Here is a 56,598-nt window from a genome sequence, read left to right on the forward strand (position 1 = left end):
ATTCTTCGGCAGGAACGCTGAAACACATGCGCAGGAAGTTAGACGCATAATCCAAGTCATTGCGCGGATACACGAAGGGCTGCCCCGTGTGGTATTTATAAGCCCATGCGGCGATTGTCGGCATTTTGGCGATCAGGCGATGCGAGGCGACCTCGCGCTGATGCGGGTCCGCGATATCGGTCGAATCGTGATAGAAGGCTGACATTGCGCCGACAACACCGACCATAATGGCCATGGGATGCGCGTCGCGGCGGAAACCACGGTAGAAATACTGCATCTGCTCATGCAGCATGGTGTGGCGGGTGATCGTGGTTTCGAATTTCTCCAGATCTTTTGCGACCGGCAGCTCTCCGTAGAGCAGCAGATAGCAGACCTCAAGAAAGTGCGATTTCTCTGCCAGTTGGTCGATCGGGTAGCCACGGTGCAGCAACTCGCCTTTTTCACCATCGATAAAGGTTATTGTGCTGTCACAGCTTGCGGTTGAAGTGAAACCGGGATCATAGGTGAATACCCCTGCCTGACCGTAAAGCTTCCGAATATCAATGACATCCGGACCGGCGGTCGGGGTATGAACCGGCAACTCATACTCTTTGCCGTGAACGGTCAGAGTGGCTGTTTTGTTGCTGTCTGTCATGGTTATCCCTTCTTCATTCATACGCATGCCAAAGAAACCTCGGGCAGTGCGGGCAACGACTGCGCGCTTTCGCGCAGTCCGGGTGTTAGCGGAGCAGCGTTACCCGTTTATGAAATTCGGGTTATTTCGCTGCTTCTGAAAGCCGCGCCAGGGTTTCATCCCGTCCCAGCACAAGCATCATGTCAAAAACCGAAGGCGTGACGGCCCGACCAGCCAAGGCGGCCCTGAGTGGGCCAGCGAGCTTGCCGAACGTGAGCTCCTTTGACTCGGCAAAGGAATTCAGGGTCTCCTCCAGTTCGTCTCGAGACCAGCTAGCATTTTGCAACTGCGGCGTCAATTCATCCAGTATACCGTCGGATACAGATGCCAGCGCCTTTGCGGCTTTCTCGTCGGGAACGATTGGGCGTTCCGTCAAGGCAAAGTGAGCCTTTTCAAGGAGTTCAGGAAAAGTCCGCGCCCGATCCTTGAGGCAATACATCGCACGTTCCAAATCACTCGATTGTGAATCTGTCAGGGGTGGTAAAGCAGCTGCGGCCAGGTAGGCTCCGATTTCATGCCGCAACGCAGCATCCTCAGAAATGGCGATGTGTTGACCACACAGGTTTTCCAGTTTTTTCAGATCAAACCGGGCAGGGCTTTTGCCGATGCCGTTCAGATCAAACCACTCCTTTGCCTGTGCATCAGTAAAGAATTCATCGTCACCATGGCTCCAGCCCAGACGGGCCAGATAGTTGCGCATCCCGGCGGCAGGATAGCCCATGGCCTGATACTCCTGCGCGCCAAGCGCGCCATGGCGTTTGGACAATTTCTTACCGTCTGGCCCGTGGATCAGCGGAATATGGGCCCAGACCGGAACATCCCAGCCCATTGCCTCATAGATCATCATCTGGCGCGCCGCGTTATTGAGGTGGTCATCGCCGCGAATGACATGGGTAACACCCATATCATGATCGTCGACCACCACTGCCAGCATGTAGACCGGTGTCCCGTCGGAACGCAGCAGAACCATGTCGTCCAGTTGGTCGTTGCGAATGGTCACGTCGCCCTGAACCTGATCGCGGATCACTGTTGTACCGTCCTGCGGAGCCTTGATGCGAATGACAAATGGCAGTTCGGGAAGAGCCGAAGGATCAGCGTCACGCCAGGGGCTGCGGAACAGGGTCGACTTGCCCTCGGCCCGCGCCTGTTCCCGAAAGGTGGCAATTTCGTCCTGCGTCGAGAAGCATTTATATGCCTTTCCCTCGGCCAGAAGCTGGTGCGCGACTTCGGCATGCCGGGCAGCTCCTTCGAACTGGCTGATTACATCGCCATCATGATCCAGTCCCAGCCATTCCATACCCTGAAGGATCGCGGTGGTTGCCTCGGGGGTCGAGCGCTCCCGGTCGGTATCTTCGATCCGCAGCAGGAACTTTCCACCACGTCCGCGGGCATAAAGCCAATTGAACAATGCGGTGCGTGCGCCACCGATGTGCAGAAAACCTGTGGGCGAGGGGGCAAAACGTGTGACGACCTGTTCGGACATGTTGAGGATTAACCTTTTGGTAACCGTATCTGGCATAGTTTGACGCCTGTCTAACGAGCCCGAAGGACGGGGGCAACCATGCGTGTTCTTGCACGGGTCGAGGCCGCGCTGCTGCACCAGACAGGGTACCTGTTTCCGTGGACGCCAGTCATGCTGGCAACGGGGATCGGTCTCTATTTCGGTGCCCGGAGCGAGCCTGGCTGGCCAGTATACGCTGGTCTTTCTTGCTTGTTCCTGGCTCTTGTCGTCCTGAGCCGCCGGCTGCCACCGGGGATGGGAGCGTTAGCGACCGGGGGGGCGCTGATTGCGGTCGGTGTCATACTGGCGGGCACTCGCGCCCATATGGTGGCAGAACCGGTTCTGTCCTGGCGGTACTATGGCCCTGTCGAGGGGAGGGTCGTCGCCATGGATCGGTCTGCCTCGGATGCGTTGCGGTTGACGCTCGATCAGGTGCGCGTAGGGGACGTACCGCAGGAGCGCAGGCCGCAACGCATCCGTCTTTCTGTTCATGGCGCAACAGACCCTTTTGCGCCTGGGCAACGGATCATGACCACAGCGCATCTTTCGCCGCCGCAGGGCCCGGTTGAACCTGGCGGGTTCGATTTTCGTCGCCATGCCTGGTTTCAGGAGCTGGGTGCGGTCGGGTATACCCGCGTTCCTGTATTGACGATTGCGCCAGTCAAGGACGGTATTGGCGGTGTTCGAATTACCGCAATCCGAATGGCCATATCGCGGCGAGTGAAACAAATCCTGCCCGGAGAAATCGGTGGGTTTGCCGCTGCCGTCACCACAGGTGATCGCAGTGGTATGGGGCAGGAGACGCTCTTGTCCCTGCGCGCGTCGAACCTGGCGCATTTGCTTGCCATTTCCGGGCTTCACATGGGGTTACTGACGGGTTTTGTTTTCGTGGCCTGCCGTATTGGTTTGTCACTGATCCCCTTCGTGGCGCTGCGGTTACCTGTCCGAAAAGTTGCGGCTGTGCTCGCGCTGATCGCGGCGACGATTTATTTGCTGTTGTCCGGCGGGAATATCGCAACCGAACGCGCCTATGTCATGGTCAGTGTCATGCTGGGGGCCGTGTTGATCGACAGGCGCGCGATCTCGTTGCGTGCGGTTTCCGTTGCTGCGCTGATCGTTCTGGTTCTTTGGCCCGAGTCGCTGCTGAGTCCGGGGTTTCAGATGTCCTTTGCGGCAACGACAGCCCTGGTTGCCGTCTTCGGCGCATTGCAACAGGTGGGTCCGTTACCCGGCCCGAATTGGTTGAAACCGATTGCTGGTGTGGTGATGTCCTCGGCGATAGCCGGGCTTGCCACGGCCCCAATTGGCGCTGCGCATTTCAATACGATGTCTCACTATGGATTGCTGGCGAACCTTCTGTCCGTACCCGTCATGGGCTTATTAGTTGTGCCTGCGGCGGTTGTCGCCGCACTGGCCGCCCCATTTGGATTGGAGGCTTTTCCGCTGACCGTTATGGGCTGGGCGCTGCATTGGATCTTGGGGGTGTCAAACTGGGTGTCGCACCTGGACGGTGCTCAGGGTTTCGTAGTTAGCCCGCCCTGGTATGTATTGCCACTTGTTGCTGTTGGTGCTTTGTGGCTGGCCTTGTGGCAAGGGCGCGCGCGTTGGTACGGGGTCGGGCCCGTCGTTCTGTCATTTCTGCTTTGGAACTCGGGCCACAGGCCAGATGTTCTGATCGCAGAAAACGGGGGGTTAGTCGGCGTGATGACCGCTCAGGGCCGGGCTTTGAGCAGAAGCAAAGGCAGCGGGTTTGTTGCCAGCGTCTGGCTTGAGAATGACGGTGACGGTGCCGATCAGATCGCGGCAGCAGGCAGATGGCCGGACAGCAGCACCGTTCAGCGGTACCCATATCAGGATATGGAAATCATCCATATCTCGGGCAAAAAGGCCGCGCACGCGTTCGACGAATGCAAGAACAACCAGATCATTGTTTCGACAGTTGCGCTGACCCTTGAGGGAGCGTGCGCCGTCTTCGATCCGGATCACCTGACCGAAACCGGCAGCCTGTCATTGTCGGACGGAAAGTTGACTTCAAGCGCGGAACTGACAGGTCACAGGCTCTGGTCCCCGAAGCCCGTCGGGGACCGTCGTTTGAATCCGGATCAATAGGTTCGGATCAGACCGACTAGGCGACCCTGAACCTTGACCTTTTCTTCAGGTAGAACGCGCGTCTCATAAGCCGGGTTGGCCGCTTCGAGAGCAATAGCGTTGCCGCGGCGGAAAAAGCGTTTCAGCGTCGCTTCCTGATCTTCTACCAGTGCAACCACGATATCTCCGTTATCAGCAGTCGCGGTTTCGCGGATGACAACCACATCACCGTCATTGATGCCCGCGTCGATCATCGAGTCACCGCGAACCTCAAGCGCATAGTGCTGGCCTTTCCCGGAAACCATGGGGCCGGGGACCGCCACGTGATGTGACACGTGACTGATCGCTTCAATAGGGACACCCGCCGCGATCCGGCCCATCACCGGCAATTCCAACGCGTCCACCGCAACCGGTTCAATATTGGCCGGGCGGGGGCCTTTGGGCCGGTCACCTTCGATCACGCGGGGTGAAAATCCGGCAGTTGGTTCACCGCCAAGGCTTTCAGGAAGTTTCACAATTTCAATCGCGCGGGCACGATGCGCGAGGCGGCGGATAAAGCCGCGTTCCTCCAGCGCAGTGATCAGCCTGTGGATGCCGGATTTCGACCGCAGGTCAAGCGCGGCCTTCATTTCATCGAAACTGGGCGGAACACCGTCCGCCTGCACGCGTTTTTGGATGAATTTCAACAAATCCAATTGCTTCTTGGTCAGCATTGCTCACACCTCGTCGCTCATGCGTTTTCTTTTGTTCTACGCATGTTCACGTTTTGTGTCAATGAATTTGGGCGAAGCTCAGATCGGCAGGTATCGAACCGTTTCCCCGGCCTTGCGGGCGGGGTCGTTCGGGGGACGGACCAAAAGGGCGTTTGCCTGCGCCAGAACGCTGAGCAGAGAGCTGTCCTGATCTGCACAGGCCTGGATACCCGTTTCGCTTAGAACCGCACGCATGTAATGCTCGCGCGGGCCGTTTTGTGACAGTGGTTCGGTCAACCGGGCAGAGCGAAAGGGTGGCAGAACCATTTCCAGCCCCAGCATCCGCCGCACCATCGGGGCAAGGAACAGATAGCCACAGACCATCGCGCTGACCGGGTTCCCCGGAAGCCCGACCATCGCGGTGTCACCCATGCGACCAGCCATCAGAGGTTTTCCGGGGCGCATTCGGATCTTGTAGAAAGACCGATCCATCCCCAGCCCCTGCGAAACGTCAGACACAAGGTCGTAGTCCCCAACCGACGCACCGCCAATCGTCACGACGAGATCGGCCCCTCGTGCCAGGTGAAAAGCCGTTTCAAGTGATGAGACCGTATCCCGTGCAATCGGAAGGACACGAACCACAGCACCGAGCCCCTCAAGCAATGCCCGCAGTCCAAACGTGTTTGACGCGATAATCTGGTCCGGTCCCGGTTCTTCGCCGGGCATGACAAGTTCGTCGCCGGTCGAGATCAGGGCAATGACGGGTTTTTGAGAAACCGGGACCCGCGCGACATTCATCGCAGCCATCAGTGCAATGTCTTCGGCGCGGATCAAACGCGGTGCCGTGATGGGGGTGCCTGTCATAAAATCCACACCGGCAGGGCGGATGTTCGTTTTGGGGCCGGGGTCGTCTGTGATCGTGATCAGATCGCCACGCCGGTCGGTATCTTCCTGAATCACAACGAAATCCGCGCCCTCGGGAACCGGAGCGCCGGTAAAGATACGCACGGCCTGACCGGGGCCCACCGAGCCGTCGAAACGACGACCCGCAGCGGATTCGCCCACCACTATGAACATGGCATGAAGCTCGACTTCGTCGGCTTTGACGGCATAGCCATCCATCGAAGATGCCGCAAATGGCGGCTGGTCGCGCGTTGCCACAACCTCGTGCGACAGAACACGTCCCGCAGACTGGGCCAGGGGAACCTGTTCCGAAGGTAGAGGGCCGACAAGATCGAACAGCAGGGTGCGCGCTTCTTCGACGGTAATCATTTCGCCTCGTAACGTCCTGATTTTCCGCCGTCTTTAAGACTTAAATGAATGCCGCCAATTTCCATCGCTTTGTCGACGGCTTTGGTCATGTCGTACACAGTCAAGGCCGCGGTGGAAACGGCGGTCAGGGCCTCCATCTCAACTCCGGTTTGACCTGACGTTTTGACCGTTGCTTCGATCTGAACTCCCGGCAGATCCGGGTCGAGGGTCAGTTCAACGGCAACCTTAGTTACTGGCAAAGGATGGCAGAGCGGGATCAGATCCGGCGTCTTTTTTGCACCCATGATGCCGGCCAGGCGGGCAACGCCCAAAACATCGCCCTTAGCGGCGCGTTGTTCTGAAATGATTTCATAGGTTTCCGGTGCCATCTTAACGTGACCCACAGCCACGGCTAAACGATCTGTGACCTCTTTGCCCGAGACGTCGACCATATGCGCCTGACCTTGAGCATCGAAATGGGTCAGCGGCATCACATCACTCCGGGGATAAGCGGATTGGACAGGATGTGGCGGGTGGCCGCTTCGACATCGTCCTGGCGCATCAGGCTTTCGCCGATCAAAAAGCACCGGGCGCCATAGCGCGCAATATCCCGCAAATCTTCTGGCGTACCCAACCCGCTTTCGCACACGATAGTACGGTCTGCCGGTACCAGTTTGGACAAGCGCCGAGTCGTATCAAGAGTGGTTTCGAAGGTCTTGAGATTGCGGTTGTTTATGCCGATCAAAGGACTTTTCAGTTGGGCTGCGCGTTCAAGCTCGGCTTGGTCGTGAACCTCAATCAGAACGTCCATCTCCCAATCGAAAGCGGTTTGTTCCAACTCGGCTGCCTGATCATCGCTGACGGATGCCATGATGATCAGAATACAGTCGGCTTCCAAAGCACGTGCCTCGACCACCTGATAAGGGTCATACATGAAATCCTTACGCAAAGCGGGCAGAGATGTCGCGTTACGCGCTTGTGTTAGATATTCCTTGGCACCCTGAAAGCTCGGCGTGTCGGTGAGCACGGACAAACACGTAGCACCGCCTTCTTCATAGGCCTTGGCCAAGGCAGGCGGATCAAAATCTGGCCGGATCAAACCCTTGGAGGGGCTGGCTTTCTTGACCTCGGCAATCAGGCCGTAACCTTGCCGGGACGCAGCTTGAAGAGCTGCGGCAAACCCGCGGGTTTCCGAAGCTGCGCGTGCTTCACTTTCTAGCGTTTCCAAGGACTTCTGAGCCTTGTCTGCTGCGATTTCTTCCAGTTTGTAGGCTTTGATCTTGTCCAGAACGGTTTCGGTCATGCGGCCTCCTGAGTCTTCGCGGCCAAGGCCGTGATTTTGTTTTTGGCTTCACCGCTGTCGATGCTCTCGGCGGCCATGGCCACGCCTTCGCGCAGATCACTTGCAGCATCGGCGACAACCAATGCGGCGGCAGAGTTCAGCAACACGGCGTCACGATACGCTGACCGAGCGCCGTCCAGCAGCGCACGAAATGCGATGGCATTTTCTTCAGGGGTTCCGCCGAGGATGTCTTCGAAAGGGTGCACAGGCAGGCCAGCATCCTCGGGGTGCAGCTCGACCTCTTTGATCACGTCATCTTCTAAAGCGGCGACCCAGCTGATACCGGTGATCGTCAATTCGTCTGTCCCGTCTGATCCATGCACCAGCCACGCGCGATCTGACCCCAGCAAGCCTAGTGTTTCAGCCATGGGGCGGATCAACTCGCGGCTAAAGGCGCCAGTCAGTTGCCGTTTGACACCGGCAGGGTTGGTCAGTGGGCCAAGGATATTGAAAATCGTGCGCGTTCCCAGCTCCTGCCGCGAAGGCATAACATGCGCAATGGCCGGGTGATGCATCGGCGCCATCATGAATCCGATCCCGACATCTTTCAATGCGCTTTCAACGACTTGCGGGCCAACCATGACGTTGATGCCCATTTGACCCAATGCATCCGCTGCGCCTGATTTAGAACTTAGGTTGCGGTTGCCGTGTTTGGCGACTGTCACACCAGCGCCTGCGACGACAAAGGCCGTCGCGGTCGAGATATTCAGAGTACCTTTTCCGTCCCCGCCCGTGCCAACGATGTCGATCGCCCCTTCGGGGGCCCGCACGGCATTGCACTTGGCGCGCATGACAGCCGCGGCCGCGGCATATTCATCAACCGTTTCCCCCCTCGTGCGCATGGCCATCAACAGCCCGCCGATCTGGCTTGGCGTGGCTTCGCCGTTGAACAGGATGCCAAAGGCGGTCTCGGCCTCGTCGCGGGTCAAAGGACGATCGGCGGCTGCTCCGATCAACGGTTTCAGCGCGTCGCTCATGCGGGGACTTTCAGTTCTTGCAGGAAGTTCTTGAGAAGTGCGTGACCATGCTCGGAAGCAATCGATTCAGGGTGGAACTGAACACCGTGAATAGGCAGTTCCTTGTGTTGCAGTCCCATGATCGTGCCGTCTTCCAGCTCGGCTGTGATCTCAAGACAGTCGGGCAGCGTCTCTCGCTCGACCACCAGTGAATGGTAGCGGGTGGCCTCAAAGGGCGATGGAAGGCCAGCAAAGACGCCTTTTCCGGTGTGGTGCATGATGCCCATCTTGCCGTGCACAATTTCGTGGCATCGTACCACCTTGCCACCGAACGCCTGTCCGATGGTCTGATGCCCAAGACAAACCCCCAAAAGAGGTGTTTTTGTCTCGGCGGCGGCTTCGGTCAGAGCCAGACAGATGCCCGCCTGATCCGGGTCGCAGGGGCCGGGGCTTAGCAGGATCCCAGCCGGGTTCATGGCCATTGCTTCTTGCACATCCAGCGCATCATTGCGGCGAATGACCATTTCGGCGCCAAGTTCGCCCAAATAATGTACCAAATTGTAGGTAAACGAGTCGTAGTTGTCGATCAGCAGCAGCATATGGGCACTTATCTTCGCTTGGGCATTTCGGGCTGGCGATGCAACCCCGGGCCACGGTATAATGTCCGCACATACATGCTCAGGCTTGGGCGGCAGCGTCAAGAGGACATACGGTTTCTGACGCCTCCAATTGACCGAGCGCCACACCAGATGGCGCAGAGCAGGGCGAGGCAGGGAAAAGAGGCGAAAGGCAGGAAATATGGGCGGATTTTTCGGAGGAATGGTCGCAGGGGCGATCGTTGTTTTGATCTTGGGTGCGGTCGTGTCGCTCAACACGCCGATGGTCAATACGCCGGTTGTTGCGACCGAAGCACCAGCGCCGACGATTTCAGAAACACCAGAGGCGCCTACTGAACTTGCCGAGGATGTTTCTGATGCCGATCTGGTGGAACTGGCCCCGCGTGCGCCAGAAGCCGCCGATAATGCCAGCGAAGATCTGGCCGATTTGTCCGGGTTGGAAGCGTCATCCGAGCCGCAGCCCGAGGTTGGCAAAGCGGCTGAGGCCCCGAACGAGCCCGCTGCACCGGTGGCGACCGAAGTGTCCGTCATGACTGAAGCCCCCGCTGCGCCGCCCGAGCCCAGCCAGGTTCCTGCAGTTCAGCAGGAACAGTCCGTGCCGGTTGTAAATGATGAAACCCCCACGCCGCCGACCGAATCTGACACAACCGAGGTTGCGGTTCTTGAGCCCGAACCAAATCCGTTGCCACAGGTCGAGGCTGATCCACAAACAAATGACACTACGACTGATAATTCATTTGAAAGCAGTCCGATTGCGGTGGAAGGGGATGAAGACACCTTGCCCCGCGAGCTTCCGCGCATCGCTGCGTTGCCTCAGATCGGGGGAGAACAGGAAGAAAGTGCTAGTTCGATTGTCGGAAAACGTGTCTTGCCGTTGACGGAACGAGATGATGCGCCTGTTGCAGAACAGGCGATTTCCGAACAGCCATCTGCGGAAAAACCGATTGAACGTTTTGCCGCCAAGTTCGAGAACCCGGAAGCTAAGCCGCTGATGTCGATCATTCTGATCGATGACGAAGGCGCATTCGGGGCCGAAGCGTTGCAGGACTTCCCTTATCCGATCAGCTTTGCCGTGAACCCGTCTGATCCGGATGCGGCGGAAAAGATGGCACGGCACCGCGCGGCTGGGTTCGAAGTTCTGGCTCTTGCGGACTTGCCCGAGGCAGCAAGCGCGCAGGATGCCGAAGTTTCCCTGTCTGTATGGCTGGATACATTGCCTGAAACAGTGGGTATTCTGGAAGGCGTGAACAGCGGCATTCAGGGAAACCGCAAGCTGGCCGATCAGGTCGCGGCAATTGCTGCCGGAACCGGACGCGGGTTGATCACACAGGACAATGGGCTGAACACTGTCCAGAAGCTTGCGGTTCGCAATGGCATTCCGTCCAGCGTTGTGTTCCGCGATATCGATGGGGCGCGACAGGATCCCAGAATCATGCGCCGGTTCCTGGATCAGGCCGCGTTCCGGGCGGGTCAGGAAGGAACCGTTGTCATGCTGGGGCGGGTACGGCCCGAGACAATCTCAGCCCTTTTGCTGTGGGGTCTTGAAGATCGCGGGAACCGGGTGGCGATGGCGCCGATCTCGGCCGTCTTGATGAAACAGGTGCAGTGACTGTTTGAATCAGGCGGCGATCTCCTGATCAGCCGCCTTGTTCTTTAACCGTTACCGTTTCCGGTGAACCGAGCGGCATCTTCCGCTGCGCGCCGAATGGCGTTTGACTTATGGACAGTCTCCATGAACTCGGCCTCGGGGTCGCTGTCATAGACAACACCGCCGCCAGCCTGAATATAGAGTTTCTGATCCTTCACTATCGCGGTGCGCAAGGCAATGCACATGTCCATGTCACCGCCAGCGCTGAAATAGCCAACACCGCCGCCATAGACGCCGCGTTTTTCCGGCTCAAGCTCGTCAATGATCTCCATCGCCCGCACTTTCGGCGCACCCGAGACGGTGCCCGCAGGCATCCCGGCAAAGAAGGCGTCCAGGGCATCCTTGTCTTCCGCCAGCTCACCCACCACGTTGGACACGATGTGCATCACATGGCTGTAGCGTTCGATGATGAACTCTTCGGTCGGGCGAACCGTACCGATTTTGGACACGCGGCCGGTATCATTGCGCCCGAGGTCCAGAAGCATGAGGTGTTCGGCCAGCTCTTTCTTATCGGCCAGCAGGTCAAGCTCGTTCGCTTTGTCTTCCTCGGGGGTCGCGCCACGGGGACGGGTGCCTGCAATCGGGCGAATGGTGACTTCGCTGCCGAACACACGCACCAGAATCTCGGGGCTGGCCCCAACGACCTGAAAACCGCCGAAGTTGAAGTAGAACATAAATGGCGAGGGGTTGGTGCGCCGCAGCGAACGATAAAGCGCAAAAGGCGGCAGCGGAAAATCCTGCGTCCAACGCTGAGCCGGAACAACTTGGAAGATATCGCCAGCGCGGATGTATTCCTTGGCCTTTTCAACCGCTTCCATATAGCCCGACTTGGTGAAGTTCGACACCGGTGCCGCAACTTCGCGCGCGTCGCCCAGATCACGGGTTTCGGCGGGCATCGCGCGTTCCAGATCGCGGACCGCATCCATCACACGCTCGGCCGCCTGTGCATAGGCAGCTTTGGCAGATTGACCGTCGCTTGCCCAGGTGGGTGAGACCACCGTCACCTCGCCTTTGACACCATCCAATACTGCGACAACAGACGGGCGCAACATGATCGCATCTGGCAGCCCCAGCGGATCGGGGTTCACGTCCGGCAGGTATTCGACCAGCCGGACCATGTCATAGCCCAGATAACCAAACAGCCCGGCGGCAGCCTGAGGCAGGTCGTCTGGCAGCTCAATACGGCTTTCTGCCAGTAACGCCCGCAGGTTGTCCATCGGATTGCCGTCCTGCGCGACAAAGGCGTCGGCGTCGAACCGCGCCGAACGATTCAACGCGGACGTTTCGCCGTGGCAGCGCCAGATCAGGTCCGGTTTCATGCCGATGATCGAATAGCGGCCACGCACTTCTCCGCCCGTAACCGACTCCAGCATGAACGCATCTTTCTGCGCGCCCGTCAGTTTGAGCATCAGCGACACGGGTGTGTCCAGATCGGCGGCGAGACGTGTGTAAACCACTTGGTTTTCGCCCGCTTCATAGGCGCGCGCGAAGGTATCGAAATCGGGTGTCAGGGCCATCTTGGTCTCGCTTAAAAGCTCGCCTGCACGGCGTTCAGCGCCTGCTGATCCACGACCGGGCGGGCGCGGGTCTGAGCGTCCCGTACGTATGCGTCAAAAATATTCTGCGACAGCGCCTGATCCATCTGCGTAGCCAGTGCGTCGCGCAACCGGCGCAGTTCGTCGGAATCCTCGGGGGGCAGAATCTCGTCCAGACGAACAAGCAAGGCTGCACCATTTCCACCAATGACGCGTAACTCACCGAGTTCCATCTGGAACACTTCGTTCATGAAACTGGCGGGGACGTCATCAAGAAACGCGGTACGCGTCAGCGCGTTTTCAACGCGGAAGGGCAGGCCAGTCGCAGCGAAGTCACCATCAGTGGCCAGTTGGCTCAGTGCGGCGTTTGCTTTGTCCAAAAGGGCTTTATTGGTCTCTGCCTGTACCCAGGCAGCGGCGACACGGTCGCGTGCGCTTTCCAGCGGTTCAGGGCGGCGTGGCAGAACGTCGTTCAGGCGCAAGGCAAAGATCGATCCGTCTTCGAGAAATGCGATTTCAGGGAAATCTCCCTCTTGCACGGCTTCGGCGGCCGCGCGGAACCCGTCATAGGCCGCTATGTCCTCGGCGCTGTCGCGGGTCCAGTCAATCTGACCCAGCTCCATTTCAGTTTCATTTGCCAATTCTTCCAGAGTCGCTCCACCAGCCAGCATGTCGTTGACATCTTCGGACTGCGCCTCGATCAGGCGGCGGGCGCGTTCTGTCGCCAGTTCTTCGCGCAGGGCCGGTTCGGCCTCCTCAAAGGGAACGCTGTTTGCAGCCAGGGATCCGTTGATACGGAACAGGGCGGGGCCAAATACCGATGGCAGAGGGCCGACAACGGCGTCAAGTTCTGCCGCGAACACGGCGTCGGCGGCTTCGCCCAGATCCTCACGCGTGAGGTCGCCCAGGTCGATATCCGAAAGCTCCAGATCACGGTCCCGAACCAGTTGTTCAAAAGTCGTGCCCCCGACCTCAAGCTGCGCCTTGGCGTCGTTGGCCGCTTGTTCATCCGGGAAATTCAGGCGCTCGACCAGACGGCGTTCTGGCTGATTATACTCTGCCGACCGCTCTTCAAAAAGTTTTCGCAGAGCCTCTTCGTCAACCTCAACCGTGTCCACCAACATGGCCGGAGACAGAATCGCATACGTCAGCTGTTTCGTGCGGGGCAGGGTGAACTGTTCAGCGTTTTCGTCATAGTAGGTCTGAATCTGCGCGTCAGTCGGTTCGGCCACGGGGGTTTCCAAAGCCTCGGCCCCTGCCGTCGCAACGGTAAAGCTGCGACGGGCACCAATATAGTTGGCCATTGTGTCTGTCACGGTGGCAGGCATTTCCACACCCCCCATGATCGCACCTTGAACGATCGTACGGGCGGATTCTTTGCGCAGGTCCGACTCGAACTCGGAATCCGTCATGCCGACCTGTTCAAGCTGAAAGCGGTATGCCTCGCGGTCGAAATTGCCGTCTACGCCCTGAAAGGCCGGGACAGACACGATCTCTTTTTGCAGGTTCTCATCCCCAATGGAGATCCCGAGCTGGCTCACCTCATTGTCCAGTGCCGCCAAGGCTGTCAGGCGGGCAAGCGCGTTTCGATCCAGCCCCAGATCGCGCGCCTGCGACATTTGCAGGGGCTGACCCGATTGCGCCTCAACCGCGCGGATCTCGCGCTGCAACTCGCGGACAAAATCATCGATCGAGATGCTTTCATCACCAACTTGCGCCACAGTACGGACTGTGCCGCTCAGGTTGACCGCGCCGAACCCCGCGAGCCCCAGCATCAGCATGCCCATCAGAATCCAGACAAAGGTTTTCGAAAGACTTTTAGCGCCTGCGGCCATGGTGCCCTCTTGTTATTACGGCAGCGTTCTGCCCTGTCGGTTGCCGCCTTGAATACGACGCACACCGCCGGGGGGCAAGCTTAGAAGGACAGGCCCTGCAACCGTTCGAACAATTGGCCCAAACCTGTGCGGTCGAGGTTGGCGAAGGCAATGCGCACTTGCCGTTTCCCGTCCGGGTGGTGATCGGGCATAAACATGGTACCGGGCAATAACAGAACACCGGCTTCACGCACCAAACGCCTGGCAAGTTCGTCGGACGGAATGTCAAACGGGTGCTCCAGATAGGCGAAATACGCCCCAAGTCCCAAAAGACGCCAGCCATTGGCTTCCAGTGCGGGCATACCCTCAAGGATGGCAGCGCGACGGTCGAGTATTTCGTCGCGTTCGCCTGCCAGCCATTGCGACAAGTTATGCATACCCCAAAGCGCGGCGAACTGTCCGATCTGACCGGGGCAAATGGCAACGGTGTCGAGAAACTTCTCGACCTCAGCCAGAAGTGCAGGGCCCGTTGCAATGGCACCGACCCTATGACCCGTCAGCCTGTATGCCTTGGAGAAGGAATACAGGTGGATCAGCGTCTGTTCCCAGTCTGGTTGCTGGAACAAATCATGTGGCGGCCCGCTGCGACTGTCGAAGTCACGGTAGGTTTCGTCGACGATTAGGTAAATCCCGGTTTCGCGCGCAAGCTCAAAGAAGGCGCGGACAAGGTCTGCCGGGTATTCAACGCCGCCGGGATTGTTGGGCGTGACCAGAGCGATGGCACGTGTTTTGTCCGTGATCAGCGCGCGTGCGCTCTCAGGGTCGGGCAGCAAATCGTCGCCGGACTTCAGGTCCAAAGCGTGGACACCCGACATATCCAGCCACATTTTATGATTGAAATACCATGGAGTTGGAAGAATAACCTCATCCCTTTCACCGGTGATGGCCGATATCACTGCTGAAAACGCCTGATTGCAGCCTGAGGTGATAGCAACCTGAGGTGCCTCGACCTTTGCCCCATAATGCGCGCTGATCTGCGCAGCCAGTTCCGTGCGAAGATCGTCATTTCCCAGCACAGGGCCGTATAGATGCGCATGGTCTTCGCGCACGGTAAATTCGGCCATAGCCTCGCGCAAGGCGAGTGGCGGCGGGTCAACCGGCGCCGCCTGGCTTACGTTGATCAACGGACGTTCGGGTGGGAACGAAACGCCCTCGACCCATCGGCGCGCTTCCATTACTGGCGGCGCGAATGTTGCGGCGGTACGGCTGAGCGTCATGTGCTGCCTACTGATCTGATTTCAATCGGTGCCCCGATAGGGCTCGACATATTGAAGGGCCATATCCCACGGGAAAAAGATCCACGTGTCCTGACTGACTTCGGTGATGAACGTATCCACCATTGGGCGTCCCTTGGGTTTGGCATAAACCGTCGCAAAATGCGCTTTCGGATACATCTCCCGAACCAGCTCCAGGGTTTTTCCGCTGTCTACCAGATCGTCGATGATCAGAATTCCGGTTCCGTCACCCATTAGCTTGGCATCGGGTGCTTTCAGAACTTCCGCCTCTCCCTGGGCTTGATGGTGGTAGGATTTCACGCTGACCGTATCGACGGTACGAATATCCAGTTCCCGGCTTACGATCATCGCAGGGGCCATGCCGCCACGGGTGATCGCCACGACAGCACGCCAGCTGCCGTCATCGGGGCCTTGCCCATCCAGACGCCACGCCAATGCGCGCGAGTCGCGGTGGATCTGGTCCCAGCTGATGTGAAATCCTTTTTCGTGCGGCAGGCGGTCCTTAGCGCTCATGTTCTCAACCTTTTTCCACGTCTGGGGCGTCAACGGCCTTCATTCCGACAATATGGTAGCCCGAATCCACGTGCAGATTCTCACCGGTGACGCCGCTGCTGAGGTCTGACAACAGGTACAGGGCCGACTTGCCGACATCGTCGATGGTCACGTTGCGGCGCAGCGGAGAGTTGTATTCGTTCCATTTCATGATGTAGCGGAAATCGCCAATACCGCTGGCGGCCAGCGTTTTGATCGGACCGGCCGAAATCGCGTTCACGCGAATGCCGTCCTTGCCCAGGTCCTCCGCCAAATACTTGACCGACGCTTCCAAAGCGGCCTTGGCAACACCCATCACGTTATAGTGGGGCATCACCTGCTCAGCTCCGTAATAGGTCAGCGTTATGGCGCTGCCGCCTTCAGACATCATCTTTTCCGCGCGCTGCATAACTGCGGTGAACGAATAGACGGATACATCCATCGTCAGCGTAAAATTGGCCCGGCTGGTATCCACGTAGCGCCCACGCAGTTCGTTCTTGTCAGAAAAACCGATGGCGTGGACGACAAAGTCCAGCTTGCCCCATTTCTCTTCCAGTGCCGAGAAAAGCCCATCAATTGAAGCCTCATCGCTCACGTCGCAGGGCAGAACGATTTTGCTACCCAGTTGCGCAGCCAGTGGGTCCACACGTTTCTTTAGGGCGTCACCCTGATAGGAAAAGGCAAGTTCAGCTCCGGCTTCGGACAAGGCGCGGGCGATTCCCCATGCGATAGATTTGTCATTGGCCAGTCCCATGATGAGGCCACGTTTGCCGGCCATCAACTGATTTGACATGTTTGGTTCTCCGCCTGTCTTCGCGTTAGATTGGCATGGTTTATGCCATTGGTAGCGCTGCATCAAGGCCGTGCGCTCTTGCTCGCAGCGGGTTCTCGCCTTAGGCTCGTCATTAATACTTTCCAGGGGATGGAAATGACCGAGCGTGATGGCATCTTTGCTGGCTCCGATCCGTTTGCAATAGCGGCCCGGTGGCTGGCTGAGGCCCAGGAAACCGAATTGAACGATCCGAATGCGATTGCGCTTGCAACCGTTGACCCGGACGGTTTGCCAAATGCACGCATGGTTCTGCTGAAGGAAATCGAAGCGGATTCATTTGTTTTCTATACAAACTACGAAAGCGCCAAAGCGAACGAGCTGGATACGTCCGAAAAAGCCGCATTTGTAATGCATTGGAAATCTTTGCGGCGTCAACTTCGTGTTCGTGGTACAGTATGTCGTGAAAACGGGCCCCAGGCTGATGCGTATTATGCATCGAGGTCACTGAAAAGCCGACTGGGTGCCTGGGCTTCAAAGCAGTCACAACCGCTTTCAAGTCGGACAGCTTTGATGGCAGAGGTCGCGAAAGTGACTGCTAAACTTGGGCCGAATCCACCTCGTCCTCCATTCTGGGGCGGGTACCGATTGACGCCGACAGAGATAGAATTCTGGGCCGATGGAGCGTTCCGCTTGCATGATCGGTTCAGATGGCAACGAATTGAGCCGGGATCGGCATGGCATGTTGAAAGGTTGAATCCATGACGTTCACGTGTCGTGAAATGCAACAAGCAGAAAGTAAACAACTTTTTCGGCTTGAAATTGTCTACCAATCCCATAAACAACAGACCCTTAACGAACTGCTAAAATTCGCGATGGGAAAACCGTGCCTGAAGACCTGAACAACATGTATCGCGTCCGTGGACACGTAAAATGGTTCGATCCCGCCAAGGGATACGGCTTTGTTGTTTCTGACGAAGGCGGCCCGGATATTCTGTTGCATGTGAACGTATTGCGCAATTTCGGCCAAAGTTCCGTCGCGGACGGAGCAGGTATCGAGATCATGACACACCGCACGGACAGAGGTGTTCAGGCGGTTGAGGTTGTTGCAATCGACCCGCCGGCGCGCGCCGAGTCGATGATGTTGGCCGATTTCGCCGAGTTGGATCCGGACGCTATCACAGAAGCCCCTCTGGAGGCCGCGCGGGTGAAGTGGTTCGACAAAGGCAAGGGCTTCGGGTTCGCAAATGTTTTCGGGCGCGGCGAAGACGTGTTCTTGCATATCGAAGTGTTGCGGCGCTCGGGGCTTGCTGACCTTCAGCCCGGAGAGGCGCTTGCGATGCGCGTAATTGACGGCAAACGTGGCCGAATGGCGGCGCAGGTTCTCGCCTGGGAAGCCGCGCTGGACGGCTGACCGTTCCATGACCCGTTTTCTGGTATTCTGGACGCTTCTGATCACGCTGTGGACGGGGGGGGCGTTTGCTGCGTGCAGCGCCGGCCGTGTCACACTCCGAAACGACAGCGCGACAATCCGATTTGACGTGGAAATGGCGGTTACGCCTCAAGAACGGTCAAAGGGGTTGATGTTTCGCGAGTCGTTGCCGAATCGATCCGGTATGCTGTTCGTGTTCGATCCACCGCAACCTGTCGCGTTTTGGATGAAGAACACGCTGATTCCGCTCGACATGATATTTCTGGACCGTACGGGCACAGTGACACATGTGCATGAGAGTGCGATTCCCGGCGATCTGACACCGATTGAAGGTGGGGATGCCGTTTTTGCGGTGCTGGAAATCAATGCCGGATTGTCCGCGCGCTACTCTATCGGCGTCGGCACTCAGATGCAGCACGAAATTTTTTCGCAAGGTCCTGCGATTTGGCCCTGTTAGGGCTTTTCAAATCAGATTGTCATCGTTAGGAAGGCGCACGGTCCGGGGCGTGGCGCAGTCTGGTAGCGCACCTGTTTTGGGTACAGGGGGTCGTAGGTTCGAATCCTGCCGCCCCGACCACTTCCTTCATATTCTCATGTGGGCGTGCCGCCCATCGCGAGATACAACGAGCTGATCGCCTGATCCAGCACGTCACTTTCCAGTGGAACCTCAACGATTGCGCCGGTTTTCTGCGGCACTTTAAAGTACGATCGTGCGTCGACGCGATAGCCGGACCCTGTTTTAGACGATGTCAGGCGCATGACACTCTGGGGCAGGTCCTGCGGAAATCCGTCATAGTTCAGAATCAAATAGGCAGCCGCTTTTGGGGGCAGATACTCGCTGCATTCAAAAGCCTGTTCGCCGATTTTCTCAAAGACCTTGCCGGGACCAGAACAACTGGTTTCGAATACCTCAAATAACCTTTTGGGATGGGTTTCGAACAGCGCGCTACGAGACGGGGTGGGCGTTTCTTGTGGCGTGCAGGCCACGATACAGGCCAACGCGGGGATAAAGCGAAGCAACTTCATTCGTTTGGCCTTTCTCATTTCGAAGTGAACCTTTGGTCGTTCAGTGTGGGTTCGACAGACCCGGCGAAGCTGATTCCTTTGCAGCCTAACCAGCGAGGTGTTGGTTGATCAAATACAGATAACTATGCTGGCAAAAACGGTAATTCGAATTGAGACTTCGAGTCGTGACCGAAAATTTACCGCAGGCGAGCCTGTGGAGGAATCGTACCCAGAGTTTGACTCCTCTCATGTCTGGGTCTGGTCAACAAAAAAGATTTCAAATTTGGCTGAAAAAGGGCGTTGACCTTCTATGGCAATATACGTCAAATTGTATGAGCCGAAGAGATTGCCACAATATCTGGTGTTCAAGCCGGGACGGCAACAGGCGAGGGTCGGATAAGCACAGTCTATTAACGTGCAGCCGTTGTAACGGCTTTTTCGCTGTCCAAAGCAGCGTCCAGTTCCTTTGCGCGCTTCTGTCGGCGTTGCGGGTGGTGCTCCGCAACTCAAAATGTAGTGCCGTGAACCGAAAATTAGGCGGAATTTAACTAGGGCTGCGGACATGAAGATTGAAAGAAAATTCACCAAACCAGATCAGGACGCCTATTCGGAACTGGATTTTGTGTCCGCGACATCTGAAATCCGAAATCCCGATGGAACCATTGTGTTCCGCCTGGAAGGGATCGAAGTTCCGTCAACCTGGTCGCAGGTGGCAAGCGACGTGATTGCCCAGAAGTACTTTCGCAAGGCTGGCGTCCCGTCCAAATTGATCAAAGTTAAGGAAAAAGACGTTCCCGAGTTCCTCTGGCGGTCGGTTCCCGCTGAAGATGCTGAGTTCGAGGGCGAAATTTCCTCAAAGCAGGTCTTTGATCGGCTGGCCGGTGCGTGGGCATACTGGGGGTGGAAAGGTGGCTACTTTTCGACCGAGGAGGATGCGCGCGCCTATTTCGACGAGATGCGGTACATGCTGGCGACTCAGCGCGCCGCGCCAAACAGCCCGCAATGGTTCAATACTGGCCTGCACTGGGCCTATGGAATCGACGGTCCGGCGCAAGGGCACCACTACGTCGACTATAAGACCGGCAAGCTGACCAAATCCAAATCCGCCTACGAACATCCGCAGCCACATGCCTGCTTCATCCAGTCCGTTGAAGATGATCTGGTGAACGAAGGCGGCATCATGGATCTATGGGTGCGCGAGGCACGGTTGTTCAAATACGGCTCGGGCACCGGGACCAACTTCAGCCATCTGCGTGCAGAAGGCGAGGCGCTGTCAGGTGGCGGTAAGTCTTCGGGGCTGATGGGCTTTCTCAAGATCGGCGACCGCGCCGCTGGCGCGATCAAATCAGGCGGGACAACCCGTCGGGCAGCAAAGATGGTGATCGTCGATGCAGATCACCCTGACATCGAGAAATTCATCGAATGGAAGGTGATTGAAGAGCAGAAGGTAGCCTCGATCGTTGCCGGATCGAAGATGCACGAGAAGATGCTGAACGGCCTTTTCGAGGCTATCCGCACGTGGGACGGCGCGCAGGAAGATGCCTACGATCCGAAAAAGAACGACGCGTTGAAAACGGCGGTTCGAGAGGCAAAAAAGGTCGCGATCCCGGAAACTTATATCAAACGCGTTCTGGATTACGCCAAGCAGGGCCACGACAGCATCGAGTTCCCGACCTATGATACAGACTGGGATTCGGAAGCCTATAGCTCGGTCTCGGGGCAGAATTCGAATAACTCGATCCGCGTGACCAACGGGTTTCTGACCGCGGTGGAAAAAGACGCGGATTGGGAACTGATCAACCGCACTGACGGGAAGGTCGCCAAGACCGTCAAGGCACGGGATCTGTGGGAAAAGGTTGGCCACGCCGCCTGGGCCTGTGCGGATCCGGGTATCCAGTTCCACGACACGGTCAACGAATGGCACACGTGCCCTGAAGATGGTGAAATTCGCGGATCGAATCCGTGTTCGGAATACATGTTCCTGGATGACACGGCCTGTAACCTGGCCTCGATGAACCTGCTGACCTTCCTCAAGGACGGTGAGTTCCAGGCCGCCGATTACATGCACGCCTCGCGCCTATGGACGCTGACGCTGGAAATCTCGGTGACCATGGCGCAATTCCCGTCAAAGGAAATCGCGCAGCTGTCGTACGACTTCCGCACGCTGGGCCTTGGTTATGCCAACATTGGCGGCCTGTTGATGAACATGGGCTACAGCTATGACTCGGACGAGGGGCGGGCGATCTGCGGTGCGCTGACCGCGATCATGACCGGTGTGGCATATGCCACTTCAGCTGAAATTGCCGGTGAGCTTGGCCCGTTCAAGGGCTACAAGCGCAATGCCGAGCATATGCTGCGCGTCATCCGCAACCACCGCCGCGCGGCGCAGGGTGTGACTGAGGGGTACGAGAAACTGGCCGTCAAGCCGGTGCCTCTGGACCATGGCAACTGCCCCGACAAGCGTTTGGTCGATCTGGCCATGTCCGCTTGGGATGAGGCGCTGAGCCTTGGCGAGCAGAACGGTTACCGCAATGCACAGGCCACGGTGATTGCCCCCACAGGCACCATCGGTCTGGTAATGGATTGCGATACAACGGGGATCGAGCCCGATTTTGCGCTGGTCAAGTTCAAGAAACTGGCAGGCGGCGGTTACTTCAAGATCATCAACCGCTCGGTACCATCTGCGCTGGAAAAGCTGGGCTATTCCTCGTCGCAGATCGAAGAGATCGTATCCTACGCGGTCGGTCACGGCACAATCGGCAATGCGCCGGGGATCAACCACACCTCACTGACTGGCCACGGCTTTGGTGCCAATGAACTGGCCAAGGTGGACGCCGCGCTGGAAAGCGCCTTTGACATCCGGTTCGTCTTCAACCAATGGACATTGGGCGAAGATTTCTGCACCGGTGTTCTGGGCATTCCGGCGACCAAGCTGAATGACCCGACCTTTGATTTGTTGCGCCATCTGGGTTTCACCCGCGCGGATATCGACGCGGCCAACGACCACGTCTGCGGAACCATGACTCTGGAAGGTGCACCGCATCTGAAGGAAGAACACTACGCGATCTTCGACTGCGCCAACCCGTGCGGCAAGAAAGGCAAGCGTTTCCTTGGGGTTGGCAGCCACATCACCATGATGGCAGCGGCACAAAGCTTTATCTCGGGTGCGATCAGCAAAACGATCAACATGCCGAATGATGCAACAATCGAAGACTGCCAGAAGGCCTATGAGCTTAGCTGGTCGCTGGGTGTGAAAGCCAACGCTCTGTACCGTGACGGCTCGAAACTGTCTCAGCCCCTTGCGGCTGCGCTGGTCGAGGATGATGACGAGGCGGCCGAGGTGCTGGAAAGCGGCTCTGCTCAGGAAAAAGCCGTCGTTCTGGCCGAAAAGGTGATCGAGAAGGTTGTGGTCAAGGAAATTATCCGCAGTCATCGCGAGAAACTGCCGCATCGCCGAAAGGGGTATACACAGAAGGCCATCGTTGGCGGCCACAAGGTTTATCTGCGCACGGGTGAGTTCGAAGACGGTCAACTGGGCGAGATTTTCATCGACATGCACAAGGAAGGTGCTGGCTTCCGGGCGATGATGAACAACTTTGCCATCGCCGTGTCGGTCGGTCTGCAATATGGCGTGCCGCTGGAGGAATTTGTCGACGCCTTCACCTTTACCAAGTTCGAACCGGCAGGGATGGTGCAGGGCAACGACTCGATCAAGAACGCGACGTCGATCCTGGATTACATCTTCCGCGAACTGGCCGTGTCTTATCTGGACCGTACCGATCTGGCCCATGTGAAACCCGAGGGTGCTACCTTTGATGATCTGGGACGCGGTGAAGAGGAAGGCGTTTCCAACGTCTCGGAAATCAGTGAAACTGCGGCGTCCAAGTCGTTGGAAGTGTTAAAACAAATCAGTTCAACCGGGTATCTGCGCAAGCGTCTGCCGCAGGATCTGATGGTGTTCAACGGCAGTTATGGTGACGTGGCCGGTTTGGCAGAAACAGCAACTGTCTTTGAAGCGCCTGCCACCGAAACGGCAGTGGCAACAGGGATGGACGCCCGCACCAAAGCCAAGATGCAGGGCTATGAGGGCGACCCCTGCGGCGAGTGCGGAAACTACACGCTGGTACGAAACGGAACTTGCATGAAGTGCAACACCTGCGGCGCGACAAGCGGGTGTAGCTGAATTTAACGCCCTGGCACCCCGGGGCGTAGGGGTCGGACGCTGCCCTAAGTAACCGACCCCGACGAATACGGAGAACAGGTCTGTTACCGACTGACCATTCTCCACTCGGCCGACATGCCCGTGTTGGCCGGGAACAGGGTGGGGCGGAATATTTGCTCCTTCCCACTCTTTCACGGGGCGGGTGCGCTCGCCCCATGCGCAGTCCAGGCCGCAGGCAAAAAAACACCGGGCGGTCAACGAAATGAGCCTGGAAGGCGAAACTGACAGGGGGCTTCGGCCCCCTTTCTTTTTACCCGCCGAGTCGTCCCGGATAAGCGCCACATTGCCGGATTGAGGTGGTCCTGTCGGGCAAGAGCCGCCGATACAGGTTTTGCCGCCTTCTTCAGGCGGAGGGCCGCAAACCCGACTCGGGCAAACACGCGAAGATTGGCGTGAAATCACGAAGTTCTACCAAAGCGCGTGACGCGCCGGGGTGTCCATGTGCTTCTGGGCGCTGTCCGGACGTAAACACAAACACACCTTTCAGGAGGCACTGAAATGAAATCGCATTATTTGATCGGGCTTTCCGTGGCCGTTCTGGGCTTGCCCGGCGTTGCTTCGGCCCAATCCTCAGCCGATACCAACGGTGATGGTCTTTTGACCATCGAGGAAATTCAGGCAGTCGTACCGGAAATCAACGCTGACACTTTCTCGGCCATGGATGCCAATGGTGACGGAGCGTTGGATGCAGACGAGGTCGCGATCGCGCAGGAGGCAGGATTGCTGCCGCCCAGCGACGGGTAGGCATCGAATGAACAGGCGGCCCGATCCATTTCGGGCCGCCTTTTCCATCACCTTAGGCGGGAAGATGGATTTTGAATTTTTTCCGAATCTCGGCGTCCAGAACCGGGTCGAACCTTGCAGGGGAAGGGGTGGAAAGGATTTCCTCTTTCCGGGCTACGGCTTTTTCCACCAGATCGGGCTTGCCAAGCTCCACCCACTCTTTCGGCGAGGAGCGATCTCCGAATGTTGGATAGACGTAATCTGACTGCATCCGGCTCAGCGTTGCGTCAGTTCCCAGATAGTGGCCTGGGCCGCCCATGCATACCGCCGCCATTTGATCCAGTGCCAGCGTGTCATCCGTCACCTCGATCCCGCGTACACAGCGTTGCGCCTGTCCGATCAGATCATCGCTGAGGATAAGGCTTTCCAGGCAGAACCCCAGCAACGAGGCATGCATCCCGGCCGCCTCATACACCATGTTCAGACCGGACAGACCTGCCATGACGTTCGAACACATCTGTTCCCAGCCGGCCTGCATATCGGGCAGTTTCGAATCCGATGCGCCAGCCGCAGCTCCGCCCGGCAAGTCATAGAACCGGTGCATCTGGGCGCATCCGGCAGTCAGAAGGGCCTGTTCCCCTGAACCAATCGACATGGCACCGGTCCGCAGGTCCAGACCAAAGGGCCAGGTGCCGAAAATCGCCGGGGCACCGGGACTTACGGCATTAACATAAACCAATCCCGCCAGGCATTCCGCAGTTGCTTGCGTGATCGCACCGGCGATGGTCGACGGCGCTGTGGCACCGGCCATACCGGCAGATAGCAACAAGACAGGCATACCGGCCTTGATGCATGCTTCCATCACTTCGCAGCTTTCGGTTGCGAATTTCATTGGAGGAACAACAAAGCAGTTCGAGTTCGAAACGAAGGGGCGCTCGCGAAATTTGTTTTCACCGCCCGCAATCATATAGATCATCTCCATCGCCGGTGCGACGTGGCTTGGTTCGGTGAAGGATGTCCCGACATGTTTGAAGGACCCAGAACAACAGGCGTAAATTGTGTTGAGGTCCATTTCGAGGTTGTCCGCGATGTCACGACAGACCATTGGCCGCTGCACAAAGTGAATGTTATCAAGCTGTTGGCAGATTCGCGCGGCATCGTGCAGATCTTGCACGGTGGAATGGCGATATTCCCGACCGTGGACGTCGACCATGGACACGGCGGCCCCGGCCGTACCGTAGTGCACTTTGGTGCCCGACAATTCCAGATCGGTGTTTCCATCCCGGCTGTACAAAGTGACTGAGCGGTTCGCCTTAGCAATCGTGTCCTCGACAAGGGCACGAGGGAAACGGATACGGCCATCGTCACCCAAGGTGCAGCCCGCACCGACCAGATAGTCAATGCCACTTTGCGGGGCATCCGCCAAGCCAATGGTTTCAAGCGCGGTAAGTGCTGCTTCGTGGATGCGTTCGATCTGCGCCTGTGTCAGTACATTCAGGACGCCGCCTTCCATTCCGGGGCGGACAGGTCGCAGGTGCTCAGGCAGTGCGGTTGCACGGGCAGCACGGCGCGCGGCGCGGCCGCCACTGCGCGAAGAATTGCGGGGTTGGTCGTTCATTTCAAGAATCCGGTCGTTGAGTGATGTCTTAAGGTGTCTGCAAGCACACCTTTACGGCCGTCCTCGTGCGGCACGCCCGCGATCCGCCCCAATAGTGCGGCTGATCAGGCTGATTTTCCAGTCATCGTCTGCCATTTTGCCCCTCAACATCTTGCGCGACAATTCCAAAACGCGGCGACACAATCTGTTCTATTTGCGACCTTTGATGATTATTCATATGGACAATTCTCACGGCTTATGGGGTCAGAGAACCAAACGCCGAGATTTTCGCCCGTTTTGGAAGAAATCTGTTATACTGCATTCACTTACTTCCAAGGTCTGCTGCGCGGAGTTGAATTGTGAGCAGCAGGTCACAGATTGAATTGAAGTCTTGCCTCTGATCGAAACCAGAGCGGTGTCGCATTGAACCCGACTATGAACCCTATTTCCGTCCTTGTTGTTGCGATATTTATCGCCGGCGCTAACCCTGTTGCGGCGGAGGATTGGACTGGCGGGTATGCCGGTTTCAGTTTTGGATTTGCAGATGCCGATGGTCCGGGTGGTGCGAATGGCGATGATACGGCCTTTGGTGCGCATCTGGGCTATGACCGGGACTTTGGGAATTTCGTTCTGGGCGGTGAGTTGGAGTATAATCGGCTGTCCCTGAACCTCGGACAGTCTCAGGGCAGTCTCGACAGCATGACCAGCTTGAAATTGCGTGGTGGATATGATTTCGGTAACGCTCTGGGGTACGTGGTCGTAGGCGCAGCGCGGGCTGATACATCGGTCGACAGTGACACAGCCGCGGTTTACGGAATCGGATTGGCCTATCCGATTGGCGAGAATTTCGTCATCAGCGGTGAAGCACTGCGGCAGAATTTCGACGATGTCACCCGGTCCAGCGGCAGTCTGGACACCAATGTTTTCAACCTGCGTACGACGTTTCGGTTTTGAATGCGGCTATTCAGCCGCGTGTCGCTTGGCGAGCTGCGCTGAAAACATGCACAGGGTTCTCAAGGCACTGACAAATTTCTCATCATCCACGGTCATGGCAACCCGAATGTGCCCCGCTGCGGCCTTGCCAAAGCTTTCGCCCGGCATGACCGCAATCGCATGAGTGTCCAAAAGGGCGTTCGCAAACCCTTCACCCGTCAGCCCGGTCGCCCGTACATCCAGCATCAGATACATAGAACCCTGCGCCGGGACGAGCCCCACTGTGTTCTGTGCCGCTAATACGTCCATCGCCAATGAACGGCGGCGACGGAACGGCGCGGCGATCTTGTTTTCAAGTTCGTGTCCTGCGGTCAGTGCAAAGCTGGCCGCATCCTGAATGAACCCCGGTACGCCATAGGTTGTATGAGTAGCCAGATCTATCAGGTGACGGATCATGTATTCCGGACCAACGATCCACCCGCATCGGGACCCGGTCATGGCATGAGATTTGGACATTGATCCAACCACCAAGGTACGGTCGGCCATTCCGGGCAGCACGCGGGCGGACAGGTACTCGCCCTCCCAGATCTGGGTGTCATAGACTTCGTCTGATATCAGCCACAGGTCACGGCGTTGGCAAACATCGGCAATGGCTTCAAGTGACTGACGGGAATACACCACTCCGGTCGGGTTGTTCGGTGTGTTGATCAACAGCGAAACCGCGCCTTCCGCGGCAGCATCAATCAATTCGGCGCGCGGTTGAAATGCATCCTCTGCAGCGGTCCGAACAGCGCGGGCAATGGCCCCGGCACCGCGAATCGTCCCGGGATAGGTGGCATAATACGGGTCCAGAAACAGCCCGGTGTCGCCGGGATCGCACACAGCCATATGCGCCGCGAACAGGGCGGACTGCCCACCGGGCGTGACCAGTACATTGTTGCGCGTCGTTGGAATACCTGTGCGGGACTGAACCCGGGCAGCAACCGTATCACGCAGCAAATCTGTTCCGGGCACAGTGGCATAACCGGTGTGACCGTTGCGGGCCGACAGGCCCATAGCGTGCAGGATCGACGGGTCGGTACGAACGTCATGCTCGCCGATTGTCAATTCTGTCACGGCATGCCCTTCATTCAGCATCCGTCGGGCCCGATTGAACACCTCCCACCCGTCGCTGCCGCCGGTGATCTGCGTGATGCGCTTGGACAATTCCATGACAAGGGCCCCGGTTACTCTGCGCTGAATGGGACAGAGCGGCAGGCGTTTGTCAATCAGCTTCGCGGCGCTATCGAGGCCTGAAGTTTTTTGGTCAATGATGCGCGGACAAGGTCATAGGACACAGTCAAACGGTGGCGCATTTCGTCTGCGCCGGTGTCAAACGGAAGACGCACCCAGCTGCGGTGGAAATAGGGGGCTTTTACTCCGATCCCGGCGTCTATCAGCATCTGCGCCGTCTCGATATCAGGCGTTTTGACGGAAACACCATCATTTGCGATCCCGATACAGGCGAACATTTTGCCACCAATTTTCCAGGCGTCATGGCCACCGCCCCAGGGATCGGACAGTTCAGCGCCGGGTAGCGTTTTGCAGATGGAATTGACGAAATCTCGGTCCATGTTCGGCACTGTGCCGAACGGCGGCGGCAAACTCAACACTTGGCTTGCGAATGATCCCATGCTAACCGATGGCTCATGAACCCGGTGACCTGCATCATTATCTGCTGCATTACCTGCTGATTTATCAAGCGGGCCGGTTTCTTTCGTTTTCATCCCTGAGACAAGTTGCTAAGCCCGCGCCAACGCGCAAGCCTTTGCTGTTTCTTAGGAGCCCGACCGATGACGACGATCAAGCTGCACAACACACGGACGCGGACGAAGGAAGACTTCGTACCGATCGATCCTGAAAACGTGCGGATGTATGTCTGTGGCCCAACGGTCTATGATCGTGCCCATTTGGGTAATGCCCGTCCGGTGGTTGTGTTCGATGTGCTCTATCGCCTTTTGCGCTACGTCTATGGCGCAAAGCATGTGACCTATGTGCGCAACTTCACCGATGTGGACGACAAGATCAATGCGACGGCGCTGGCGCGCAAGCAGGCTGGTGCAGAAGGCACGCTGGAACAATTGGTGCAGGAGCGGTCGGACGAGACCATCGACTGGTACTTGCACGACATGGGGGCGTTGGGAGCGTTGGAACCCAACCAGATGCCGCGCGCGACCCAGTATATCACCCAGATGATCGCGATGATCGAAGATCTGATTGCCAAGGGCCATGCCTATGCCGCCGAAGGTCATGTTCTGTTCGCGGTCGACAGCTGGAAGAAAAGCTATGGCAAGCTGTCTGGCCGGTCGGTCGATGACATGATCGCGGGTGCGCGGGTTGAGGTCGCGCCATACAAGAAGAACCCCATGGATTTCGTGTTGTGGAAGCCTTCGACCGACGACCTGCCGGGCTGGGACAGCCCATGGGGCAGGGGACGTCCGGGCTGGCACATCGAATGCTCAGCCATGAGCTATGAACTGCTGGGCGAGAGCTTTGATATCCATGGTGGTGGCAATGACCTGATGTTCCCGCATCATGAAAACGAGATCGCGCAAAGTAAATGCGCGCACCCGCATGGGGAGTTCGCGCGGGTCTGGCTGCACAATGAGATGTTGCAGGTTGAGGGCAAGAAGATGTCCAAATCGCTGGGCAATTTCTTTACCGTGCATGATCTGTTGGAACAGGGCGTGCCGGGTGAGGTGATCCGGTTTGTCTTTCTGCAAACGCACTATCGCAAGCCGATGGACTGGACCGAGAAAAAGGCCCATGAGGCCGAGGCGACGCTGCGCAAATGGCGGGCGCTGACAGCGGGCATCAAGCCTGCCGCCAGCGCGGCACCTGAAGTCATCGCAGCACTAAGTGACGATCTGAATACGGCAGGTGCCATGAGCGAGCTTTACCGTCTGGCTTCAGATGGTGACGCCGCAGGCCTGTTGGCAAGTGCGCAACAGCTGGGTTTGCTTTTGCCTGAGATGGGCGACTGGGCCGATACCGCATCTGTCGACCTGACCGCCCATGCGGACCGTTTGGCGAAAGCACGAGCCACCGCGATGCAAAGCAAGGACTTCTCGGAAGTTGATCGCTTGAAGGCAGCTTATGTTGCGGCAGGGCTTGAGGTTCGAATGAGCAAGGAAGGTGTTGAACTGGTGCCGGGCGCCGGTTTTGATGCCGCTAAGCTGGAGGAGGTCTGATGACCAAGGAACGCCTCTACCTTTATGACACAACCCTGCGTGATGGGCAGCAAACGCAGGGCGTGCAGTTCTCGACCGCAGAAAAAGCGCAGATCGCGCAGGCGCTGGACGCATTGGGCGTGGATTACATCGAAGGCGGTTGGCCCGGCGCCAACCCGACCGATAGCGCGTTTTTCGAGGTGGCTCCGAAAACCGCGGCCCGGTTGACGGCCTTTGGAATGACCAAACGTGCAGGGCGCTCAGCCGAAAATGACGATGTGCTGGCAGCCGTGATGAATGCGGGAACGCAGGCTGTTTGTCTGGTCGGCAAGTCGCATGATTATCACGTCACCCACGCGCTTGGCATTTCACTGGAAGAGAACACGGAAAACGTGCGCGCCTCGGTCGCGCATATCGTCGCGCAGGGGCGTGAAGCGCTGTTTGATGCGGAACATTTCTTTGATGGCTACAAAGACAATCCGGAATATGCCGTGGATGTTTGTCGCGCAGCGCTAGAGGCTGGCGCGCGGTGGGTTGTTCTGTGTGACACCAATGGTGGCGCTTTGCCGTCCGAGGTTGGGCGGATTGTATCCGAGGTTATCGCAGCCGGGCTGCCCGGTGATCGGTTGGGCATTCACACCCATAACGATACCGAAAATGCCGTTGCCTGTTCTCTGGCTGCTGTTGAGGTAGGTGCACGGCAAATTCAGGGCACATTGAATGGTTTGGGCGAGCGTTGCGGCAATGCAAATCTGACCGCTTTGATCCCGACGCTGTTGCTGAAGGAACCCTATGCGTCGCAGTTTGATATTGGTGTCAGCCGTGAGGCTTTGGCTGGTTTGACCCGGATCAGCCGGATGCTGGATGATGTTCTGAATCGGGTGCCCAGCAAGCAGGCGGCTTATGTCGGGGCGTCGGCTTTTGCGCATAAGGCCGGGCTGCACGCCAGCGCGATCCTCAAGGATCCATCGACATATGAGCATGTGGAACCCGCAAGCGTCGGGAACTCGCGTATCATTCCGATGTCGAACCAAGCTGGCCAGTCAAACCTGCGTAAGCGTTTGACCGAGGCCGGTTTGCGTGTTGAGGCAGGTGACCCGGCACTTGGCCGCATCCTTGACCAGATAAAAGCCCGCGAGGCTGACGGATATTCCTATGACACCGCTCAGGCCAGTTTTGAACTGCTGGCGCGGGAAGAGCTGGGTCAATTGCCCGAGTTCTTCGAGGTTAAGCGTTACAAAGTCACCGTTGAACGGCGTAAGAACAAATACAACAAGATGGTCAGCCTGTCCGAGGCCGTTGTTGTCGTAAGAGTGGATGGCGAAAAGAAGCTGTCTGTCAGCGAATCCATGGACGAGTCAGGCAGCGACAGGGGGCCGGTGAACGCGCTGGCCAAAGCCTTGGCCAAGGATCTGGGCCAGTATTCGCAGGTACTGTCAGATATGCGTCTGGTCGACTTCAAGGTGCGGATTACGCAAGGCGGCACCGAAGCGGTCACGCGTGTCATCATTGACAGCGAAGACGGGCAGGGGCGGCGCTGGTCTACCGTGGGCGTCAGCGCGAACATAGTCGATGCGTCTTTTGAGGCGCTTCTGGATGCGATTCAGTGGAAATTGGTGCGCGATTGTGATCCGAAAAAGGCAGCTGCCGAGTGAGCGTGGTCTTTGACCAAGACGTCATAGCCTGCGCGGCACTTGTGCAACGGGCTGATCCAGATCGTTTCCGCGCAGCGATGGCTGCACCGGTTGCAGACCGTGCAGTCCTGTTCCCAATTTATGCGCTGAACGTCGAAGTTGCCCGCGCACCCTGGGTGACGCAAGAGCCGATGATCGCCGAGATGAGGCTGCAATGGTGGCGTGACGCGCTACAGGAAATTGCTGAAGGGGCAACCGTACGGCGGCACGAGGTGGTAACACCCTTGTCACGGGTTCTTTCGTCCCATCTGGCAGGCGTTTTGGATGAATATGTGGCCGTAAGGCGTTGGGATATATACCGTGACCCGTTCGAAGATCAGGAACACTTTGACGCCTATATCGATCACAGTACGGGTTCATTGTTTGTTGCATCCGCTCAGGCGCTGGGGGCAGCGGATGAACCAGCGTTGCGTGACTTTGGATATGCGGTCGGGGTGGCGAACTGGCTGAGGGCTATTCCTGAACTGGAAAGACGCGGGCGGATACCGTTGCTGGACGGCACCTACGAAGGGGTGCGTGCCTTGGCCGGGGCCGCATTGAATCGTCTGTACAAAGCCAGATCGAATCGGGCTGATATTTCGGTTGAGGCACGGTCGGCATTATATTCCGGGTGGTTGGCCGAACGGATATTGAAGCAAGCCATAGCCCGACCCGAACGTGTTGCCTCCGGTGCTCTGGTACCGGGAGAAATACAGCAGCGATTGTCCTTGATGTGGGCTGTGGGCAGCGGGCGCTGGTGATCAGGCCCGTTCCGGGTCGGCCGGTCGCAGAACCAGCCACAACAGGGCCCCGCCTGCCAGTGTCAGCAATGGGATCATTGCAAGGTTGACTGCTGTCCACCCTTCGACCGGGGACCCACCCGAGCAGTTCATCAATCCACCCGAAGCCAGCGAGGCCATAGTCACTCCGCCAAACACCAGCAAGTCGTTAAGGCCCTGCATCCGGCCGCGTTCCTGCGGCTCATGCGATGCGGCCAGCATCGTGGTCGCGCCGATAAAGCCAAAGTTCCATCCAACACCCAGAAGAATGAGGGCAACGAAAAAGTTCCCCAATTCAACGCCCTGCAAGGCGACCAGGCCAGCGGTTGCAAGAATCGCCAGACCCAGCGCAACAATCCTTTCGATACCAAACCGGGCGATCAGGTGACCGGTGAAGAAACTGGGCACATACATGGCAAGCACGTGGCTGGTAACGATGTCCGCCGCGTCATTGGCCGAGTAACCACAACCAACCACGGCCAACGGCGTTGACGTCATCACAAGGTTCATCAGCGCGTAAGATACCATGGCACATATGATGGCCACGGCGATGCGAGGTGTTTTCAACAACTCCAGTCGCGACCGCCCCTTGGGCTCGGAGCCGGTGGGTTTTGCAGGTGTTGGAATATCAAGGAAGAAGAACAGGGCGGACCCCAGAACATTGATCCCAATGACAGCCAGATAGGTGCCCAGAAAAGGGATGACATAGGCTTCGGATGTGAGTTTTACGATTTGCGGGCCAATGATGGCAGCCGCCAGTCCACCAGCCATGACATAGGAAATCGCTTTGGGGCGGAACTCGTCCGATGCGGTGTCCGCTGCGGCGAACCGGTAGAATCCGTGGGCGCTCATGTAGATGCCTGTTAACAGGCTGCCGATAAGGAAGACGGGGAAAGAGCCAAGAAACAGGCCATAGGTCCCGATCAACCCGCCCAACGCACCGGATGTCGCGCCAACAAAGAACCCGACGCGACGCCCCCATTTTTGCATGATGGCCGAAATTGGCGTGGCCGCCAGCATCGATCCCAGAACAATCAGTGAAATGGGCAATGTCGCCAGGCAGGGATTGGTTGCCAGCGACTGACCGGCCAGCCCTCCGACGATGAACATCATTGGCATCTGCGCGCCCAGAATGGCCTGCGCCGCCACTAAGACAGCAACGTTGCGTTTGGCCTGACGGTCATTAGGAAGGGTCGAGATCATGGTCATGGCGGAATGGGTATCGGCTAAGTGTTTGCGGCACAACCCGGTTGCATCTGCGGCACATGCGCCTAACGTGCCAGTAACAACCGAGCAGGGGGACTACATGCCCGTTGGCCGCATCATCGAAACGCCGGGTTGTGTGGCGGAAGGGGCTGAATGGCTGGCCCGGAGCTGCCCACGCATGGCCTATGCAATGGAACAGATTGGCCCATTGCCGCTACGTCGCCGTCCTGACGGGTTCGCGCAGCTACTGAGTGCTATCGTCAGCCAACAGGTCAGCGTGGCTTCGGCCAATGCAATATGGCAACGCCTGCAAGACGCCAAACTGACAGGTCCGCGTAAGATCATGTGGGCAACGGATGACGATCTGCGGGCCGTAGGGCTAAGCCGTCAGAAGATCCGATATGCAAAGGCGTTGGCAGAAGCGCGTATAGATTACAAAGCGTTACGTGATGTTCCTGATGCGGAGGTTGTGACCACGCTGACGCAAGTGCCAGGCATCGGCGTATGGACTGCGGAAATATACGCCATGTTCTCACTTGGTCGCGCTGACGTGATCGCCCCCGGCGACCTGGCGCTGCAAGAGGCCGCGCGCATCCTCTATGACCTGCCCAATCGCCCAACGGATAAAGAACTGCGCAAGATGGCCGAGGCCTGGTCGCCCTGGCGCTCGGTTGCGGCGCGGGTGCTGTGGGCCTATTACCGGGTTGCAAAGCAAAGAGAAGGGATCAGATGACACGGGTTTTGAATGCGCTCCGGAAAGAGCCTGTTTCGGGCGACACGCGCTCGGTTGTGGTGTTCGTGCATGGCTATGGCGCAAACGGTGCCGATCTGCTGGGTTTGGCCGACCCGCTTGGTGAACATCTGCCCGACACATTGTTCGTGGCCCCGGACGCGCCCGAGCAGATCCCCGGAATGCCCAATGGCTTTCAGTGGTTTCCGATTCCCTGGATTGACGGGTCGTCTGAGGAAGAAGCGCGCAGGGGCATGGAAATGGCGGTCGAGGACTTTAATGCCTTTCTGGATGCGCTGATGGTGGATGAAGACGTTCTGCCCGAACAGGTTGTCTTGTTTGGTTTTAGCCAGGGCACAATGATGAGCTTGTATGTCGCGCCCCGCCGCGAAGACCCCGTGGCCGGAATTGTCGCTTTCTCAGGCCGTTTGCTAGAGGCGGACCTTCTGGCAGACGAAACTGTCAGCCGGATGCCGGTATTGCTGGTGCATGGCGACGCCGACGACGTCGTCCAGCCGCAATCCTTGCCCGAAGCGGCAGAGGCCCTGCAATCCGCCGGTTTCAAAGAGGTCTACGCTCATGTCATGAAGGGCACCGGGCACGGCATCGCCCCGGACGGGCTGAGTGTGGCCCTGGCCTTCATGCGCGACAAGCTGAGCCTTTAGCCGGTAAGATTAAATCAGCAGAACACTGTCGTTTCGCATCGGATCAAGACCAAAGATGCGCTTCCGCAAACTCGACTGAGTTTCCGGCCGGGTCGCGCACGTACAAAGATCGTGCGCCTCCGGGCCAGTCAAATTCTGCGTCTACGGGGACATTCCAGTCCAGAAGGTGCTTGCGCATTACCGCGATTTCATCACGGGTCAGTACAAGACACACATGCCCGGCACCACGGGCGCCATGTGGCGGAACGGGCATGTCCGGGTTGAGGGGCGGCTGTTCCGTCTGTTCCGGGTTAAAGATCAGCAGGACCGATCCGCCAATTCGGTAAAACACGTGGCGGTCGGCGACACGCTGAATGCGTTCCAGGCCCAGTACTTCGCCGTAAAACTGTTCTGCTGCGTCCAGATCATCGACATAAAGCGACGCTTCCAGAACCGCCGAAGGGGCCGGTATTCCGGGGGTTAGTTTCATGACTCAAGTTTAGCAGATCAGGGCAGGGTATGTCACCGGCGCGGTCGACGGTCGCGTTTTCGTTGCGGTGTGGTGTTCAGGGATGGCATGGGCAGGCTGTCCCACTGGCCCGGTTCCAGATCGTCCAGAGTCCAGTCTCCGATTCGATAACGGATCAGGCGCAGGGTCGGCAGGCCCACGGCGGCCGTCATTCGACGCACCTGACGGTTTTTGCCCTCGCGTATGGACAGTTCTATCCAACTGTCTGGTACAGTCTCGCGTTCGCGGATTGGTGGGGTGCGGGGCCACAGGTCGTCTGGCTCGTCGATCTGGCGCACCTTCGCCGGACGGGTCAGGCCGTCTTTCAACTCGACGCCGTTTCGCAGCGCTTTCAGGGCGGTTTCGTCCGGGATGCCTTCGACCTGAACCCAATAGGTTTTTGCCATCTTGTGCTTGGGATCCGATATCTGCGCCTGCAACTTGCCGTGGTCAGTCAGCAGCATCAAACCTTCGCTGTCACGATCCAACCGACCGGCGGGATAAACCCCGGGCAGATCGATGAAATCGGACAGTGTACTGCGCGGAGTATCCCCATTGTCGCGGTCGGTGAACTGCGGCAGCACATCATAAGGTTTGTTGAAGCGAATGAACCAGGACATGACCCGCGCATACCCCGAATAGTGCATCCCGCGCAAGCTGTGGATAACTGTCATGCGCTTGTTACGGATTCGCATTACCCAGTTTGCGACATATTGTGGAAAATCAGGGCTTGTCAGAGTATTAACACGATATATAGTTATACTAAGGCCGGGGCGGGTGTTCCCCGCTCTGATGTCAAAAACGGGCAGAGCAGAGCGAGGAGCGATTCTGATATGGACGGAGACTTCAGGACCGAATTTGTCAGGGAGCCTGGTGCGCTGAAGCATCATCCGGCATTGGTTTTGAACGCCGATTATCGCCCCCTGTCTTATTACCCGTTGTCCCTGTGGCCCTGGCAGGAAGCGATCAAGGCCGCCTGGCTGGATCGCGTCGACATCGTGGCCGAATACGACGAAGTGGTTCGCAGCCCAAGTACTCAGATCCGAATACCTTCGGTCGTTGTTCTGAAAGACTATGTAAAACCCAGAAAGCGCGTGGCCTTCACGCGCTTTAATTTATTTCTGAGGGACGAGTTCCGGTGCCAGTACTGTGGCAGCCGCGGTGATTTGACCTTTGATCATGTGGTGCCACGCGCCGCCGGTGGGGTGACCAGTTGGCAGAACGTTGTGGCGGCGTGCAGCCCGTGCAACCTGCGCAAAGGGTCGAAATCGCTGCGTCAGGCAGGAATGAGCCTGCGAAAGCCGCCCCGTCAGCCTGACGCCGAAGCACTGCGCAATGTTGGTCGGAAGTTTCCGCCCAATCACTTACACGAAAGCTGGATCGATTTTCTGTATTGGGATGCTGAGCTGGACGAATTCTAGGCCTTGCTTGCCCGCCACGCCGCGAGCCAGATCAGTACCAGAACAGCCGAGGCAATGGCATTCCATCCGGCCATCGAGATGTTGAACATTTCCCACGGGATATCGTCGCAGCGAACCAAAGGCGCTGACATAATCTGGTCGAACAGGTCGTCATTCGACATCCCACTGATGCTGCCGGATGTGCAACTGGTCGGACCTTCCCACCATCCTTGTTCAACGCCGGCGTGGTAAAACCCAATACCCGAAGTGACAGCCGCTGCCATCGCGCCACATAGCGGCAGGATGCTCAGTCTTGGCAAGGCCAGCGCCAAAACGCCAATCGCGATTGCGACCCCATGCGGGTAGCGCTGCCAGATACACATTTTACAGGGGGCAAGGCCGCCCAGATATTGAAAGCCAAAAGCTGCCAGCAGAAGGGCCAGGGACCCAAGACTTGCCAGTGCGATAAGTTGTGAACGTCTCGTCATAGGTATTTCACCACCAGGAAGCCGCCGAACAGGAGGACGATGAACAAGGTGAACATCAGCCCCAAGCGTTTTTCAATAAATTCACGGATCGGCTCGCCAAAGCCCCAAAGCAGCGCCGCAACAAGGAAGAATCTGAGCGCACGTGCCAGTATCGACGTTGCGATGAATGTCCCAAGCGGCATTCCTGTCCAGCCGGACATGATGGTGATGACCTTGTACGGGAAAGGCGTCACTCCGGCGGCCAGGACCGCCCAGAACCCGAAATCGTTGAAGCGTGTGTTGAATTCTTCCATCGCATGGGCCTTGCCCATGGATTCAAGAATGGGCTGCCCCAGACTTTCATAGAAAAACGCACCAATCGCATAGCCCAGCATCCCGCCCAGAACCGAAGCCACCAGAGCAACAGTTGCAATCAGCCAGGCGCGCGACGGGCGCGCAAGGATCATCGGAATCATCAGAACGTCGGGGGGAATCGGAAAGAACGAACTTTCGACAAAGGCCACAACAGCCAGCGCCCACAGCGCATGAGGGTGTTCCGCCAGACGAATTGTCCAGTCATAAAGTGATCGCAACATTAAGCACTCAAATCCCGTTCTCGGCCCCGGAAAGCCAAACCACGCACCTGACGGCCCGTCAACCATCGCGGTCGAAACAAATGGATTATTGGATGATTTTTGCCTCTGGACCTTCCCTCGGATGGGCGCTAATCCAGTGTCCGTGGCCCAAGTGGCGGAATGGTAGACGCAGGGGATTCAAAATCCCCCGGTAGTGATACCGTGCCGGTTCGAGTCCGGCCTTGGGTACCAAAGTAAAAACAGGGGGTTAGGGGAACCTGCTTCCTGTTTTTTCTTTTTGGGCTTATTGCGTGCTCGCACACTTAACTCTCACTTTTCGATCTGGTCTCGTTCTTTTCAGTCCTCTGTTATCAGTCTCATGCTAATACAGGGGCACCGAATACGTCCTGCTGTCGAACCGACCTGAACAGAAAAGGACAGTAAAGTTCCGGAAGACTGATCTGGCGGGTTTTCCTGTGTGCCAGAGGGGAAAATTCAAAACTTACGCTCATATATGCGGAATGGAGCAAGTCAGGCTGGCGCTGGCCTTGACATTGAATGTATCTGGATGAACCCTCAAGGGGGTTGGGAGAAACTGGAAAATTCAACAGGTTGCATCTGCTGTGAAGCGGGCCGATTTTTTTATCGGCACGGATTCATGAGCAGGGTGATTGATTTGAATTCCAACTGCCAGACAAAAAATGTGGGAGTTCTGAAATGAAAAACAGCAGAAAATTGAGCCTCGGCGCGTTTGTAACCGCAGCCATGTTGGCTCCGGCGGCCTATGCCGAAGAGTTCATTACAATTGGTACCGGCGGCGTGACCGGTGTTTATTATCCGACAGGTGGCGCGATCTGCCGTCTGGTGAACAAGGGTCGGAAAGAACACGGTGTGCGCTGCTCGGTCGAATCGACCGGTGGCTCGGTCTACAACATCAACACCATTCGCGAAGGCGAGCTGGAATTCGGTGTTGCCCAGTCCGACTGGCAGTATCACGCGTATAACGGCACCTCGAAATTTGAAGAGGCAGGTCCCTTCGAAAAGCTACGTGCGGTGTTCTCGGTCCACCCCGAGCCCTTCACCGTTGTGGCCCGCGCGGATGCCGGTATTTCCAGCTTTGAAGACCTCAAGGGCAAGCGCGTGAACATCGGTAACCCGGGTTCTGGCCAACGCGGCACCATGGATGTGGTTCTGGAAGCGTTGGGCTGGACCGTCGATGATTTCGAATTGGCGTCCGAGCTGAAAGCGGCTGAGCAGTCGGCTGCGCTTTGTGACAACCAACTGGATGCGATGATCTACACCGTGGGTCACCCGTCGGGTTCGATTCAGGAAGCTACGACAGCCTGCGATTCTGTTCTAGTGAACGTCACCGGTGATGCGATTCAGGGTCTGATCGACAACAACTCATACTACCGCACTGCGACTATCCCGGGTGGCATGTACCGGGGTTCGGACAATGACACCACCACCTTTGGCGTGGGCGCGACCTTCGTGACTTCGGCGGATGTGTCGGACGATGCTGTCTATGCGGTTGTAAGCTCGGTCTTTGAGAACTTCGAAGACTTCAAAAAGCTGCACCCGGCATTTGCAAATCTCAAGCCCGAGGAGATGATTTCGGACGGCCTGTCCGCTCCGCTGCATCCGGGCGCCGAAAAGTACTACAAAGAAAAAGGCTGGATTCAGTAAGCCAGACTTTACACGGGGCGTCCTTTTGCGGCGCCCCGGTTCACATCCGGGATAAACCGGGGACAAGAGGGCCAAAGAATCCAAGGCCGCAGGACGGGGAGATTTCACATGAGTTCCGATACACAGGGCAATCGCCCACTCTCGGAGGAAGAGCTTCAGGACCTTGTCGCCTCATCCGATGCAGGGGCGCGAAATCCCGCTGGAAACGTGGGGCTGTTTCTGGCGATTGTTGCCGTTTTGTGGTCGGTATTTCAGATCGTTCTGGCCTCTCCCTTGTCGAATTACCTGCTGCCCGGAAGCGTGGTGAATAATTCACGCCAGATCCATCTGGCCTTTGCGATCTTTCTGGCGTTTGCGGCCTATCCGGCGCTGAAATCCAGCCCGCGCAATTATGTCCCTGTTCAGGACTGGGTCATGGGCGTTTTGGGCGCGGGTATCGCGCTGTACGGCTACATCTTCTATGAGAAACTGGTCAATAATGGCCTGCTGGCCGATGACATCGACAAATGGGTGGCTTTGTTGGGGCTGCTGTTGCTGTTTGAGGCCGCGCGCCGCGCACTTGGTCCGGCAATGGCGATCATAGCCACGGTTTTCCTGGCCTATGTGTTCTTTGGATCGTCTTCCTGGGTCCCCGAAGTGATCCAGTGGAAAGGTGCGAGCCTGAAAAAGGCCATGAGCCATATGTGGATCACATCCGAAGGCGTGTTTGGCATCGCGCTGGGTGTTTCCACGAAGTTCGTGTTCCTGTTCGTGCTGTTTGGCGCGCTACTCGATAAGGCCGGGGCAGGGAACTACTTCATAAAAATGGCCTTTGGCACCCTGGGTCACCTGCGGGGCGGCCCTGCCAAGGCGGCCGTCGTGGGGTCTGCGGCAACCGGCCTGATCTCGGGTTCGTCGATTGCAAACGTTGTTACCACCGGTACGTTCACCATTCCGTTGATGAAGCGCGTTGGCTTTTCCAGCGAACAGGCGGGGTCGGTCGAAGTTGCAAGTTCCGTGAACGGTCAGATCATGCCGCCTGTAATGGGTGCTGCGGCGTTCCTGATGGTGGAATATGTGGGCATCTCATATGTCGAGGTGATCACCCACGCCTTCCTGCCAGCGGCGATTTCTTACATCGCACTGGTCTATATTGTGCATTTGGAAGCGGTGAAGCGGAACATGCCAACCTTGGGTGACCGAGACGTGCATCTGGCGCGAACCGTTGTGGGTATGCTGGCCTTCTTCCTGGTGTTTGCAGGGCTTTGCTATGGCTCGCAATTCCCGGTTGATGCTGTAACAAGCTGGATTCCGTCCGCGGCGGGCTTTGTGCTGAGCCTGATCGTCTGCGCGGTTTACGTCGGATTGCTTTTTCTGGCGGCACAAGTGCCGGACCTTGAGCCTGACGATCCGAATGCAAAGGAAGTCACGCTGCCGGTTGTCGCAGATATCTACAAGGCAGGTTTGCACCACCTGCTGCCGATCGTCGTTCTGGTTTACTTCCTGATGATCGAACAGAAATCACCGGGGCTGTCGGCCTTCTGGGCAACCGCATTGCTGTTCGTAATCCTGCTGACGCAGAAACCGCTCAAGGCGCTTTTCCGGGGGCAGAGCAATTTAATCAGTACCTTCGTCGACGGTGTCGCTGACCTGTGGCAAGGTCTGATTGACGGCGCGCGGAACATGATCGGTATCGCACTGGCAACTGCAACTGCGGGCGTGATCGTGGGTACCGTGACCTTGACGGGTGTTGGTCAGGTTATGGCTGATCTGGTCGAGTTCCTGTCGGGCGGCAATCTTATCCTGATGCTGATCATGGTTGGCCTGCTGAGCCTGATTCTGGGCATGGGCCTGCCGACCACGGCGAATTATATCGTTGTCAGCTCGTTGATGGCCGGAGTGGTCGTTGAACTGGGGGCGCAGAGCGGACTTATCGTGCCGTTGATTGCCGTGCACCTGTTCGTCTTCTACTTCGGGATCATGGCGGATGTGACGCCACCGGTGGGTCTGGCCAGTTTCGCCGCTGCCGCTGTATCAGGCGGTGATGCAATCAAAACCGGCTTCACAGCATTCTTCTACAGCCTGCGCACCGTGGCACTGCCTTTTGTGTTCATCTTCAACACCGATCTTCTGTTGATTGACGTAACATGGTTCGAAGGAATTACGGTGGCAATTTTCGCGACCATAGCGATTCTGGTCTTCACGGCGGGCACGATGGGGTATTTCCTGGCCCGCAGCCGTATATATGAAAGTGTTGCCCTGGTTCTGGTGGCATTTGCCCTGTTCCGACCGGACTATTTCATGGATCGCATCTCGCCTCCGTTCGAATCGGTTGAACCCGCTGCATTTGAAGAGACCATTGGTCAGACACCGCCGGGAACGGATGTCCGCCTAGTGGTCGCAGGCCCCGATTACGATACGCTTGAAATGGTGGACACAACCGTTGTTGTTACTGTGGGCGACGAAGAAGGAGGGGCCGCACGGGTCGAGGCGATGGGCCTGCTGCTGGTTCCCGAGGACGGGCTGGTCAAGCTTGACGAGCCGCTGTTTGGCGCGCCGGTGGCCGACGATCTGGCCATCTTTGACTACTATGGCGATGAACCCGTACGCCTGACGTCGGTCAGCTTGCCGTCCGACCAGCTGCCCAAGCAGCTGGTGTATATCCCAGCGATGATCCTCTTGGGTCTTATCGCGTTCCTGCAACGCGGCCGTGCCGCCAGACAAGGGGTGCCCGCATGACACGTTCTGTTCTGTGTGCCATTGATATCAGCAATGGCGAGATTGATGCTCCGGTCCTGCAAAAAGCCGCTGCTTTGGCGGATCTGGAAGGGGCACAGTTGGATGTCGTGACTGTGCTGCCCGATTTCGGGGAAAGCTGGGTGTCCGGGTTTTTTGAATCAGGTTTTCACGACAAGGCGTTGGCCGAGGCGCGAGCCAAACTGACGGCGCTGTGCATTTCGGCATTGGGGGCAGAGCGCAATGAAAGCATCCGCCATGTAGTCGCGACAGGCACAGCCTATCAGGAGATCCTGAAAACCGCCGAAAGTGCCGGTTCCGACCTGATTGTGATCGGCGCGCATAGGCCGGATTTCAAAGACTATCTGCTTGGTCCGAATGCAGCGCGTGTGGTGCGGCATTCCAACGTCTCAGTTTATGTGGTTCGCTGACTGATTTTCCAGCGCGCAAAAGATCGCGTCGCCGGTCGTAAAGAAAAGTCGGGTTGGTTCAGTAACCTGTCATCTCAAGATAGCCAACCCCTTTATGGCTGCCGTTTACGGTGACAGGGCCTTCCCAGTATTCGAAACCGGTACCCATCCACGCATCAGGTGTCAGGGCTGAGACCTGAATATCTATGCCCCGATCCGCTAGGTCGACTTGCCAGTGTGTCGGGATATTGCGTCCGGCAACCTCGTCGGTACTCAGCGGCAAAAGGCCGATTGTACCGTTGGGGATGGCCTCAGTACTGCCGTCAGAATTGATCCAGGTGGCCGAGGTGAAATCGCCTCGATCCCCGCGCAGGCGAAAAGCCATCAGCTTATCGCCTCCCTCAAAACTGAGCGAGAACCAATCCCAGCCCCTCTGATCCGCCGCCAAGGGTTGTGAGGACCATTCCCGATCCAGCCACCCCTGACCGGTTACCAGCACCTCGCCATCCGGCAAATGCAGCACGCCTTCGACTGTGTAGAAGGGCTGCGAGTAATAGTAACTTGCCTGTCCATCGGCGGATTTGACCGAATAGCCCGCGTCGCCGTGAAATACCAATGGCCCTTGCGCTGTCAGTGAAAGATCATAGCCGAATTCATCACCATTGGCCGTCAGTGACAGGCTGTCCAAATCCGATCCGGCCATGCGCCATTCATCAATCCAGGCCTCAAACGGTTGTGCGGTTACACCGGCCTGGCCAATCCCCCCGCGTGACAATCGCTCGGTAAAAAAATGATCCTTGGGGGTCGTAACAGCAGCATGACCCATCCAAAGTTGCGGGCTTTGCCACCCGTCGCTGTCATAGGGTTTCAGGGCTGACCGGAACAGGGTCCATTGAATGCCATAGTCCAGGCCGTCGTCCCCTTGGAGATTGGCGGTCAGATACCACCATTCGATGCGGTAGGCCGGGTGGGGGCCGTGATCCTTTGGGAAATCAAACTCATACCCGGCTGCCGGCACTTCAAAACCTTCAGCGGTTCCGCCTAGACCTGCATAGCCCTGCGCCCAAAGCGGTATCGGGTAGAGCCACATAAGCAGGATTAGTAGGGTCCTAACGTTCATTGGCGAACACTTTCAGCAGATCGGCGGGTGGCAGGCGCAGCATCCGTAGCGCGGGCAGGGCGGCGGCAAGCAGGGCAGCAAGAAGGGTCAGTAGAAACAGCCACAGCCAATCCCAGGGGAAGACGAACATCGGCAGGCGCCAACCAAAAGCCTGAACGTTGATCACCGTCAGCAGAACCCATGCCAGAACAAGCCCAAGTGGCAACGCCAGACAGGCGGTCAATGCCGCCAGCAATAGGCTGCGCAACAGTTCCAGCCCTGCAAGTTGCGCCCTGTTCAGCCCCAGCGCCCAGACCGGTGCGATCTGTGGCAGGCGCTGGGTCCACAGGGTCAGCAGACTGGTGAGAATGGCAAATCCCGCCACGCCGAGGGTCAGTACATTCAACGCCGAGGTCACGACAAAAGTCTTCTCAAATATCGCAAGCGACTGCGCCTTCATTGCAGCTTGCTGTACGACAGCCTGACGTGGAAGGTTGAACCGTTCCCTTAAGGTTTGCGCCATTTCGGTTGCGTTTTCGGGGTTTAGACGAATGCCAAAGCGGCGGGCCTCCGTACCCGGAGCGATCCGGTTCAGTTGGTCCATCGAGACGATGGCTTGCCCGGTCGGATTCCCATAATCCGAATAGACCCCGGCGATGGTCAGGATGTGGTCCGGCGATAAGGCCAAAGCACCGCCGGGCCAGAGATCGGCACGTCGCGCCAGTTGCTCGTTGATCAGAACCGCACCCCCGGCCATGACGTCATCCCATGCATTCGGGCTTGAGGTGATCACTGGCCAGTTCTGCCGATAGACCGGATCATCTACTACACCGTAAAGAAACAAAGGCCCCGTCTCGTGCGACAATTCCACATTTCGGATTGGCAGAATAGCTTCGACCTGAGGGCGCAGCCAGTCGGTAATCTCCTGCCCCTGATCGTCGTCGCTGGCAGTCAGGTAGAGTTCTGACGTCAGGCGCTGGTCCAGCCACCCGACGAATGTCAGCCGGAAGCTGGACACCATTGTGCCTACGCCGACATTCGCCGCCAAAGCCAGCAACAGGGCCATCAGGGCAAGTGACAACCCGGGCAGTTGTGCCCGCATATCTGCCCAGACCCATTGCGTAACAGGGCCCCGCGCCGCTCGGGCGCAGAGTGAAAGCATTACAGACAAAAGCGCAGGCAGCAGCAGCGCTGCACCGGTCAGCAAGCCAGCCAACAGGGCAAACCCGGCGATCAGCCCCCCGAAACTGACATAAGCCAAAACGCCACCCAGGATCATGACCAATCCCAATGCCGCTGCAAGATGGCGCGCGCGGGGGTCGCCCCGCCACGCTTGAACGCCCGGACTTGCCAGCAGGGGCATGCGCGACAGGCGCCATAATGCGTGGCCGCTGGCCAGCAATGTGCCGAAGACTGCCATGGCGATCCCTGCCAAAACCCACTGCAATTGCAGCGTCAGTTGCCCTGTTACTGGTGCGCCGTAAAGGCCACGCAACGTGGCCGCGACATCGGGTATAAGTGCTCCGGCCAGAAAGAAGCCCAAAAGCAACCCGACGAGCCCACCGATCAGGGCCAGAAAAGTCAGCTCGGCAAGGATCAGCCAGACCAGTAATCGCATCGAGACACCCAGTGCCCGCAGCGTACGGATGATGCCTCTGCGTTGTGCAAAGGCCAGCCCGACCGTGCCGTTCACGATAAAAAGGCCGACCGCAAAGGACAGCAATCCAAAGGCTGACAGGTTCAAATGAAAACTGTCGGTCAGCCGAGCAGTGTCGATCTTTTGTGAAGGGCTGATACGTTCCAGCTCTGGCGTGATCGTGGTTAGGGACTGAAGCCCGCGCGGCTGATCGGGCAGAATAATGAGCCGCGAGATTGCACCGGGCTGATTCAGAAGACGTTCGGCAACGCCGATATCCGTCAGGATCACATCCGGCGGCAGCGCAGAAGTACTGAGAACCGGGGGCAGAGTGTCCTGATCGCGCAACAAGGGCTCCAATTCTGTCGAAACCAGCAGGCGACCCGGAGCAGTCAATATGTCCGCCGGTTCGGGCGGCGCACCGCTTTGCTGGGCCTCGGTAATTGCGGGCAGGGCGGGATGGGCCACCATATCCACGCCCATCAAACGCAACGTACGTCCAGCGACCCGATAAGGGCCTTCCAGTACGGCGGCCACCTGCCACCCCGCGCGACGCAGGTCGACATAACGGGACATGGCGATGAAACCGGCTGGATCGTGCAATTCGTCAAACTGCCCAAGTGCCAGTTGGGCGTTGGCACGGGAATAGCTGGCGCGGGCCTCGGCATTGATGGCCTGTACAGCGGACCACAAACCAGTTGCCAGGGCGATACCGATCAGCAGCGTTGCCAGTTGCAACCAATGCACCCGCCAATGGGACAGCAGGGCCTGGACGACGGCCAATGTCATTGGATGCGCCCGCTGCTCAGGCGTAGGTGCGTGTCCAGACGGGCCGCGATTTGCGGGGAATGCGTCACCAGCAGCAAAGCTGCGCCAGTATCAGCCACAAGTGACAGCATCAGGTCCAGCACTTTGGCGCTGGCGGTTTCGTCAAGATTGCCAGTCGGCTCGTCCGCCAGCAACAGTTTCGGGCGCGCGGCCATGGCCCGTCCTATGGCCACCCGCTGCTGCTGGCCGCCCGACAAGCTTTCGGGGTAGCGGTCCAGCAGATCCGAAAGCCCAAGCCGGTCTGCCAATTGCCCGGACCATTGGGCATTTTCGGTACCTGCAAGGCGGGCATGAAAGGACAGGTTTTGCCCCACGGTCAGCGATGGGATCAGGTTGAACTGCTGGAACACAAGCGAAACCTTTCTGCGCCGCAACCCGGCCCGGCCCGCATCATCCAAAGGGGACAGGGGCGTGCCATCCAGCGTAATCTCGCCTCTGTCGAAACTGTCCAGGGCGGCGGCCAGATTCAGCAAGGTGCTCTTACCGCTGCCGCTTTCACCGGTCAGAGCAAGCGTTTGTCCCTGATCCAGTGTCAGAGACACGTCGCGCAGAACAGGCCGCCCGCCGGGATAAGTCTTTTGAACTCGGTCGATGATCAACAGCATGAAGCGCCCTTTTTTGCACAGGATGTGCGCCGGACTTCCCAACTGTCCAGTGCAGACCTTACTCCGGTTCCTTTCGCCGCAGGCTACCTTATCCGGTGGCGGGGTTGTGCCTTGCGTTTTGAAAGGTCATTGTGCCCTGACAGTTCGTGGCCGAAAATCAGGGTGTAAATACATGACGTTGCTGCATCAGATCGTTTGGGGCAGTACCTTTCTGGGTATTTGCATCCTGATCGAGATTCTCTTTCTGACCTGGTGCACGATGTCCATTATCAAGATGGACAAAAAATGGGTCACACGCGGGGTGTTTGTGGCAACCGCGGGGCCGATTGCCGTTGCCTTGGGCTTCATTATCGCAACGCACACCATTCAGGTCTGGATCTGGGCTATCGTCTGGGTGTTGCTAAATGTTCTGCCGGACTGGAACTCGGCCATCTATTTCTCGTTGGTGACGTTTACGACGCTCGGATACGGCGACATCGTTTTGGGTGAAGGGCTGCGCATTTTCGGCTCGTTTGCTTCGGTCACCGGGCTGTTGGCGTTTGGATTGTCGACCGCGTATCTGGTCGCATTGATGACCCGCGTTTTTCAGGAGAAGTTCTTTTCCTAAAGGATCGGTGCAAACAACCGTGCCAGCGGCGCACCAAAGCGGATGTGGGCCGGTTGTTGACGCAACCTACGGGTCAATTCGAAACTGGTTTCGAAATCTTCTTGTAGCATCTGGTCGACGGCCTGGGCAGCCCGGGCATCAAAGAACAGCGCCATTGCTTCGAAGTTGAGGCGGAAGGATCGGTTGTCGAGGTTTGTTGTTCCAACAGCGGCCAGCGTATCGTCGACAACGAACGCCTTTTGATGCATGAACCCGCCGGTATAGCGGAATACGCGCACGCCACAGTCGCGGATTTCATCGAAATAGGCAAACGCGGCCAGCCATGGCAGGCGATGGTCGATCATGTCAGGAACAAGGATGCGCACATCCACACCGCGCATCGCGGCATGTTGCAGCGCTGTCATGACATCGATGTCGGGTACGAAGTAAGGCGACGCAATCCACAACCGTTCTTTTGCCTCGGCGATAGCTGCAAAAAACATCATGGCGCCAGTTTCGGTTTCGTCTCCGGGTCCGGTCGCGACCAGCAGGGCATTCATGTTCTGTTCGGATTCACTGCCCGCCCAATCAAGTTCATCAATCAGGTCTTCGTTATGCGCCCAATGCCAATCTTCAGTGAAGATAAGCTGCAATTGCCGGACGACATGACCGGACATCATTATGTGAGTGTCGCGCCAATGACCGAAATGCGGATGTTTGCCCAGATATTCCTCGCCAACATTGTGGCCACCGATAAAGCCTGTCTCGCCATCGATAATGACAGTTTTACGATGGTTTCGGTAATTCAGCTGAAACCGGAAATTTGGGCCGCGTTGCTGACGCGGGTCGGCTACATCAATTCCGGCTTCACGCATGGTATCCAGATACGCGCGCGGCAATCCGTAACTGCCGACTGCATCGGTCATGAAACGGACGTGAACCCCACGTTTCGTCGCCTCGATCAGCTTGGATTGCAGTTTGCGGCCCAGTGCGTCGTCTCTGATGATGTAGAACTGAATGAGGATATAGTTCTTGGCCTTGTCGATGGCGTCGAAAATGGCGTCGAATGTGGCTTGCCCGTCAACCAGTAGCCGGGCACCGTTTCCGCTGGACACAGGAAGATGCGCCAGAAACTCGAACGGGCGCGGATTGATGGACATTGAGGAGGGATCGGGCCTTGAGTAATCGGCAAAGGTTTTGATCCCTTCAACAACCCGCTCACTTTTCTGGCGCGCGATGCGATATCCGTGAAAGCGATGGTGTCCCAGAAAAAGATACAACGGCACCGCTAGGAAAGGGGCTGAAACCAAAAAAACCACCCAACCAACGGCACCTTGCGGTGTCCGCGCGGTTTGTGCCGCTCGGATCGAAAACACAAATGCAGCCACGTACAACGTGAATACAAAGATAGATACCAGTGCTGTCCACATGGGGTCTTACATCTTTCGGGCCGTTTAGTTTGCCCCAGTGTAGATGCGTGACCAGTCTTGCGCCATATCGACAATGATCCATCCCTTGTCAGGACCCCGATCCAGCCCATCTGCCAGCTTTCCGATCGAGCTTTCGCGGTCATAAGCCCATTCGCGTTCGGCGTCCGTGTGGTGGATCAGAATTCCCAAACGCGGACCATCACCCGACGTTGTCCAATCCAGCATAGCGAAATCTCCGTCCGAGTTGCCTGCGGCCAGAATAGGGCGTCTGCCAATCGTGCGTTCGATATTGATCGGCTTGCCTTCCTTGTCATCGATGAAGGCTAGCCCCGGTGCCTTGATGATCGTCGGGTTGCCGTCGATCACCTTATAGGTGCTGTCTGCATAACTCCCCAATATCTGTTCCGGCGGGATACCATAGGCATCCTCGGCAAAGACGCGCATGAAATGAATGCCACCGCCGGATACGATGTAGGTCTTGAAACCTTCGTCACGTAGATAACGCAGCAACTCGACCATCGGCTGATAGGTCATCTGGTCATAACGAAGGCCGGTGTTGGGGTGGCGTTCGGTTTCCAGCCACTGCGCAACAGCTGCCTGAAATTCTTCGACGCTGGTGCCAGAATGCGATGCGTTGACAACTTCGATCAGCGCCTCATGCCCGCCTTCAAGAACGGTCGCTAGATCACCCTTTGCAGCAGCTTCCAGAGCAGGAGTTGTCAGGATCGACGGGTCCCGCTTGGCCAGATCGGCCAGACGATCCATGGCGAAAAGGAACTGAAAATACACCGGCTGTTCGGCCCAAAGCGTTCCGTCATTGTCGAATACGGCGATCCGATCATCAGGCGTCACGTAATGAGCTGAGGCAGGGTCGGTTACATCGTCAACAAACAAAACGATTTTCGCTTTGGATTCTAGATTGTTCCATGAGGGCAAGGGGTCAGCGATGGCGACCGTCGCTCCTAGCACACTGCACAATATCAAAAATAGACGCACGGATTATTCCTCAATTTTAAACCGCTAATGAGAAGGGCCGGGGCCCCGGTATCGGGACTCCGGCTTTGCTGTGTCTTGGATTAAACAGCCAGGTTCACGGTGCGCCCGGAGGTGACGTCAACTTCTCCATCACTTTGTCGAGGCTGAAGCTCGCCGCTTCCTGTCGGGGTGGGTATTCCTTGAAGGTTTCAAGGAACTGCGCGACATAGGCCTGCGCAGGTACCAGCATGTAGGCACGGTCGAGCATCCAGTCATAGTAGGTGTTCGATGTGCGGTAGCCACGCTCGTACGGGTCGCGTCGCAGGTTGGTGATCAATGGCACGCGCAGAGGGGTCAGTGGCTCCATCCAGGCGCGCAAGGTTGCCCATGCCTTCTGTTCCAGGAAGGTGATTTTCCAATCACCGAAGCGCAGTGCCGCAAGGTCACCATCGTCCGTGAAATAGAAGATTTCCCTGCGCGGACTCTTGTCTGTTTCGCCGGTCAGCAACGGCAAGATGTTGTAGCCATCCAGATGCACGCGATAGTCACGCCCGCCGCCAACTTCGGCCACGGTGACACCTTCCAGAAGATCTTCTTTCACGGTTTCGTTGCCAGCTGCAGCCAGGAATGTCGGTAACCAATCCATATGATGCACGATCTCGTTCGACACAGCACCTTCGGTAATCTTGCCGGGCCACCGAACCATGGCAGGTACGCGCCATGCGCCCTCCCATTGGGTATTCTTTTCACCCCAGAACGGGGTCATCGCGGCATCTGGCCAGGTATTCATGTGCGGACCATTGTCGGTCGAGTAAAACACGATGGTCTTGTCGGCGATGCCCAGCTCATCCAGCGCAGTCAGGAAGTCGCCAATATGCATATCATGTTCGATCATGCCAGCCGTATACTCATCTACCTGCTTGCCGACGATTTCATTGGCCTTTGCCCATTTCTCTTCGGAAACATGCGTGCGGAAATGCATCCGGGTGCCTGACCACCAGACGAACCACGGCGTGCCGCTTTCCTCTTGTTTGCGGATGAATTCAATCGCAGCCGCCGCGGTTTCATCGTCGACCGTTTCCATACGCTTCTTGGTCAGCGGGCCGGTATCCTCGATCTCGCCACCCGCTGTCGACTTGATTACACCGCGCGGGCCAAAAGCCTGTCGGAAGGTTCTGCCATCGGGCAGAACAGCATCATTGGGATAGTCGATGTTTTCCGGCTCTTCCTCGGCGTTGAGATGGTAGAGGTTGCCAAAAAATTCGTCAAAACCGTGGTTTGTCGGCAGATGTTCATCCCGGTCGCCCAGGTGGTTTTTTCCGAACTGACCCGTGGCGTAGCCTTCCGCTTTCAGAAGGCCCGCAATGGTCGGGTCTTCGATCTGCATGCCTTCCTCAGCGCCCGGCAGGCCAACTTTGGACAGGCCCGTGCGGAAAACGGATTGCCCCATGATGAAAGATGATCGCCCAGCCGTGCACGACTGTTCACCGTAGTAATCCGTGAACATCATACCTTCTTCGGCGATACGGTCGATATTGGGTGTCTGATACCCCATCAACCCCCGCGTGTAGGCCGAGATGTTGGACTGACCAACATCGTCGCCCCAGATCACAAGGATATTCGGTTTCTGGTCCTGCGCCCAGGCGGGTATGGCCAGTGTCAACGTGGCGGTTACCACGGCAAGTCGGCGCAAGTTACTACGCCAGGTGCCGGATAGCGAACGTGCAGGTAACATGGTTTGCTCCTGATCTGAGAGGATCTTGGCGACCCCAAAGGAAATGAATCAACCGGCGTTCAAATGCATGAACAACGCGGCAGCAAAGTGTTGATTCCCATATTGAAAATCTTTGGTAGCAGGAATCGAACACCATTAGCATAGGTTACTTCTTGCGTCGGAAACTCATCATATGATTATATCGCAAAGTACAAATGTGAGACAAAATGAATAATCTGAAGCTATTACGAAAAACTGGATGGTTCAGTGAACGCTCGTCAGAGTTTCAGGCCGATTTGGCAGCCCTTGGCATACCGAAATCGGTAGAGGCGGGAGAGACGCTGTATCACTACGGTGATCCGGCAAATGGTATCTACGCGATTCTCAACGGTGGTGTGCAGATAACTGCTCCAGCGGATGATGGTCAGGAGTTTGTGCTTCACCGCGACGGCGCTGGGTTCTGGATCGGCGATCTGGCTTTGTTTGCAGGTGCGCTGCGTCTGGTCAGTGTTGTCACGACGCAAGCCACTCAAGCCTTGTTTTTCCCAAATTTAAGCGTCTCGCGGTTGATTCAGAACAATCCTGACTACATCCGGGATTTCTATGCGTTGACGCATGAGAATATGCGGACCGCTTTGCGCATCATGGCAAATCTGGCCGTGACGGGAACGGAAAAGCGGTTGGTCTTGAGGTTGCTTCACTTGGACGAAGGGACTTCGAAAACCGAAGGCTGGATTGATGTTTCACAAGAAGATCTGGCGGCGATGATTGCTGTGTCGCAACCGACTTTGCACAGGAACCTTCACCGGCTTGTGGATTTGGGGTTAATCGAACTGGGGTATGGCCGGGTTCGACTGCTGGATCGGGGCGCATTGATAGCCAGTTGTCAGACCTGAGGTTTCGGGTCGTGAATCTGGTATGCGGTTCAACATTCGCAGACAGGCAGGCCGAGTTGCGCGGTGCTCGACAAACTCAAACCAACGTCGCGTCGCAGTTCAGTTATTAGCACGCGCCTGACCGTCCTCCTCGCCCAATTGGCCGTCCAGAGACATCAGGATCGCGACCGGGCGTAAAGCAGGGATGTGGCTGAACACGATCAGAATACAGACCGTCAGTGGCACGCTCAGGAAAGCGCCGATCAGGCCCCAGACAGTTGTCCAGAATGTCAGCGCCAGAATGACAAGGAATGTCGACATGTTCAGCGAGCGGCCCAGCATGGCCGGATCAAGGAAGTTACCGATCAGGAATTGAAGGGTGCCGCACCCAAACAAGATGATCAGAAACGGAACGATCGTATCAAACTGAACAAGCGCGATCATGGCCGGAAAAAACACCGCTATGATCGACCCGATCGAAGGAATGAAGTTCAAAGCAAAGGTCAAAACGGCCCAGGTTTCCGCATATTCCAAACCAAGGGCCCTGAATACAAAATAACTGATGCCCGCTGTGATCAGGCTGATCAGGGTCTTAACCCCAACATATCGTTGCAGGCTGATCGATATGGCATCAAGCATGGTCGCAAAATCAGCGCCGGTTTGGGGGTCGCCAGCCGCAAGTTGAATTTTCTTGCGAAAGGCCAGACGCTCGGCCATCAGGAACGCGACATAGAGGCTGATCAGAAAGAACTGGTTCAGTAGGGACGTAGCGCTGCCCAGCAACAGGCGTGCGACATAGGTCATGTCGATGCTGACCAGATTGTCGCGGATGAAAGTGGTGACGTCGTTGCCGACAAGACCGGTTATGCGCTCAACCGCCCCGTCGAACTGGTTTTCGTAGGTGCTGACGGACCGTGCAAACTGCGTTGCCTGACTGCCCAGCACGTACATGATCATGAACAAACCCGCCAGAACGATGGTCACACCAGCGATATTTGCCAGCCAGACTGGAGCGCGGGTTAGCGCGACGACGCGGTCGCTCAGCGCAATGATCAGAACGTTGACCAGCAGTGCCATGGCAAGCGGGATCAGGAAGTTCGCCCCCGCATAAAGCCCCAGCACTATCAGCGCCGCGATAATGCAGGTGTCGCGGACAACAGACAGTTTTAGCCTGGGGCGAGCCGTGAAATCTTCCTGATCCGGGATCATTCAGTATCCTGTTTATCTGTTCTTAAGCAGGCTAGTGATCGTCCCGCTTTGCCCAATCCTGCACCTGCATTCCGGTTTTAGCAATGCAGTCAGCGGTTTGCAGACCGGCTTTTGTCACTTTGATACCGATGACGGGTTCTGTGTTTTATTTCGGCGGGTTAGGGTTGCAGGATGACAAAGCCTACGATTCCCCCATTTGGCCGCCCGCTTCAGGCGTTATGGCTGGCGCTTCGCCGGTTCGTCAGGAAAAACGGACCTGTCATGAGCAGCCATGTCGCCATGTCGCTGATGATGGCCCTGTTTCCCTTTGTGTTGTTCACCGTGGCGCTGGCTGGGGCATTGTCGCAGGACTATGTTACCGATGAGCTGATTGATCTGCTGTTCGGGGCATGGCCCAGGGATGTTGCGGACCCGATCGTGGCCGAGCTGCGTGCGGTTCTGGCCGGGGCGGGGTCGGGTGTGATTACGCTGGGTGGTCTGCTTGCAATCTACTTTGCGTCCAACGGGGTTGCCGCAGTACGCGCTGCCATGAATCAGGCCTATCACGATCAGGACAGTTGGCCTTTTTGGAAAACCCGGCTTTTGTGTCTGGTTCTGGTTATCCTTGGCGGTTCGGCAATCCTTGTTATTGCAACGGTCGAGGTGGTCTTGCCGGTCTACACGAAACTGGTGGCAGAGCATACCGAATCTCCGGTAGCGGACTGGCTGTCCGTAGATCGCCTGCGGTGGACGTTTACCGTGGCCGTTCCGGCAGGCACTGTCCTGCTGGCACATCTAATTCTGCCAACCCGCAGGCACAGCCTGACCCAAATCCTGCCCGGCGTCATACTGACATTGGTTTTGTGGGCAGCTGGCGGATGGGCATTTTCAGTCTATATCAGCCAGTTCGCCACCTACAGTGCCACATATGCGGGTTTGGCCGGGGCAATGGCTGCGCTGATCTTCCTGTATCTGTGTTCTGCGATGCTGATCCTTGGCGCTGAATACAACGGCGCATTAATCGACCTTCGGAACGCCGCTGAAGGAGATATGGCATGAGATTTGCCATTCTGGCGGCTTGCTTAACCCTCGCAAGTGAAGGGCAGGCGCAGTCACTGGAATATGTCGGGTCGGATCAATGTTCGGACTGCCATCAACGCGAGGCCGAGGCATGGGCTTCGTCTCATCATGCCTTGGCCTGGACGGAAGTTGGCGACGGCCATCTGGTCGCCGATTTCGATGGAACCCGGTTCGTGCAGAACGGGATGACGGTTGAATTTACTAAACAGGCAGACAGGTTCACAGCTCGTGTAACTGAAAAAGACGGTGCGACGACGGCATATGATGTGCATTCCGTCGTTGGGATTACGCCTCTGCAACAATTTCTGTTTGAAACCGAACCGGGGCGGTTGCAAAGTTTTGATGTGGTCTGGGATACCGAGCAGAAGCGCTGGTATCACTTATACCCCGATCAGGATCTGCCGCCAGAAGACGGGCTGCACTGGACGGGCCCTTACAAGAACTGGAACGCGCGCTGCGCCGAATGTCACGCCACAGGGTTTGAAAAGAACTACGACGCGCAATCCAGAACATACTCTTCCCGACAGGCTGAGATTGGAGTTGGCTGCGAAGCTTGCCATGGACCGGGGTCGGCACATATCGATTGGACCAAAGGGCAGGGCGTTGCCGGGGGTCTGAGTGATAGAGGCTTTTCGATGAGCTGGGGCAAGGGCCAGACCGAGGCCGAGATCCAGCAATGCGCCGGATGTCATTCGCGGCGCGAGGCGCACGGCAACGGAAATCCTTTGCCGGGAACCCCGTATCATGATGCCTATAACCTGGCTGTGTTGCGGCCCGGTTCGTATCATCCGGACGGGCAAATACTTGATGAGGTCTACGTTTACGGCTCATTCCTGCAATCCAAAATGTATGCCCGAGGGGTCGGGTGTATGAACTGCCACGAGCCACACAGCGCGCAGTTGAAGGCCGAAGGCAACGGTATTTGCACGCAATGTCATTCCACGGCCGCAAACCCTGAATTCCCGACGCTGGCGAAACAGGAATACGATACCCCCAGTCACCATCATCACGTTATGGATAGCGCGGGTGCCCAGTGCAAAAGCTGCCACATGATCGAACGTAAATATATGGGCGTGGACGGTCGCCGGGATCACAGCTTTCGCGTGCCGCGACCGGATTTGGGATTGGGGGCTGATGCCTGCACTGATTGCCACCAGAATAAGGATCAGGTCTGGGCTGCCAGCCGGATCAAAGGCTGGTTTCCTGACACAGCCAATCGGGCCCCGCATTATGGCACGGTGTTCAAAGCTGCTGCCGATGGCCATTTGAACACGCCAGAGGGTTTGATTGCTGTCGCAACGGACCCCTCGCAACCCGCTATCGTGCGGGCAACAGCAGCGTATCTGCTGCAACCTTTTGGCTCGCTTGAGGTTGCCGCGTATACAGCGCCACTGTTGCAGGAAGACGATCCGCTGATACGCGCAAATGCAGCAGCCTTGCAGCGTCAGGCGAGCCCAACGGATCGTGCGCAAAGGTTAGAGCCCCTTTTGTCTGATCCTTTTCGCAACGTTCGCATAGCCGCCGCCAAGGAATTTCTGAGTATCCCTCTTCAAGCTCTGACATCTCAGCAACAGGATCTGGCCGGGGAGGGGATGGCCGAGTGGCAGGCGGCGATCTCGAACAGGCTGGATGCCCCGGAAACACATCTGGTTCTGGGGGGGATGGCCTTGACGCTGCGCAACGCCCCGGCTGCCGAACGGGCATTTCGCGAGGTTGTAGCGCTGGATCCTCAGCGCGCCGAAGCGTGGCCCATGGTGGTGCAGCTGGCACAGATCAATCGCGGCCCGGAAGCCGCACGTATCGCCCTGCGAGAAGCCTTGGGCAGATTGCCCGATGACCCGGCCTTGCTGCAATTGCTGCAACAACTGGGGCCCTGATCCGGCACAGGTTTGCCCGATTTGTTCCAACTTCACGGCAAAATTTCACGCTAACAGCAACTCAGAACTGCTGTTTTGA

The 56,598-nt window shown here is 57.3% G+C and carries 50 protein-coding genes and 2 tRNA genes (1 of these 52 only partly in view); 23 read left to right on the top strand and 29 right to left on the bottom strand.

Translation table 11 applies throughout. From position 1 onward, the window contains the following. Both gltA and gltX read right to left on the bottom strand, forming a co-directional pair. On the bottom strand, window positions 1-634 hold the 5' portion of the coding sequence (gene gltA / locus ACR0ID_RS02240; protein WP_480472976.1) for a citrate synthase. The gene continues 662 nt to the left of window position 1, outside the view; the window shows 634 of its 1,296 coding nt (coding positions 1-634); its start codon is at window positions 632-634; its stop codon lies off the left edge, out of view. A gap of 121 nt (window positions 635-755) precedes the next feature. Beyond that, window positions 756-2,156, bottom strand: coding sequence for a glutamate--tRNA ligase (gltX, locus tag ACR0ID_RS02245; RefSeq protein WP_480603872.1), 1,401 nt, complete (start codon window positions 2,154-2,156; stop codon window positions 756-758). A gap of 78 nt (window positions 2,157-2,234) precedes the next feature. On the opposite strand from gltX, the gene ACR0ID_RS02250 reads away from it, so the two are divergent. Further along, window positions 2,235-4,283: a ComEC/Rec2 family competence protein gene (locus ACR0ID_RS02250; RefSeq protein ID WP_480603516.1), complete on the top strand. Its 2,049-nt coding sequence runs from the start codon at window positions 2,235-2,237 to the stop codon at window positions 4,281-4,283. Here the strand turns inward: ACR0ID_RS02250 and lexA are convergent. The 6 genes from lexA to ACR0ID_RS02280 all read right to left on the bottom strand — a co-directional run bounded on the left by lexA (window position 4,277) and on the right by ACR0ID_RS02280 (window position 9,102). Beyond that, window positions 4,277-4,975, bottom strand: a complete 699-nt coding sequence (lexA, locus tag ACR0ID_RS02255; RefSeq protein WP_480472970.1) for a transcriptional repressor LexA — start codon at window positions 4,973-4,975, stop codon at window positions 4,277-4,279. The two genes, ACR0ID_RS02250 and lexA, sit on opposite strands and share 7 nt — an antisense overlap. A 78-nt stretch (window positions 4,976-5,053) precedes the next feature. Then, a complete protein-coding gene (locus ACR0ID_RS02260) occupies window positions 5,054-6,226 on the bottom strand; it encodes a molybdopterin molybdotransferase MoeA (RefSeq protein WP_480603518.1) in 1,173 nt (390 codons plus the stop codon). Then, window positions 6,223-6,696, bottom strand: a complete 474-nt coding sequence (gene moaC / locus ACR0ID_RS02265) for a cyclic pyranopterin monophosphate synthase MoaC (protein ID WP_480472966.1) — start codon at window positions 6,694-6,696, stop codon at window positions 6,223-6,225. Before moaC ends, ACR0ID_RS02260 begins: the two co-directional genes overlap by 4 nt. Beyond that, window positions 6,696-7,508, bottom strand: a complete 813-nt coding sequence (gene trpC, locus ACR0ID_RS02270; RefSeq protein WP_480493092.1) for an indole-3-glycerol phosphate synthase TrpC — start codon at window positions 7,506-7,508, stop codon at window positions 6,696-6,698. Before trpC ends, moaC begins: the two co-directional genes overlap by 1 nt. Continuing rightward, window positions 7,505-8,524, bottom strand: coding sequence for an anthranilate phosphoribosyltransferase (gene trpD, locus ACR0ID_RS02275; protein WP_480603520.1), 1,020 nt, complete (start codon window positions 8,522-8,524; stop codon window positions 7,505-7,507). Before trpD ends, trpC begins: the two co-directional genes overlap by 4 nt. After that, a complete protein-coding gene (locus tag ACR0ID_RS02280; RefSeq protein WP_480472961.1) occupies window positions 8,521-9,102 on the bottom strand; it encodes an anthranilate synthase component II in 582 nt (193 codons plus the stop codon). The genes trpD and ACR0ID_RS02280 overlap by 4 nt, the downstream gene beginning before the upstream one ends. 199 nt (window positions 9,103-9,301) lie before the next feature. Here ACR0ID_RS02280 and ACR0ID_RS02285 point away from each other — a divergent pair, with 199 nt between their 5' ends. After that, on the top strand, window positions 9,302-10,729 hold the full coding sequence (locus tag ACR0ID_RS02285; RefSeq protein WP_480603522.1) for a divergent polysaccharide deacetylase family protein: 1,428 nt from the start codon (window positions 9,302-9,304) through the stop codon (window positions 10,727-10,729). Between the two features lie 44 nt (window positions 10,730-10,773). On the opposite strand, the gene trpE is transcribed toward ACR0ID_RS02285, so the two are convergent. The 5 genes from trpE to fabI form a co-directional block, all read right to left on the bottom strand. Beyond that, complete coding sequence (gene trpE / locus ACR0ID_RS02290) at window positions 10,774-12,285, bottom strand: anthranilate synthase component I (RefSeq protein WP_480517153.1); 1,512 nt, start codon at window positions 12,283-12,285, stop codon at window positions 10,774-10,776. Window positions 12,286-12,296: 11 nt separating this feature from the next. Then, window positions 12,297-14,138: a SurA N-terminal domain-containing protein gene (locus ACR0ID_RS02295; RefSeq protein WP_480603524.1), complete on the bottom strand. Its 1,842-nt coding sequence runs from the start codon at window positions 14,136-14,138 to the stop codon at window positions 12,297-12,299. Window positions 14,139-14,218: 80 nt separating this feature from the next. Beyond that, a complete protein-coding gene (locus tag ACR0ID_RS02300) occupies window positions 14,219-15,394 on the bottom strand; it encodes an aminotransferase (RefSeq protein WP_480603526.1) in 1,176 nt (391 codons plus the stop codon). Between the two features lie 21 nt (window positions 15,395-15,415). Beyond that, window positions 15,416-15,925: a xanthine phosphoribosyltransferase gene (gpt, locus tag ACR0ID_RS02305; protein ID WP_209503823.1), complete on the bottom strand. Its 510-nt coding sequence runs from the start codon at window positions 15,923-15,925 to the stop codon at window positions 15,416-15,418. A 4-nt stretch (window positions 15,926-15,929) separates the two neighbouring features. Continuing rightward, window positions 15,930-16,736 (bottom strand): enoyl-ACP reductase FabI, encoded by an 807-nt coding sequence (fabI, locus tag ACR0ID_RS02310; RefSeq protein ID WP_480603528.1) that lies wholly within the window; start codon window positions 16,734-16,736, stop codon window positions 15,930-15,932. Between the two features lie 135 nt (window positions 16,737-16,871). On the opposite strand from fabI, the gene pdxH reads away from it, so the two are divergent. The 4 genes from pdxH (at window position 16,872) to ACR0ID_RS02330 (ending at window position 18,721) form a co-directional block, all read left to right on the top strand. Next, the gene (gene pdxH, locus ACR0ID_RS02315) at window positions 16,872-17,477 is read left to right on the top strand and encodes a pyridoxamine 5'-phosphate oxidase (protein ID WP_480517750.1); all 606 of its coding nucleotides are present in this window, start codon (window positions 16,872-16,874) and stop codon (window positions 17,475-17,477) included. Between the two features lie 142 nt (window positions 17,478-17,619). Then, window positions 17,620-18,126, top strand: a complete 507-nt coding sequence (locus ACR0ID_RS02320) for a cold-shock protein (protein ID WP_480517748.1) — start codon at window positions 17,620-17,622, stop codon at window positions 18,124-18,126. Window positions 18,127-18,133: 7 nt separating this feature from the next. Beyond that, window positions 18,134-18,601 (top strand): DUF192 domain-containing protein, encoded by a 468-nt coding sequence (locus ACR0ID_RS02325; RefSeq protein WP_480517144.1) that lies wholly within the window; start codon window positions 18,134-18,136, stop codon window positions 18,599-18,601. A 43-nt stretch (window positions 18,602-18,644) separates the two neighbouring features. Further along, a tRNA-Pro gene (locus ACR0ID_RS02330) sits at window positions 18,645-18,721 on the top strand. Between the two features lie 14 nt (window positions 18,722-18,735). Here ACR0ID_RS02330 and ACR0ID_RS02335 read toward each other — a convergent pair. Continuing rightward, on the bottom strand, window positions 18,736-19,170 hold the full coding sequence (locus ACR0ID_RS02335; protein WP_480517142.1) for a hypothetical protein: 435 nt from the start codon (window positions 19,168-19,170) through the stop codon (window positions 18,736-18,738). Window positions 19,171-19,711: 541 nt separating this feature from the next. Here ACR0ID_RS02335 and ACR0ID_RS02340 point away from each other — a divergent pair. Together ACR0ID_RS02340 and ACR0ID_RS02345 are read left to right on the top strand one after the other, a co-directional pair. Beyond that, window positions 19,712-23,332: a vitamin B12-dependent ribonucleotide reductase gene (locus ACR0ID_RS02340; RefSeq protein WP_480603530.1), complete on the top strand. Its 3,621-nt coding sequence runs from the start codon at window positions 19,712-19,714 to the stop codon at window positions 23,330-23,332. A gap of 537 nt (window positions 23,333-23,869) precedes the next feature. After that, window positions 23,870-24,115, top strand: coding sequence for an EF-hand domain-containing protein (locus ACR0ID_RS02345; protein WP_480472945.1), 246 nt, complete (start codon window positions 23,870-23,872; stop codon window positions 24,113-24,115). Between the two features lie 52 nt (window positions 24,116-24,167). Here ACR0ID_RS02345 and ACR0ID_RS02350 read toward each other — a convergent pair whose 3' ends face one another. Then, on the bottom strand, window positions 24,168-25,712 hold the full coding sequence (locus ACR0ID_RS02350) for a trimethylamine methyltransferase family protein (protein ID WP_480472943.1): 1,545 nt from the start codon (window positions 25,710-25,712) through the stop codon (window positions 24,168-24,170). A gap of 414 nt (window positions 25,713-26,126) precedes the next feature. On the opposite strand from ACR0ID_RS02350, the gene ACR0ID_RS02355 reads away from it, so the two are divergent. Continuing rightward, on the top strand, window positions 26,127-26,645 hold the full coding sequence (locus ACR0ID_RS02355; protein WP_480517136.1) for an outer membrane protein: 519 nt from the start codon (window positions 26,127-26,129) through the stop codon (window positions 26,643-26,645). Between the two features lie 6 nt (window positions 26,646-26,651). On the opposite strand, the gene ACR0ID_RS02360 is transcribed toward ACR0ID_RS02355, so the two are convergent. Both ACR0ID_RS02360 and ACR0ID_RS02365 read right to left on the bottom strand, forming a co-directional pair. Continuing rightward, window positions 26,652-27,836 (bottom strand): pyridoxal phosphate-dependent aminotransferase, encoded by a 1,185-nt coding sequence (locus tag ACR0ID_RS02360; protein ID WP_480603532.1) that lies wholly within the window; start codon window positions 27,834-27,836, stop codon window positions 26,652-26,654. Between the two features lie 56 nt (window positions 27,837-27,892). Next, on the bottom strand, window positions 27,893-28,237 hold the full coding sequence (locus ACR0ID_RS02365) for an MmcQ/YjbR family DNA-binding protein (RefSeq protein ID WP_209596389.1): 345 nt from the start codon (window positions 28,235-28,237) through the stop codon (window positions 27,893-27,895). Between the two features lie 219 nt (window positions 28,238-28,456). On the opposite strand from ACR0ID_RS02365, the gene cysS reads away from it, so the two are divergent. From cysS to ACR0ID_RS02380, 3 genes are read left to right on the top strand one after another with little or no spacing between them, the layout of a single operon-like run. Continuing rightward, window positions 28,457-29,854 carry a cysteine--tRNA ligase gene (cysS, locus tag ACR0ID_RS02370; protein ID WP_480603534.1) on the top strand — a complete coding sequence of 466 codons (1,398 nt, stop codon included), beginning with the start codon at window positions 28,457-28,459 and terminating at the stop codon, window positions 29,852-29,854. Then, window positions 29,854-31,488, top strand: a complete 1,635-nt coding sequence (gene cimA / locus ACR0ID_RS02375; protein ID WP_480603536.1) for a citramalate synthase — start codon at window positions 29,854-29,856, stop codon at window positions 31,486-31,488. Before cysS ends, cimA begins: the two co-directional genes overlap by 1 nt. Before the next feature lie 2 nt (window positions 31,489-31,490). Next, window positions 31,491-32,267, top strand: coding sequence for a squalene/phytoene synthase family protein (locus tag ACR0ID_RS02380; protein ID WP_480603875.1), 777 nt, complete (start codon window positions 31,491-31,493; stop codon window positions 32,265-32,267). On the opposite strand, the gene ACR0ID_RS02385 is transcribed toward ACR0ID_RS02380, so the two are convergent. Then, window positions 32,268-33,494 (bottom strand): MFS transporter, encoded by a 1,227-nt coding sequence (locus tag ACR0ID_RS02385; RefSeq protein ID WP_480603538.1) that lies wholly within the window; start codon window positions 33,492-33,494, stop codon window positions 32,268-32,270. A 97-nt stretch (window positions 33,495-33,591) separates the two neighbouring features. Here ACR0ID_RS02385 and ACR0ID_RS02390 point away from each other — a divergent pair, with 97 nt between their 5' ends. Both ACR0ID_RS02390 and ACR0ID_RS02395 read left to right on the top strand, forming a co-directional pair. Next, a complete protein-coding gene (locus ACR0ID_RS02390; RefSeq protein WP_480517744.1) occupies window positions 33,592-34,224 on the top strand; it encodes a DNA-3-methyladenine glycosylase family protein in 633 nt (210 codons plus the stop codon). Further along, entirely contained in the window at window positions 34,221-34,886 is a 666-nt protein-coding gene (locus ACR0ID_RS02395) for an alpha/beta hydrolase (protein WP_480603540.1), read from the top strand. Before ACR0ID_RS02390 ends, ACR0ID_RS02395 begins: the two co-directional genes overlap by 4 nt. Window positions 34,887-34,929: 43 nt before the next feature. Here the strand turns inward: ACR0ID_RS02395 and ACR0ID_RS02400 are convergent, their stop codons facing one another. Together ACR0ID_RS02400 and ACR0ID_RS02405 are read right to left on the bottom strand one after the other, a co-directional pair. Further along, the gene (locus tag ACR0ID_RS02400; RefSeq protein ID WP_480603542.1) at window positions 34,930-35,355 is read right to left on the bottom strand and encodes a VOC family protein; all 426 of its coding nucleotides are present in this window, start codon (window positions 35,353-35,355) and stop codon (window positions 34,930-34,932) included. Between the two features lie 32 nt (window positions 35,356-35,387). Beyond that, window positions 35,388-35,993: an rRNA large subunit pseudouridine synthase E gene (locus tag ACR0ID_RS02405; protein WP_480476745.1), complete on the bottom strand. Its 606-nt coding sequence runs from the start codon at window positions 35,991-35,993 to the stop codon at window positions 35,388-35,390. 213 nt (window positions 35,994-36,206) lie between these two features. On the opposite strand from ACR0ID_RS02405, the gene ACR0ID_RS02410 reads away from it, so the two are divergent. Next, complete coding sequence (locus ACR0ID_RS02410) at window positions 36,207-36,794, top strand: HNH endonuclease (protein WP_209503840.1); 588 nt, start codon at window positions 36,207-36,209, stop codon at window positions 36,792-36,794. Here ACR0ID_RS02410 and ACR0ID_RS02415 read toward each other — a convergent pair. Together ACR0ID_RS02415 and ACR0ID_RS02420 are read right to left on the bottom strand one after the other, a co-directional pair. Next, a complete protein-coding gene (locus tag ACR0ID_RS02415; RefSeq protein WP_480472923.1) occupies window positions 36,791-37,261 on the bottom strand; it encodes a disulfide bond formation protein B in 471 nt (156 codons plus the stop codon). The two genes, ACR0ID_RS02410 and ACR0ID_RS02415, sit on opposite strands and share 4 nt — an antisense overlap. Next, window positions 37,258-37,836, bottom strand: a complete 579-nt coding sequence (locus ACR0ID_RS02420) for a YqaA family protein (protein WP_480472921.1) — start codon at window positions 37,834-37,836, stop codon at window positions 37,258-37,260. Before ACR0ID_RS02420 ends, ACR0ID_RS02415 begins: the two co-directional genes overlap by 4 nt. Before the next feature lie 145 nt (window positions 37,837-37,981). Between ACR0ID_RS02420 and ACR0ID_RS02425 the strand changes: the two genes are divergently transcribed. From ACR0ID_RS02425 to ACR0ID_RS02440, 4 genes are all read left to right on the top strand, one after another. Continuing rightward, window positions 37,982-38,067: transfer RNA gene (locus tag ACR0ID_RS02425), tRNA-Leu, on the top strand. Window positions 38,068-38,532: 465 nt separating this feature from the next. Then, on the top strand, window positions 38,533-39,501 hold the full coding sequence (locus tag ACR0ID_RS02430; protein WP_480603544.1) for a TAXI family TRAP transporter solute-binding subunit: 969 nt from the start codon (window positions 38,533-38,535) through the stop codon (window positions 39,499-39,501). A 108-nt stretch (window positions 39,502-39,609) separates the two neighbouring features. After that, entirely contained in the window at window positions 39,610-42,219 is a 2,610-nt protein-coding gene (locus ACR0ID_RS02435) for a TRAP transporter permease (RefSeq protein WP_480603547.1), read from the top strand. Next, the gene (locus ACR0ID_RS02440; RefSeq protein WP_480472915.1) at window positions 42,216-42,647 is read left to right on the top strand and encodes a universal stress protein; all 432 of its coding nucleotides are present in this window, start codon (window positions 42,216-42,218) and stop codon (window positions 42,645-42,647) included. Before ACR0ID_RS02435 ends, ACR0ID_RS02440 begins: the two co-directional genes overlap by 4 nt. Window positions 42,648-42,705: 58 nt before the next feature. Here ACR0ID_RS02440 and ACR0ID_RS02445 read toward each other — a convergent pair whose 3' ends face one another. From ACR0ID_RS02445 to ACR0ID_RS02455, 3 genes are read right to left on the bottom strand one after another with little or no spacing between them, the layout of a single operon-like run. Continuing rightward, window positions 42,706-43,746, bottom strand: coding sequence for a lipocalin-like domain-containing protein (locus ACR0ID_RS02445; protein WP_480517120.1), 1,041 nt, complete (start codon window positions 43,744-43,746; stop codon window positions 42,706-42,708). Beyond that, window positions 43,736-46,150 carry an FtsX-like permease family protein gene (locus ACR0ID_RS02450; RefSeq protein ID WP_480603549.1) on the bottom strand — a complete coding sequence of 805 codons (2,415 nt, stop codon included), beginning with the start codon at window positions 46,148-46,150 and terminating at the stop codon, window positions 43,736-43,738. The genes ACR0ID_RS02445 and ACR0ID_RS02450 overlap by 11 nt, the downstream gene beginning before the upstream one ends. Beyond that, window positions 46,147-46,794 carry an ABC transporter ATP-binding protein gene (locus ACR0ID_RS02455; RefSeq protein WP_480603551.1) on the bottom strand — a complete coding sequence of 216 codons (648 nt, stop codon included), beginning with the start codon at window positions 46,792-46,794 and terminating at the stop codon, window positions 46,147-46,149. The genes ACR0ID_RS02450 and ACR0ID_RS02455 overlap by 4 nt, the downstream gene beginning before the upstream one ends. A gap of 172 nt (window positions 46,795-46,966) precedes the next feature. Between ACR0ID_RS02455 and ACR0ID_RS02460 the strand changes: the two genes are divergently transcribed. Continuing rightward, window positions 46,967-47,401 (top strand): ion channel, encoded by a 435-nt coding sequence (locus ACR0ID_RS02460; protein ID WP_480472907.1) that lies wholly within the window; start codon window positions 46,967-46,969, stop codon window positions 47,399-47,401. On the opposite strand, the gene cls is transcribed toward ACR0ID_RS02460, so the two are convergent. The 3 genes from cls to ACR0ID_RS02475 form a co-directional block, all read right to left on the bottom strand. Then, on the bottom strand, window positions 47,398-48,810 hold the full coding sequence (cls, locus tag ACR0ID_RS02465; protein WP_480472905.1) for a cardiolipin synthase: 1,413 nt from the start codon (window positions 48,808-48,810) through the stop codon (window positions 47,398-47,400). The genes ACR0ID_RS02460 and cls overlap by 4 nt on opposite strands. A 24-nt stretch (window positions 48,811-48,834) precedes the next feature. Continuing rightward, the gene (locus tag ACR0ID_RS02470; protein ID WP_480603553.1) at window positions 48,835-49,806 is read right to left on the bottom strand and encodes an HAD family hydrolase; all 972 of its coding nucleotides are present in this window, start codon (window positions 49,804-49,806) and stop codon (window positions 48,835-48,837) included. Between the two features lie 94 nt (window positions 49,807-49,900). Continuing rightward, window positions 49,901-51,520: an arylsulfatase gene (locus ACR0ID_RS02475; RefSeq protein WP_480603555.1), complete on the bottom strand. Its 1,620-nt coding sequence runs from the start codon at window positions 51,518-51,520 to the stop codon at window positions 49,901-49,903. A 206-nt stretch (window positions 51,521-51,726) separates the two neighbouring features. Between ACR0ID_RS02475 and ACR0ID_RS02480 the strand changes: the two genes are divergently transcribed. Beyond that, complete coding sequence (locus ACR0ID_RS02480; protein WP_480603557.1) at window positions 51,727-52,395, top strand: Crp/Fnr family transcriptional regulator; 669 nt, start codon at window positions 51,727-51,729, stop codon at window positions 52,393-52,395. A gap of 99 nt (window positions 52,396-52,494) precedes the next feature. Here the strand turns inward: ACR0ID_RS02480 and ACR0ID_RS02485 are convergent, their stop codons facing one another. After that, a complete protein-coding gene (locus tag ACR0ID_RS02485) occupies window positions 52,495-53,583 on the bottom strand; it encodes an AI-2E family transporter (protein WP_480603559.1) in 1,089 nt (362 codons plus the stop codon). Between the two features lie 171 nt (window positions 53,584-53,754). On the opposite strand from ACR0ID_RS02485, the gene ACR0ID_RS02490 reads away from it, so the two are divergent. Further along, window positions 53,755-54,621: a YihY/virulence factor BrkB family protein gene (locus ACR0ID_RS02490; protein WP_480603561.1), complete on the top strand. Its 867-nt coding sequence runs from the start codon at window positions 53,755-53,757 to the stop codon at window positions 54,619-54,621. Continuing rightward, on the top strand, window positions 54,618-56,519 hold the full coding sequence (locus ACR0ID_RS02495) for a cytochrome c3 family protein (RefSeq protein ID WP_480603563.1): 1,902 nt from the start codon (window positions 54,618-54,620) through the stop codon (window positions 56,517-56,519). The genes ACR0ID_RS02490 and ACR0ID_RS02495 overlap by 4 nt, the downstream gene beginning before the upstream one ends. Window positions 56,520-56,598: the final 79 nt, after the last annotated feature.

The organism is Ruegeria sp. AL2, from assembly GCF_056540845.1.

Excerpts from the sequence above, each read along its gene's own strand:
- gltX (WP_480603872.1), bottom strand. The coding sequence starts at position 2,156 with ATGTCCGAACAGGTCGTCACACGTTTTGCCCCCTCGCCCACAGGTTTT.
- ACR0ID_RS02250 (WP_480603516.1), top strand. The coding sequence starts at position 2,235 with ATGCGTGTTCTTGCACGGGTCGAGGCCGCGCTGCTGCACCAGACAGGG.
- lexA (WP_480472970.1), bottom strand. The coding sequence starts at position 4,975 with ATGCTGACCAAGAAGCAATTGGATTTGTTGAAATTCATCCAAAAACGC.
- ACR0ID_RS02260 (WP_480603518.1), bottom strand. The coding sequence starts at position 6,226 with ATGATTACCGTCGAAGAAGCGCGCACCCTGCTGTTCGATCTTGTCGGC.
- moaC (WP_480472966.1), bottom strand. The coding sequence starts at position 6,696 with ATGCCGCTGACCCATTTCGATGCTCAAGGTCAGGCGCATATGGTCGAC.
- trpC (WP_480493092.1), bottom strand. The coding sequence starts at position 7,508 with ATGACCGAAACCGTTCTGGACAAGATCAAAGCCTACAAACTGGAAGAA.
- trpD (WP_480603520.1), bottom strand. The coding sequence starts at position 8,524 with ATGAGCGACGCGCTGAAACCGTTGATCGGAGCAGCCGCCGATCGTCCT.
- ACR0ID_RS02280 (WP_480472961.1), bottom strand. The coding sequence starts at position 9,102 with ATGCTGCTGCTGATCGACAACTACGACTCGTTTACCTACAATTTGGTA.
- ACR0ID_RS02285 (WP_480603522.1), top strand. The coding sequence starts at position 9,302 with ATGGGCGGATTTTTCGGAGGAATGGTCGCAGGGGCGATCGTTGTTTTG.
- trpE (WP_480517153.1), bottom strand. The coding sequence starts at position 12,285 with ATGGCCCTGACACCCGATTTCGATACCTTCGCGCGCGCCTATGAAGCG.
- ACR0ID_RS02295 (WP_480603524.1), bottom strand. The coding sequence starts at position 14,138 with ATGGCCGCAGGCGCTAAAAGTCTTTCGAAAACCTTTGTCTGGATTCTG.
- ACR0ID_RS02300 (WP_480603526.1), bottom strand. The coding sequence starts at position 15,394 with ATGACGCTCAGCCGTACCGCCGCAACATTCGCGCCGCCAGTAATGGAA.
- gpt (WP_209503823.1), bottom strand. The coding sequence starts at position 15,925 with ATGAGCGCTAAGGACCGCCTGCCGCACGAAAAAGGATTTCACATCAGC.
- fabI (WP_480603528.1), bottom strand. The coding sequence starts at position 16,736 with ATGTCAAATCAGTTGATGGCCGGCAAACGTGGCCTCATCATGGGACTG.
- pdxH (WP_480517750.1), top strand. The coding sequence starts at position 16,872 with ATGACCGAGCGTGATGGCATCTTTGCTGGCTCCGATCCGTTTGCAATA.
- ACR0ID_RS02320 (WP_480517748.1), top strand. The coding sequence starts at position 17,620 with ATGTATCGCGTCCGTGGACACGTAAAATGGTTCGATCCCGCCAAGGGA.
- ACR0ID_RS02325 (WP_480517144.1), top strand. The coding sequence starts at position 18,134 with ATGACCCGTTTTCTGGTATTCTGGACGCTTCTGATCACGCTGTGGACG.
- ACR0ID_RS02335 (WP_480517142.1), bottom strand. The coding sequence starts at position 19,170 with ATGAAGTTGCTTCGCTTTATCCCCGCGTTGGCCTGTATCGTGGCCTGC.
- ACR0ID_RS02340 (WP_480603530.1), top strand. The coding sequence starts at position 19,712 with ATGAAGATTGAAAGAAAATTCACCAAACCAGATCAGGACGCCTATTCG.
- ACR0ID_RS02345 (WP_480472945.1), top strand. The coding sequence starts at position 23,870 with ATGAAATCGCATTATTTGATCGGGCTTTCCGTGGCCGTTCTGGGCTTG.
- ACR0ID_RS02350 (WP_480472943.1), bottom strand. The coding sequence starts at position 25,712 with ATGAACGACCAACCCCGCAATTCTTCGCGCAGTGGCGGCCGCGCCGCG.
- ACR0ID_RS02355 (WP_480517136.1), top strand. The coding sequence starts at position 26,127 with ATGAACCCTATTTCCGTCCTTGTTGTTGCGATATTTATCGCCGGCGCT.
- ACR0ID_RS02360 (WP_480603532.1), bottom strand. The coding sequence starts at position 27,836 with ATGGAATTGTCCAAGCGCATCACGCAGATCACCGGCGGCAGCGACGGG.
- ACR0ID_RS02365 (WP_209596389.1), bottom strand. The coding sequence starts at position 28,237 with ATGGACCGAGATTTCGTCAATTCCATCTGCAAAACGCTACCCGGCGCT.
- cysS (WP_480603534.1), top strand. The coding sequence starts at position 28,457 with ATGACGACGATCAAGCTGCACAACACACGGACGCGGACGAAGGAAGAC.
- cimA (WP_480603536.1), top strand. The coding sequence starts at position 29,854 with ATGACCAAGGAACGCCTCTACCTTTATGACACAACCCTGCGTGATGGG.
- ACR0ID_RS02385 (WP_480603538.1), bottom strand. The coding sequence starts at position 33,494 with ATGACCATGATCTCGACCCTTCCTAATGACCGTCAGGCCAAACGCAAC.
- ACR0ID_RS02390 (WP_480517744.1), top strand. The coding sequence starts at position 33,592 with ATGCCCGTTGGCCGCATCATCGAAACGCCGGGTTGTGTGGCGGAAGGG.
- ACR0ID_RS02395 (WP_480603540.1), top strand. The coding sequence starts at position 34,221 with ATGACACGGGTTTTGAATGCGCTCCGGAAAGAGCCTGTTTCGGGCGAC.
- ACR0ID_RS02400 (WP_480603542.1), bottom strand. The coding sequence starts at position 35,355 with ATGAAACTAACCCCCGGAATACCGGCCCCTTCGGCGGTTCTGGAAGCG.
- ACR0ID_RS02405 (WP_480476745.1), bottom strand. The coding sequence starts at position 35,993 with ATGTCCTGGTTCATTCGCTTCAACAAACCTTATGATGTGCTGCCGCAG.
- ACR0ID_RS02410 (WP_209503840.1), top strand. The coding sequence starts at position 36,207 with ATGGACGGAGACTTCAGGACCGAATTTGTCAGGGAGCCTGGTGCGCTG.
- ACR0ID_RS02415 (WP_480472923.1), bottom strand. The coding sequence starts at position 37,261 with ATGACGAGACGTTCACAACTTATCGCACTGGCAAGTCTTGGGTCCCTG.
- ACR0ID_RS02420 (WP_480472921.1), bottom strand. The coding sequence starts at position 37,836 with ATGTTGCGATCACTTTATGACTGGACAATTCGTCTGGCGGAACACCCT.
- ACR0ID_RS02430 (WP_480603544.1), top strand. The coding sequence starts at position 38,533 with ATGAAAAACAGCAGAAAATTGAGCCTCGGCGCGTTTGTAACCGCAGCC.
- ACR0ID_RS02435 (WP_480603547.1), top strand. The coding sequence starts at position 39,610 with ATGAGTTCCGATACACAGGGCAATCGCCCACTCTCGGAGGAAGAGCTT.
- ACR0ID_RS02440 (WP_480472915.1), top strand. The coding sequence starts at position 42,216 with ATGACACGTTCTGTTCTGTGTGCCATTGATATCAGCAATGGCGAGATT.
- ACR0ID_RS02445 (WP_480517120.1), bottom strand. The coding sequence starts at position 43,746 with ATGAACGTTAGGACCCTACTAATCCTGCTTATGTGGCTCTACCCGATA.
- ACR0ID_RS02450 (WP_480603549.1), bottom strand. The coding sequence starts at position 46,150 with ATGACATTGGCCGTCGTCCAGGCCCTGCTGTCCCATTGGCGGGTGCAT.
- ACR0ID_RS02455 (WP_480603551.1), bottom strand. The coding sequence starts at position 46,794 with ATGCTGTTGATCATCGACCGAGTTCAAAAGACTTATCCCGGCGGGCGG.
- ACR0ID_RS02460 (WP_480472907.1), top strand. The coding sequence starts at position 46,967 with ATGACGTTGCTGCATCAGATCGTTTGGGGCAGTACCTTTCTGGGTATT.
- cls (WP_480472905.1), bottom strand. The coding sequence starts at position 48,810 with ATGTGGACAGCACTGGTATCTATCTTTGTATTCACGTTGTACGTGGCT.
- ACR0ID_RS02475 (WP_480603555.1), bottom strand. The coding sequence starts at position 51,520 with ATGTTACCTGCACGTTCGCTATCCGGCACCTGGCGTAGTAACTTGCGC.
- ACR0ID_RS02480 (WP_480603557.1), top strand. The coding sequence starts at position 51,727 with ATGAATAATCTGAAGCTATTACGAAAAACTGGATGGTTCAGTGAACGC.
- ACR0ID_RS02485 (WP_480603559.1), bottom strand. The coding sequence starts at position 53,583 with ATGATCCCGGATCAGGAAGATTTCACGGCTCGCCCCAGGCTAAAACTG.
- ACR0ID_RS02490 (WP_480603561.1), top strand. The coding sequence starts at position 53,755 with ATGACAAAGCCTACGATTCCCCCATTTGGCCGCCCGCTTCAGGCGTTA.
- ACR0ID_RS02495 (WP_480603563.1), top strand. The coding sequence starts at position 54,618 with ATGAGATTTGCCATTCTGGCGGCTTGCTTAACCCTCGCAAGTGAAGGG.